A 56265-nucleotide genomic window follows, 5' to 3' on the forward strand; every position below is an offset into this window, starting at 1 on the left:
AATAGCCCTTGTGAAAATTCACAAGGGCTTTTTCTTTTTATTCAGGATAGTTCAAATTATCCAGGCCGATCCCATCCAACACTTCTTCGTAATATTTCGCAGCTTCCAACTTTGCCAACGGCAAATCCATAAATGTATAGTTTCCGCACTCAACTGCGGACTCGCCGGGCACATCCCCCGCAAAATCAGCAGCAAATTTAAACAATTCTTGAATCAGGCCCACAACATCCTTTGAATCATAGCGGCCATTTAGCAACAGATAAAACCCTGTCATACAACCCATGGGGCCGAAATAAATGATCTTATCCCCGTACTCTGCATGATTGCGCAGGAAAGTGGCCCCCATATGCTCAAGGGTATGCGCAGCAGCAGGATCAAGGGCAGGTTCATTGTTGGGTTCTTTTACGCGCAGGTCAAAAGTGGTGATATTTTCAGAACCGATCTCATCACGGCGCGAAACATAAATACCGCGTTTAAGCTTGGTGTGATCTATTTTGAAACTTTCTATCTTATTCATTTGCTCTCTCTAAAACAAAGCGGCGAAGCCTATTAAAAGTTTTTGAAGAGTCCAGAGAAACTTTTTCCAAAAAGTTTCTTTGGCCGCCGGAGGCGAAATCGTTCCATAAAAGCGCGAAGCGCATCATAATTCTTTCAACATAGACAAAACCATGCGCACAGAATTGGCGGCGGCTTTTTCCATGCTTTGCTCGTAGACAGCACTGCTACCGTCTTCGTGCACTTTATCTGAAATGGAGCGGATCAGGATAAAGGGCACGTTGAACAGAAACCCGGTCTGGGCGATGGCCGCACCTTCCATTTCCACGGCCATGACATCGGGGAATTTCTGCTCGATGGCGGAAATCTGCTGCGGGGTATGGATGAAAGAATCACCCGAAAGTACGGGTCCCTGATGCACGTTAATGGTGTCCTCGTTGATCCAAGCCTTCTGCGCCAATCCGAGCAAAAGCTTGTCAGCCTGATAAGCAGCGGGCATCTGGGGAATCTGGCCCATCTCGTAATCAAAGGCGGTGGCATCAGCATCGTAATGACGCACCTCCGATGAAACCACGATATCACCGACATTAATGTTGCCGGGAAAAGCTCCGGCCACTCCGGTGTTGATCAAGTAGTCGGGCTTGAATTTATCCAGCAGCAGGGTAGTTCCTACAGCAGCGTTGACCTTACCGATTCCGCACAAAAACAAAGCCACCTCAACGCCGTTTATCTTTCCGGTGTGGTAGGTAAACTGGCCGAATGATTCAGCGTTCGGCGTGTCTAATTTATTGACCAGCAATGCAAGTTCCTCTTCCATTGCCGCGATGATTCCTATCTTCAAAACAATTTTCCTCTTATCTGTTCCGGCACATCAGTTGCCGTGTTCGTGCTTGAAAGATAACGGCATTCCGTGTAATTAGTAAAATTAATAGTTCTACTTTTTTTGATTATTAAAACTTACCAACTAGGCAAAACAATGCTTCCCGACCTGAACAGACTGAAAGTCTTCTTCCACATATTTAATGAACAGAGCAGCACCGGGGCGGCCAAAAAACTGCACATCACCCAGTCCGGGGTCAGCCAGCATTTAAAAAAACTGGAAGAAGAACTGCAGACAGAATTATTTACGAGGGTCAAACGCAGACTTGTGCCCACTGCCGCAGGCAGAAAACTGTATAGCATTGTGCAGGGGTTCATGGATGAACTGGAGCAGGGCGTGCGCCATATCAATGATGGGCTGGAAACGCCTTCGGGGCCGCTTAGGATCGGCGCACCCACGGAATTCGGAAAAATATACCTGCCGCCCATCTTCGGATCATTCCGGCGGAAATATCCGGGCGTAACCATGCAGCTCGAACTGGATGAACCAAAGGTGCTTTTTGAAAAAGTTGCTGCCGGGGAGCTTGATTTTGCCTACATCGACATTCTGCCCTTTTTCATGGACACACCGGGGGGAACTTCGGCCTATTCAATCGAACCTGTGGTACGCGAAGAGTTTGTACTGGCCTGCTCCAAAGAATATTACTGGGCAAGGGTCAACGGCACAGGCTACGAACATCTGAAACAGCTGGATTTCATCGGCTACAAAGATGATATCGCCCTTTTCCGCAGCTGGTTCAAATTACATTTCAACCGCGAACCGCAACAACTGAACCTTGTGTTCATTGCGGACAGCTCCGAGGCCATTGTTTCAGCCGTTAAAGCGGGACTGGGAGCGGGGATCACAGTCAGCCACCTGATGAACAGGGAAATTGCAACCGGGAAAATTATCGCCATCCGCCCGGATGAAGAAAAGCTGCAGAACACCATTGCCTGCGTGCAGTTCAAGGACAAGCAGCCGAGCATTACCGAAACAGCCTTTCAAGAACATTTCCGGCTTGAACTCAATCAAAATTATGCGAAACTGGGGGTGGAGTAAGTTGGGCTGAAAATCATCACAAGTTAACCTTGCACATTCAGTTTATCCAAAATATCGATCAACAAAACCCTGCCACATAAATAAACACACATGGAGAGCATAAACGATGTTCAAAATATTTCTTACTTCCGCATTTCTAATTTTCTTTCAGCTTTTTAGCCTGCTGGGCGTAACCGACACAGCCTTCAGTGAGGACAGCGTTGAAAATCAGATCATAGTCAGATTTGAAAAAGGGGTCAGTGAAAATGATGCCCGGATCATTGCCGCAGATGAAAACATGAGAGTAATTGAGGTGCTCGACAGGCCGAACGGTAAATACGGGCAATGCATATTTCTGCTTGGCTCCCATCTCAGGCTGCAGGAGATGATCGAAAAGATTTCCGCCCATGAAGAAGTGGATTCATCTGCCCCGAACTTCGTAAATTAGGGTGAAGTGGATTCACAGGATTAGAACACGAAAAAGCCCTCATGATTTCTCATGAGGGCTATTCTAGGCACTTAGTGGTGCCGAGGGACAGAATTGAACTGCCGACACGGGGATTTTCAGTCCCCTGCTCTACCGACTGAGCTACCTCGGCGCCGCTGAGGAGAGATAACTAACCAAACAGCGCCTGCTTGGCAAGTACTTTTTTTAATTTTATTCATTTTTTTTCAGACCGAGACCCCCGAGAGCCTCATCCGAGACCAGTTCGCAAATTCTGCGCCCATATTCATATTTCAATTTTTCCAGATATTCCGGGTCTGTTTTGCCCTTCCAAGTGGTTATTTCATGGTAACGCTTGGGGATGCTGATCTTCTGCGGATCATATCCGGTTTCAAAACGTATTTTCCAACGCATGGCCCGGACCCTTTCCCCGATAAGATCCATATTTTCAGCTATTTCATCATAACCTACGGACTTCAAACATTCGGCAAGGACCTCATCCTTGTAGACCCCGCGCCCGAAGAGACAGGAAACCATGGAAGTCAGGAAGGCCCGTCCGGTTTCATCGCTGATCAGGAAATCACAGACCTCGTCTGCATCCTTGCGGTCGTTCTTCTGGTCCCAGGAATACCCCCCGGAATCCAGATGGGAATGACGAAAGCCCAGTCCTTCGGCAACGTAGAATGCTTCTCCCGTGGCATACCCGGCCATTTCCTGACCGAGCACGCAGGCAAAGTCCTCTCCGCCATATTTTGCGGCCGCCACCAGAGAACCTTTGCCCAATGCGGTGTAGAATTCATTTTCCGCACTGCCCATGTACTGCACTGCTTTCTTGTAATTTTCAGCGTCACCGAAAGCGAGAGGGATAATTGTTTCAGTCTCACTGACCAGCCCCTTTTCATAAGCCTCGGTAGCCCATGCAAGGGCCACCCCGCCGGACATGACATCCAGCCCGGCCTTTTCCACTTCATCCATGATACCCAGCACCTTAAAGGCGTCAGTCACTCCAAGCATGGACCCGGTGGCGAAAATCGGCTCGTAATCATAAGCCACCTGACGGTAGAGGTACTGGTTATCCTCCATGAATTTTTCGCGCACAAAACCGATATGGATACAGCCCACCGGACATCCGGCGCAGGCCGCATTGCGCAGCAGGGTATCGTCGGCAAATTTCTTTCCGGTAATCCCGCTAATCTCCTCGTCCTTGGTGGCCTGCAGATTGCGCCACGGCAGGGATTCCAGCTCATTGAGTGCGTCCAGATTAGCTGCAGTACCGAGGTTATGGTACTTGCTCATCATGTCGGTGGCGGTCATCTTCTCGTAAACCTGCTGGTAAATCTTGGCATATTCCTTACTTTCCGGCAGTGCAAAGGAACCGTCACCCTGAATGACAATCCCCTTGAGATTCTTGGCCCCCATGACCGCGCCGGAACCCAGCCGCCCGAAATGGCGGTAGGTATCGGCATTGATGCAGGCCATAGCCGAAAGGTTCTCCCCGGCAGGACCGATACGCAGAATGGAGCGATGCCCGGATCCGGGAAACATGGAACGCAGAATTTTGCCGGTACTGAAGACATCCTTCCCGGCCAGAAACTGCACGTCCTTTACTTCCAGATGTTTCATCCCAAGGGAGAGGCAGGATAAACGCTCAGCACGTCCGGTGATGACCAGCGCATCATAATCCGCAAAACGGATGGCCAGTGCCGAACGTCCCCCGGCATGGCTCTCGGCAAACTGGTCGTGGTAGGGAGATTTGAATGAACAGACCGTCTTGCTCATGAGCGGAAACAGTCCGGTCAAAGGACCGATGGAAAAAATGAGCGGCTGGTCCGGATCGTCCCAAGCACGGTCAGCATGCCCGTATTTCTCAAAAAGCAACGCCCCAAGCCCGCTGCCGCCTGCAAATTCGTTGCGTCCGTCAACCTTGACCACCCTGCCTTTGCCGCTGCCCAGATCAACAACGAGGACCCTGAAATAATCACGTATCATTTTTAGTCCCTCCCCTTATCTGATTCAACCAGCTCAAGACATTCATGCGGACAGAATTCAACACAACGCCCGCAATGGATGCACACGTAAGGACGGTCTTTCAAATCCAGATAAATGGCGTCCACCGGGCAGGCTTCCGCGCATTTACCGCAACGGATACAGAGGTCCTTTTTATGGATGACTCCGCCTCCTTTCTTGCGCGCTTTCATGGCCCCGGTGGGGCAGGCTTCAGCACAGGGAGCCGGAGAGCAGGCCAGACAGACCTTGGCCATAAATCCGGTGGAAAGTCCGCCGGAAGAAGCAATCCTGATACCTGCGGTATTCCACGACAAAAGTTTATGCACCAGCCGGGCGCAGGCAAAGGAACAGGAATGGCAGCCTATGCAGCGTTCCATGCGGGAAGCAGTCAATGTTTTCATATGGTCTCCGGGAAATATATTGATTGGTGACACCAAGAAAATCAGAAGATGATTTTAACACAGCCCTGTTAAATTAAAAACACTATTCGGAAACGGGGATTATACTATTTGAGACATAAAAAACAGGCTGCCGAAAATCGACAGCCCGTTTATATAATTCGGTGGCGAAGCCCTACTAAAACGTTTTGGGATTCTTAAACCCTTTTGGAAAAGGGTTTAAGTCGCCGGAGGCAAAATCAATTCATCAAAAGCGCAAAGCGCATCTAGTATCTTTCTTACTTAAAAGCGTCAGCCTGTTCCAGATTGCCGATGCCTTTTCCTTCGTATTCCTTGCCCTTGAGGTTGGCCACCAGCAGTTTGGTCAGCACGCCTTTGGGCCCCAGTTCGAGGAAGTTGCGTGCTCCGGCAGCGTACTGGTTGGTTACGATTTCAATCCAGCGCACGGAGGAGGTCATCTGGGAAGACATGATCTTCTTGATTTCTTCAGGGTTGGACTGTGCAGCGGCAGTGACATTGAAGTAAACAGGAAATGCGGGTCCGTTCCAATCCAGTTTGCCGAGGTAGGCAGCGAATTCATCAGCTGCTTCCTGAATGAGCGGGCTGTGGAATGCGCCGCTGACCGGCAGGGGAATTGCGCGGCCTTTCTTTTCCTTGATCACGGTTCCGGCGGCCTCGATGGCTGCTTTTTCACCGCTGATCACATACTGGGCCGGGGAGTTGTAGTTGGCTACACGCAGTTCTTTTCCGGTTTCGGATGCACCGAACTCAACAGCTTCTTCCACTGCAGCCTGATCCATTTTGAGCACAGCGGCCATGCCGTGATCTTCGTTGGCAACCTGAGACATAAGTTTACCGCGCAGGGAAACAGCCTTGATGGTGTCTTCAATGGAAAGAACGCCGGAAGCACCGAGGGAGGCAAATTCACCGAGACTGTGCCCGGCAGTTGCCGCAGGCTTGAGGCTTTCCTTGAGGTAAGACCAGATGGACAGGTTGACCACGGTCAGGCCGGGCTGCAGGGCATCGGTCTTGGCCATATCTGCGGCATCACCTTCCCAGTAGATTTCACGCAGGGGCAGGCCGGACTCGGCTTCAGCAAACTTCCACATATCCATGGCAGCAGACCATTTTTCAGCAAGATCACGGCCCATGCCGGGTTCCTGAGAACCCTGACCGGGAAAAAGTATAGATAAATCAGACATGTTAAATACTCCTTAAATTGATACCGGGACTGTCCGGCTATATATAATGAACATATAAATGCACTTTCACGCAGGAAAACTGCCTCTAAAAAGCAGATTTACCCTGCTTATTCAAGCTCAAATTAAAATACACCTGCGTATTTTTCTGCTGCCTTTATTCAATTTTAATGCGTCAGCTAAGTTTCCAATACTGTAGCGACTTTGGCTTCCAGCTCTTCTTTATCAATGGGCTTGACGCAATATTCGTTGGCCCCGTGCTTAAGGGATTCGCGGGCGGTTTCAAGGGTCGGATACCCGGTAAGCATGATCACTTTCAGTTCCGGAAGGATTTTTTTCATTTCCTCCAGAACTTCCACCCCGGTCATCTTCTTGAGCTTAATATCAAGGATAGCCAGCTCGACATTGTTGCCGTCCACAAATGCAAGGGCCTCTTCCTCTTCGGAAAAAACACTCACTTCATGCCCCTTGCGTTCCAGAATGCGCTTGAGGAGTATGCCTGCGTCCACAACATCATCAAGAACAAGAATATGTGCCATAACGACTCCTTAAAGTTATCCGGCAAAGCATAATATCAACATGGGCTTTAGTCGAGCACTCTGTTTTGAGCACTCTTCTGCTCCCATGTAGGAACAGTAAAATTTTTGGATTGTTTCCAGTAAAATGCTATTTCCGAATATTTTCTTTAATGCAGCTTTTGTTTTCGATACACGAAAAATATACATGTATAAATTTCATTTTTCTTATTTATACATTTTAGATATGCAAAATAATATTGCGACTACACTCAAACTCCAATCGATTCCGGAAATCAGCTGCCGAATTTGATGGACAATAATCGAAATGTATTCTATGCGGTATGCTCAATTGTGCGTTTAGCACATTTTACATATAGTTTTTGCTGATTCAGTAAAATGGTTGCTGATTTCAGTTGGTTTTTTCTTAAGGAGTTCAAACAACATGCAAAAAAGAGAAACTTGGGGTTCCCGTTCCGGATTCATTCTGGCTGCGGTAGGCTCTGCAATCGGGTTGGGTAACATCTGGCGTTTTCCCTACATGGTTTATGAAAACGGCGGTGGTGCATTCCTCATCCCTTACTTTGTGGCAATGCTTGCTGCGGGTATCCCCTTCATGATCCTTGAATTCGGTCTCGGCCAGAAATTCAAGGGTTCCGCGCCAAAAATTTTCTCATCCATTTCCAGAAAATGGGAATGGCTCGGCTGGTGGCAGGTAGTGGTATCATTCATCATTGCCTCTTATTATGTAGTAGTTATCGCATGGGCGATGAACTACGTGGGCCTTGCCTTCACTCAAGGATGGGGAGACGCTCCCAAGGACTTCTTCTTCGGAAGCTTCCTCGGTCTGACCGATTCCCCCATGAACATGGGCAACGTGCAGGGTTCCATCTTCCTGGCAACTGCCGCAGCCTGGGCATTCACCTTTGTTGCCTTATTTACCGGGGTTAAGGCCGGTATTGAAAGGGTCAACAAGATCTTCATGCCCCTTCTCTTCCTGCTTGTGTTTATCTTCATCGGCAGAGGGCTCATGCTTCCCGGTGCCATGGACGGCCTGAACTGGCTCTTCAAGCCTGATTTTGCAGCCATCATGGACGGCAAAGTCTGGGCTGACGCATTCGGCCAGATCTTCTTCAGCCTCTCTATCGGCTTCGGTATCATGCTGTCCTACTCCAGCTACCTGCCCAAAGAGTCCGACATCAACAACAACGCCTGCATGACTGTATTCATCAACTGCGGATTCAGTATCATCTCCGGTATCATGATCTTCAGTGTGCTTGGCTACATGGCCCAGCAGCAGGGCGTGCCCATCAAGGATGTTGCCGGTGCAGGCGTTGGTCTGGCATTTGTCACCCTGCCCACCGCAATCAACCTGATGCCCGCTCCCGCCTTCTTCGGTGTGCTCTTTTTCGCAGCACTCACAGTAGCAGGCCTTTCTTCCATGATTTCCATCAACGAAGTTGTGGCTTCTTCCGTCATCGATAAATTCGGTGTTTCCCGCAAGAAAGCAGTTTCCATCTGTTGCGCTCTCGGCTTTCTGGTAAGTCTGGTTTTCACCACCGGCGGCGGCCTGCTGCTGCTGGATATTGTTGACCACTTTGTCAACAACTTCGGTATCCTCATTGGCGGATTCCTTGAAATCGTATTCATCGCCTGGTTCTGCAACCTCGATGAAATGCGCGTTCACGTGAACAAAACCTCTGAAATCACCGTCGGCAACCTCTGGCTGAACAGCCTGCGCTTTGTGGTTCCGGCCATGCTCGGGTTCATGATCGCAACCAACTTCATCGGTGACATCTCCAAGAACTACGGTGGATACTCCAACACAGCCATCATCGCATTCGGCTGGGCATCCCTTGCCCTCTGCCTTGCTGTGGGCTTTGCGCTTTCCAGCAGAGAAAGTGCATTTGCCAATGTATCTTCCACCAACAGTGACTTCCTCAAAAGGAGATAGAACATGACTACCAGCGCAATCATCATGATGCTCTTCGGTCTCGGTATTACCTGGGGCGGAGCAATCGCCTGTTTCCGTATTGCTTTTAAAAACAAATAGCAGTTCGGACAGAAATAAAAATCAAAGAAAGGGTGCACCTCGTAAGAAGTGCACCCTTTCTTCTTTAGGAAAGGATAGGCGGTGCCGAACGGTTTAGCGAGGGAGGAGAACGGCACCGCCAAGGGGTTGGACTGCAAAATAACCAAAAGTATTTCAGACCAAATCAGGGGTGTGATTATGGATAGAATATAACAATAGAGATTTTAATCAAGCACTATTTAAAATTAATCATACTCCTGCATAAATATTTAAAGCAAATCCGATTCCCTCCTGCCATATCAGAAGAAAGGACAAGTCTTATATTCAGACAAAAAGATGATCCGCTTTTTCGCAGCGTCGTGCTATAAAGTGACATTCATGAAATCAAACCATTAACGGAGATAATAAAAATGGATGTATTTGAAGCTATTTATTCCCGCAGAAGCGTAAGAAAATTCGAAGATAAACCTGTTTCCGAAGAAGACATCAAAGACCTTCTCGGTGCAGCCATGATGGCTCCCAGCGCAGGCAACCAGCAGCCCTGGCAGTTCATTGTGGTGGACGACAAGGAAAAACAGACCGCCATCACCAAGATCAATGAATATGCCCCTATGGCCGATAAAGCACCCATCGGTATTCTGGTCTGCGGTGATACCAGCCTTGAAAAATATGCCGGATACTGGGTGCAGGATTGCTCCGCAGCCATTCAGAATATGTTGCTGGCTGTTCACGCCAAGGGGCTCGGCGCAGTCTGGACCGGAATCGCCCCCATGGAAGACAGAATTGAAGGCTTCAAAAAACTTTTCAACCTGCCCGAATCCGTAATCCCGCTGGGCTACATCGTCATCGGCCACCCCGGCCACGCATCCAAAAAACTGGACCGTTACAAAGAAGAAAGGGTTCGCCGCAACAGCTGGTAGGAACTTGTTATATATATGTTCTCTGGAACCCCCCGGTGCTTGAATTCAGGTGCCGGGGGTTTTTGTTAATTCAGTCGGATAGCAAGTTTACTTGTATACTTTTCAATGTGCGTAATAATTTTTCCAATGCACTGCTGCTCATCATAAAGTTGCGGCCATGTTTCCTGAATTTGCTTTGCGGTCTTTTCTGCTGCTTCAGGAAGCTGTTTGACTATCTGCAGGCAATGTTTGCGCACGGTCTTGAACGGAATATTTATTTCATCCGCAAATCGTTCCCAATGACGCTCCTGAATCCAATCCGGTCTGTTTTCGCGTCCGATTTTCATAGCCAGCCTGTCGCTGGTATTTTCGTAAATGATTGTGGATAGCAGATCGTAATACGGAGCAAGGGTCGGGGCTGCATGGGTGTAAAGTAGAGAAAAATTCTTACCATGCGCGTCCATGTTGCCGATGCAGTAATTAAAAATAAACATGCGCAACAGGGAAAGCCGATCTTTTGCAGGCTGGGCTGAGAAATCCTGTAAAATATGAAAACACTGCCCGGCGTTAACTCCACCATCAGCCTCGTATTTCTGATGTGCGGAAAGCCCTAGTGCCTGACAGAAATCCTCCTGATGCAAACGCTGCATGCCGTCCTTCTGCAACCTGCGGTCATATCGAGATATGCAGAATAGAAATGAGTCATCAAACGGCAACGGCATAACATCCGGCACAGCAAAATCCATGTTTTTTGCCAGCAACATGCAAAACAACTCATTGGCAACAGTATCGGGAAAATCGCGCATGGGAGGTTTGACGATGTGGGTGCTTGGTAATCCGCCCTGCGGTATGGCGATGATTTCACCATCATAATAAATAGGCAGTTTCTGCTGCGCGCCGGCAAGTGAAAGGCGTATACCTTCTTTCTCCACCAAAAAAGGACGTTGCGGAAGTTCATTAACCAGATCTACAAATTTGGGCAGTGTAAGTGCCTTATATTCAGGGATTGTCTGCTCTAAGCCATGTTCACCCTTTTTTTCTGTATACAGAGAAATCCGTCCGGCACACTCACCACCTAAAGACTCAAGCAAAGCCCGGCTGTTTTCTTCCGAAACCCCTAAACGTCTGGCAATGACCGTACGAAGACTTGATTCAGGCAGAAGGTTACTGAAATAATTATATACAAGTTCAGCAATGAATGGTTCTTCCTGTAAGGGCATTGAACATGAAAGATTGAAGCTAGTCTTGGACTGCAGCCACTCATCACTGTAGCTGAAGCTCCATTCAGAAACCTTCGCAGGGCAATAAAGCGTTCCCAGCAAAATTTCAGCGTCATATACGTAAAGATACACTGCTAAAGACCTTCATCTTTGCGGGTGGATAGATGCATTGTGATACCTAATCCCTCCATTACAGTGAAGATTTTACCAATCTGGGCTGTTTCCTTACCTCGTTCCAAATCAACAAGAAATTTTTTGCTGGCAAAGACAAGATCAGTCAACTCTTCCTGAGTAATCCCTTCTTCCTTGCGGCAAGAACGAATAAATGCGCCAAGTTCTTCTGGAGATGAAATTTTGCTCATAAAAAACTCTCCTAAAAAGTGTACGATCGGTTACTTTTACAGACAAAAAGGCAAAAAAGTCAACAAAAGTGTACGATCGGTTACTTTTTCTAAAAACAAAGCACAACACGCGCAAATAGTAACCGTTCGGTTACTTTTCACCAATCCAACCCAGCACCTTCCCCCACATTTCTTCCGCCAACCGTTCATCAAACCCCTCATCTTCGGGGTTCGCAAAGCCGTGCTGTGCATCGTCAAGCCGGATCAGCTCATACTCTACGCCCGCATCATTCATTTCATTTTCAAACATATGCAAGTGCTCTTCAGGAACCACGGGATCACTATTTACATGGACCACAAGCAGCGGGCATTTTATATCTTTTGTGGAAACGGGATGAGTAGTATCCAGATAACCGTACACTGATGCCGCACCTTTCAAATCAGCCCCGGTGCGGGCCAGCTCCAATGCCGCACCTCCTCCGAATGAGAAGCCGAGAGCATAAACCCGGGATGGATCAATATCCGGTTGACCACACAAAGCAGCAAGGCAAGCCTTGGCCCGCTCACGCATAAGCAAACGGTTATTGCGATAGATGCGGTGAGTGGTGCGTGCTTCATCTATAGTAGAAGGACGATTGCGGACTCCATAGAAATCAACAGCAAGTACAGCATATCCTGCTGCGGCCAGTCTGCGGGCATGGTCGACTGTTGCTTCAGTCAGCCCGGTATATTCATGGAAAAGCAGCACAGCCGGAAATGGTCCTTTGCCATCAGGAAGCAACAGAATGGATTCAAGTTCTGTATCCAGATGGATGTGATTGATTTTACACTTTATAACCATCAGCAACTATTCCTTTTCCCCAAGCTTTTCATTCAGCCGGATCATGGAACCGCATAGCCCTCCGGTCTCCTCACAATCGTAGGAAGCAGCATCTTCCTTTGGCTCCACATGAATGGTCACATGGCAATTCCTCAAATCCGATTTGATACAGTCTTCAATTTCATTACATAAATCATGGGAGACGGTAATGGTGGATTCCCCGGGCAGCAACAGGTGGAAATCCACAAAACGCTGCGATCCGGCCTTGCGGGTACGCAGGCCATGGTAGAGTGCATCTTCACCTGCGCAACTGCGGATGGCGGAATCTATGACCATCAGCTCTTTACGGGGCAGGGTGTTGTCCATAAGTCCGGAATAGGATTTTTTAATCAGGGAGAATCCGGTGAAAACAATATTTGCGGCCATAATCATGGCAATGAGCGGATCAATGAAGGCCCACGACGGCGGGGTAAAGAGCATGATACCTAGCCCGGCAACCAATCCCACAGAAGTCCAGACATCGGTCAGCAGGTGTTTGGCGTCAGCTTCTAGAATGATGGAATCGTGCACCTTAGCACCTTTGAGCATAATCTTGGCAGTGACGAAATTCACCACTGACGAAAGCAATGCTATACCCAGACCCAAGCCGAGATTCAGCGGCACTGCCGGATTCATAAATCTTTCCACCGAGGCATAGACAATCCCCACGGCGGCCACGAGGATAAGCATCCCTTCCGCACCGCTGGAAAAATACTCCGCCTTGCCGTGACCGTAGGCATGCTGCTCATCAGCCGGCTTCAGGGCCAGAGTCAGGGTTGCCAATGCGAAAAGCGCAGCCGAAAGGTTGACCAGAGTTTCCAATGCATCGGAAAGCAGCCCCACTGAATCAGTAACGTACCAGGCCCATGTTTTAAGGATCATGGTGATAATCGAAGCCGCAATCGAGTAGTAAATGTACTTCCGAGGTGATTCTGCCATGCTTTTTTCCTGTTTTACTGTTTAAATTCCATATTTTTTATTTGATAGTTACTCATACAATAAGGTTAGCTATTTTACGTTTTCGTTAAAAATTAAGCTATTTTTTAATTAATCCGGAAAAACAGACTGTACATTTTTCGATATCGACCCATATTAACCTAATGCACTGTTTGAACATTCATTCAGTTTCACAATTGAAATCGGCAACAATACAATATTAACCCAATGTTGCGCAACTATCTATGCTTGTGTTTTGCTTATTAATTTTTTGCTGAATACGAAAAAAACATAGCCTCAAATTAATCAATGGCTTATTTTAAACAAATTTGTTGACAACTTTCACAACATCTACCTATGAGGAAGCCGTCTAGCATAAATTTTTTTTTAAAACACGGGGGATAAACATGACTCAAACTTCCAACATCTTTAAGCGCATTGCATCCGGCAGTCTGGTAGTCCAGATCATGGTCGGTATTGCAGCAGGTATAGCTCTGGCAACCGTTGCTCCTGAAGCAGCAAATTCCGTAAGCATTCTGGGCAGCCTCTTCGTTAAGGGCTTGAAAGCAGTTGCACCCATTCTTGTTTTCGTAATTGTTGCAGCGTCTATCGCCAACCAGAAGAAAGGCGCACACACCAACATGCGCTCCATTATTTCTCTCTATCTCGTAGGTACTTTCATGGCTGCCCTCGTTGCAGTTACCATGAGCTTCCTCATGCCTACCACCCTGACTCTGGTTGCTACCGACACCAGTGCAACCCCTCCGGGCGGCATTGCTGAAGTTCTGAACACCCTGCTCTTCAAGATCGTGGATAACCCGGTCAACGCCCTCTACACCGGTAACTTCATCGGTATCCTTGCCTGGGCCCTTGCTCTCGGCTTCTTTTTCCAGCATGCAAGCGATTCCACCAAGCAGATGCTCAACGACCTCTCCGACGGCGTTTCCGGCATTGTTAAGCTGGTTATCCGCTTTGCTCCTCTGGGTATTTTCGGTCTGGTATCCAACACCATCGCCACCACCGGTTTTTCCGCACTGGCAGGATATAGCCACCTGATCATGGTTCTGCTCATCTCCATGGGTACCATGGCCCTGATCATCAACCCGGCCATCGTTTTCTTCAAGACCAAGCGCAACCCCTACCCGCTGGTGCTGACCTGCCTGCGTGAATCCGGTATCACCGCATTCTTTACCCGCAGCTCCGCAGCAAACATTCCGGTGAACATGGAACTGTGTAAGAAACTCGACCTGCACGAAGATACTTACTCCGTATCCATCCCGCTGGGTGCTACTGTAAACATGGGCGGCGCGGCTATCACTATCACCGTGATGACCCTTGCTGCTGTTCACACCCTCGGTATTCAGGTTGATATCGCAACCGCACTGCTGCTCAGCCTCATCGCTTCCGTATCCGCATGCGGTGCTTCCGGTGTTGCCGGCGGCTCCCTGCTGCTGATTCCCCTCGCATGTTCCCTGTTCGGCGTTCCCAACGAAATCTCCATGCAGGTTGTTGCTGCAGGTTTCATCGTGGGCGTAATTCAGGACTCCGCTGAGACCGCACTGAACAGCTCCACCGACGTTATCTTCACCGCAGCTGCCGACATCGCAGCCAAACGCGGCGAAGTTGCAGCTGAAACTGTAAAGGCATAAAACAATGCCTCCGGCGGCTTAAACCCTTTTATTTGGGCTTCGCCAACTTAGCTTATAAAAAGGACCGTGTGTTTATTCGCACGGTCCTTTTTTCTTGACGAAATATGATTACATGATGACTCTATTTTCCTGCCACCAACAAAGAAATAAACCTATTTTAACTAATAGGGATTCCAAAGGGGCTTAGCTCCTTTGACCGCCGGAGGCGAAATCTTTTCATGAAAAAGCGCGATAGCGCATCAAGTCAAAGCCCCCGGCAGGGCCGTCGGAGACATCAATTGAGTCATCAAGACAGAATACAGGAATATATAAGCTCGCTGCTTGCTTCACCCACAATGGGTGATCAGGTGGTTCATCACCGGACCATGGACGGGACCGATGCCTCCTACGGAGAGCCGCGCCGCCCTTTTTCGCCGTCCGTGAATTCCGTGCTCAGCTTTCGGGATATTGAACAGCTCTACTCCCATCAGGTTGAAGCAACCGATTACGCCCGCGCCGGACGCAATGTTGTTGTGGCTACGCCCACAGCCAGCGGGAAGACACTCACTTACAATCTGCCCGTGCTGGAACAATGTCTGCGTGATTCTGATTCCCATGCCCTCTACCTTTTTCCGCTCAAAGCCTTGGCGCAGGACCAGCTGAAGACTTTTAATGAGATGGCTGCTCTTTTGCCTGAGCACGTGCGTCCTGAAGCGGCTATCTATGACGGGGATACTTCCCCCTACCGCCGCAAAAAAATCCGCGACACCCCGCCCGCAGTGATCCTGACCAACCCGGAAATGCTCCATCTTTCCATGCTGCCCTATCATGAAAAATGGGCACCCTTTCTCGCCGGACTGACCCATATTGTGGTTGATGAAGTCCATACTTACAGAGGGGTCATGGGTTCGCACATGGCCATGGTTTTCCGCAGGCTGCTTAGAATCTGCAAATATTACGGGGCCGAGCCGTCTTTTATCTTTTCTTCTGCAACCGTGGGCAACCCGGCGGAGCTTTGCCACGACCTCACCGGGCTGGAAGTGAGTCCCATTACTGAATCAGGGGCCGCTTCCGGTAAACGCAATTATATCTTTTTCAATCCGCAGGTTTCGCCCTACAGCGCGGCCATCCAGCTGCTTAAAGCCGGGTTGGCCCGTGGCTTGCGGACTATCGTCTACACCCAATCGCGCAAGATGACCGAGCTCATCGCCATGTGGGTTAATGAAAAGGCCGGGGAATACAAGGATCGCATCAGTGCTTACCGGGCCGGATTCCTGCCTGAAGAACGACGTGAGATCGAACAGAAGATGTCCTCCGGCGAACTGCTGGCGGTGATTTCCACCAGTGCCCTTGAGCTGGGTATCGACATCGGCGGACTCGATCTGTGCATTCTGGTGGGCTACCCCGGATCGGTAATGCAGACCCTTCAACGCGGGGGCCGTGTTGGCCGCAGCCAGCGCGAATCAGCAGTTATCCTCATCGGTCAGGAGGATGCTTTAGATCAATATTTCATGCGCAACCCTGATGACTTCTTTTCCCGTCCGGCGGAAAACGCGGTGCTCAATCCCTACAACCCGGTGATCATGCAGCGTCATCTGGTCTGCGCCGCAGCGGAGCTTACCCTGCGCGACAACGATTACCTGCTCCGTGATGAGAAAATCAGGAAACGGGTCAGCGAGCTGGAAAAAGAAGGCGTGCTCCTGCGCAACAAACGCGGTGATGAAATATACTCCACCCGCAAACGTCCGCATCGCGATGTCTCCCTGCGTGGGGCCGGGGCGACTATGCACATTGAGGATTCTGCCAGCGGTGCCACCATCGGCACCATCGATGAAGTGCGGGCCTACAGTGAAGCTCACGAAGGCGCGGTCTACATCCACCGAGGCTCCACCTACTGCATCAAGGAACTGGATCTCGGAGCCAAGAAAATCAAGGCCGCCAAGGAACGGGTCGGCTACTACACCCGCGCCCGCAAAAATAAATCCACGGAAATTCTTGAAGTCTACGACCAGAAAAAAGTTTTCGGCATTGTCATGCGTTTCGGCAGACTGCGGGTTACCGAACAGGTCACCGGATATGAAAAACGGGCCGTAAAAGGCGGTAAGCTGCTCGGTATCGTACCTCTGGACATGCCTCCGGTGGTCTTCGAGACTCAAGGGTTGTGGATGGAGATTTCCCCGGAAATCAAACGCCGCGCTGAAGAGGATTTTATCCATTTCATGGGCGGCATCCACGCGGTGGAACATGCGGCCATCGGCATCACTCCGCTCATGGTGCTCACCGACCGCAATGACCTCGGCGGTATTTCCACCCCCATGCATGAACAGGTCGACGGTCCGGCGGTCTTCATCTACGACGGTATACCCGGCGGCGCAGGGCTGACCATGCAGGCTTTCGCGCAGGCTGAGGAACTCCTTGAACGCACCCTGCAGGTCATTGTGGATTGCGAATGTGAACTGGGTTGCCCCACCTGTGTGCATTCCCCCAAATGCGGCTCCGGCAACAGACCCATCGATAAAGCTGCGGCCATCTATGTGCTGGAAAATATGGTTAACGGACAACCACCGGAAAAGATTGAGGATTTAGCTATGGTACTGGTTCCCTTCGGCGAAGAGGTAAAAAAGGAAGAAAGCTCCAAAGAACCCAAGAGCTTCGGCGTGCTCGATGTGGAAACCCGTCGCTCCGCACAGGATGTGGGCGGCTGGAACAAGGCCGAACGCATGGGTATCTCCATTGCAGTACTCTACGATTCCACGGAAGATAAATTTTTCGAATATGAAGAAGAACAGATCCCGGATATGATGGAGCGGGTTAAGAATCTGGACCTGATCATCGGCTTCAACATTGAACGGTTCGACTACAAGGTCCTTTCCGGTATTCACGCCTTCAACTACAAAGGTCTGCCCACACTGGACCTGCTGCTCAAGGTTTATGAACGGCTCGGTTACCGCCTCAAGCTGGACAACATTGCTCAGGCCACTCTCGATGCCGCCAAAAGCGCGGACGGATTGCAGGCCCTTGAGTGGTGGAAAGAAGGGCGTCTGGACCTGATCACCGAATACTGCAAGCAGGACGTGGCTGTGACCCGCGATGTCTACCTGTTTGGCAAAGAGCATGGATACGTGCTATTTACAAATAAAGAGAAAAAGAAAGTACGGCTTCCTGTAGACTGGTAAGGAGGTGGCTATGCCCAGAAAGTTGCTGCTTGGTTTGATGGTTCTGTTTTTAGTTCTGCTGACCGCTTGCAGTCAGCAGGAAGCGACTTTCTACGAACTCAGCTTTGAGCAGGATAAAATAATACTAATCGACAGCAATAAGCCTTTCAGCGGCATATATACCGAATATTACGACTCTGGACAGCAGTTTCCCAAAAGCCGGATCATAATAAAAAACGGGGTCATGAACGGCAGGTTCTACCATTATTACCCGGACGGCAAGATGCGTGAAAAGGGAACCAACCGAGACGGTAAAATATACGGTTACCATTCCCTGTACTGGCCCAACGGCAAGATCAAAGAAAAGTTCTTTGTAGGTCGTGACAAGGCCGGATATAACTACGAATATTTTGACAACGGCAAGATCAGGGAAATGCGCCATTACAACGCGCTAAGTCAATTGAACGGAAAATCCTTCACCTTCCACCGCAACGGCAAGGTCAAAGAAGAAATGAACTATCGTGACGGCAAGCGCGACGGCTTACTCATCATCAGGGACAAAGCCGGATTTCTGGTCAAGGTCTTTGAGTATCGCGATGACGTGTTGCAGGAGCGCGCCCGAGAGCATGATGACCTCTCGGATCACTCCAAATATTCAGCCATGGTGACCATGTTTTATAATTTTTAGTGCCTTCGGCGGTGCTTTCAGCGGGACCAGAGAAACCTTTGAAAAGGTTTCTCTGGACTCTTCCAAACTTTTTTGTCGGGGCTTCGCCGCTTCGTATTAAAAATAGTGCAAAAATTAAAACCGCAATATCATGTAAGATATTGCGGTTTTAATTTTATTAATTGTTTCGTCAATTTATATGCGAAGCTTACTAAAAAAGTTTGGGATTCTTGCACCAGCCCTTAGGCGAGCGGCTTCCGCGAGTCTTAGGGATGGCGACAGTGGAACAAACCCTTTCCAAAGGGTTTAAGCCGCCGGAGGCATTCTTACTTCCCAGAAATCTTATATTTCTTCAATTTATACTGCAGCAGGCTCTTGGAGATACCCAGCATTTCAGCGGCATCAACTTTTACAAAGTTGCTGGCAACCAGTGCCCGGCGCACCAGCGTGGCTTCGATCTTGTCCAGCGTATCGGCAAGATTAAGCTTTGCGGGCAGCAAATCTACCGCGCTTTTGAACTGAGCTTCTTCATCCTTGATTTCAGCAGGCAGATCTTCGGTATTAATGACCGTACCGGAAGTGAGCACAACACAACGCTCCACAACGTTCTGCAACTGACGCACGTTTCCGGGCCATTCGTAGGCAGTCATGTAATCCATTGCAGCCGGGGCGAACCCGTCAAATTCCTTGTTATTGTCAGCGGAATAAGTGGCAAGGAAGTGATCCACCAGAAAAGGAATGTCCTCGCGCCGTTCACGCAAAGGCGGCATTTCAATACTGACCACATTTAAACGGTAGTAAAGGTCTTCACGGAATTCGCCCTTTTCCACCGCTTCCTTGAGATTCTTGTTGGTGGCGGCAACAATACGGATGTTAACCTTGATCGGTTCTCCCCCGCCCACACGCTCAATGGTTTTTTCCTGCAATACACGCAGCAGCTTAACCTGCATGTCGTGGGAAATTTCACCGATTTCGTCGAGGAAGAGTGTACCCTGATCGGCAGCCTCAAAACGGCCGCGCTTACGGGCCACGGCTCCGGTGAAGGAACCTTTCTCATGACCAAAGAGTTCACTTTCCAGCACCCCGGCATTAAAAGCCATGCAGTTTACAGAGACAAAAGGTTTGTCGCAACGCGGTGAAGCCTGATGGATAGCCTGTGCAACAAGTTCCTTACCGGTTCCGGATTCCCCGGTGACCAGCACGGTGGAGCTGCCCGGAGCGGCTTTGCTGATCATATCAAAAACCTGCATCATGGGTTTGGAGCGACCGATGATGTTGCTCGGTGAATAGCGGTCCTTGATCTGCTCGCGCAGTTGTCTGTTCTCCTGCTGCGCTTTGGCGAACTGGGCCGCCTTGGTCACAGAAAGAAGCAGTTCTTCATTGGCGAAGGGTTTGGTGATGTAATCAAAGGCCCCGATTTTCATGGCCTCCACAGCGGATTCAATAGAACCGAAGGCAGTCATAATGATCACCGGAATGTGCGGAAAATTTTTTTTCACATGCTCCAGCACATCCTGTCCGGTCAACTTGGGCATTTTCATGTCAGTGATGACCATGTCAACTTCCGATTCATCAAGATAGGCCAGTCCGGTTTCCGGGTCGGAAAGTGCGGTTATGGTATAGCCCTCATCTGAAAGCAGTGCTTCCAGAATAAGCAGGTAGTTCTGTTCATCGTCCAGTATGAGAATATTTGCAGACATTTTTTAACAATCTTTTTTTTCAGGTAAAAATATTTCCAGACGCGCCCCGCCTTCAGAATTGTTCCCGATGCGCAGCTTTCCGTTATGGCTTTCCACAATATTGGTCACAATGGCAAGCCCCAAGCCTGTTCCGTTATCCTTGGTGGTAAAAAACGGATCTTTGACCTTTTCTATAATTTCGTCCGGGAATCCCGTGCCGGAGTCGGAAACAATCACATTGATTCCACCGTCAGTTTCAGCAATGGAAACAGCGATATGTCCATCCTTTTCCACGGCCTGCATGGCATTGCCGATGAGGTTGTAAAAGGCCCGGTAAAGCAGGTCTTCGTCAGCGCAGACCTGATGCCCCGGTATATAATCACGTCGCAGTTCAATATTGCTTTCCCTGCATTTGGATTCCAGAAACATATAAATTTTATCCAGCAGCTCGGCAGGATCAAGTGCGTGCATGGCAATCTTGCGCGGTCTTGCGTAATCAAGAAAATCGCTTACTGTGCGGCTGAGCCGCTTGGTTTCCTCATGAATGGCTCCCAGGATTTTCACATTGACCGGATCACTGTCTTTCATCCTTTTAAGCAGCAATTCCGAACTGGAACGGATAATACCCAGCGGATTACGAATTTCATGAGCCACCCCGGAAACCATACGCCCGATGCTGGCCAGTTTTTCACTCTGGTTCAGTTCTTTTTCAAACTGCCTGCGTTCCAGCATACGCTGTTCATTTACAATGTCAGCGCGGCGGATTATGGCCATAATGGTGGCAAAAAGAATGAGTGCCGAAAAGCTGGAGGTGAACAGAATCAAGCGTTCAAAGTTAATAACCGACTGATAGTCATCAGTAATATCCTGAGTTAGCTCCATCACGCCCATAATAATGTTTTCTTCGATATTCAGGCTCTTTTCCGAACGCAGCGGGTAAACAATCTTAAGCTGCATTGTTCCCGGACGCATATGGAAATCAAAGATCAGGGCCAGGGTGGATTTCTTTTTAATGAATTCATAACGCGGCTTACCGCTCTCAAGGACTTCCTTGATAAATTCACCGGCAAGTTCTTTATTCCCGATTTTCTCAGTATCAGTGGAATAGGAAATAGTCAGTTCCGGGTCATAGATACGTACTTCATTGACCTTGAAGCTGTGTATTGTGGAACGGACCACCTGATTCAGACGGTCCATCTGTTCCTCGTTTTTCAGCCCGATACGACCGTATCCGATAAGTGTAGGCAGAATAAAACGGCGGTAAATCTGGTGGTTCAGGTTTTCAGCCTGCAAAAGCGCGAATTCCTTCTGTTTCTCCAGAAGGGTTTCATCCGCGTGCTTAGCCAGAAATACGGAAAGCCCCAGACTGCTGGCAATGATGACGATCAGCAAAGTCCACGATAAAAGCTTAACAAGCTGGAATGATTTTACTTGTAGGTCCTGATGTTGTGAATCCAAAGAATGCCTCCGACGGCCCTTTCAGGGGGACCAAAGAAATTTTTTGTAAAAAGTTTCTCTGGACTCTTCAAAAACTTTTAATAGGTATAATTGAGTAATAGCTGGACTATTCGTGCCTTAAAGCTGGCTGCTAGTAAAGAAAAAGGGGAAACTAAGGTGCGCAACCTTTAGTCTCCCCAATGGTAACAACTAATTATCAAAAAGCGCGTAGCGCATCAAATAATTTTTATTCAGTAACTAAAATAACATTGCCGTACTCATTGCCAAGGGTAGCCATGGCGTCTTCGGCAGCGGGGATGTTGTAGAAGTATCCGGCCTGTACGCGCATGAACTTCTGTCCGTTCACGTCCACTTCCACCATGCGGGATTCTTTGTATCCGCTGTCACGAAGAGATTGCAGCACTGCGGTTGCGCGGTCATGGTCGGTGAATGCGCCAACCTGAATGTAGTAGTGGGCCTGTGCGGTTGCTTCTTCAGTGATGATGATTTCCTCAACTTCGGGAGCGGCCTCAACTGTTTCTTCCACCACGGCCTCTTCTGTGGGAGCAGCGGTTTCAGCTACTATTTCAGCAGCTTCCACGGGTTCCACATTTACATCTTCAATGGCCCGCAGTTCCACCGGGGTCAGTCCTTTATTGACGATACCCAGCTTGGATGCTGCGGCATATGAAAGATCAATGATGCGCAGATCCGGGTCGGCAAAGGGACCGCGGTCGTTGACGCGTACAATTACCTTGCGTCCGCTGTGGCGGTCGGTGACCTCAAGCATGGTGCCCATGGGCAGGGTGCGGTGGGCGGAGGTCATGGCGTACATGTTGTAAGTTTCGCCGTTGGCGGTTGTTTTGCCGTGGAAATCATCACCGTACCATGAAGCCAGACCCTGTGCTTTGTAGCCCTTGGAGCTTAAATGCGGCACGTAGGTCCTGCCGTGCACAGTGTAGGGGTCGGTTTTCAGCACCGGCTTGACCACATTGGGGGAGTCCTGCTTTTTCACTTTATGATGCGAAACAGCGGGAGTGGAATAAATTCTTTTCTTTGCGCAACCTGCGGAAAAAAGGAGCAGCAGGCAGGAAAGCACAACAACATATTTTGACATTTGAGCCTCCGTGATCAGGAAAAATCTTTATTTACCGATACGCTAAGAGCGCAATCAAGTAACCCATGCATAGTGTTTGAATGGGTTAAAGTCCAGTTCAATGAATTATAATTGGGTAATAAGTACCCGCTAGATTCATTTATTGCTTACTGGACCGCATGTTTTTGCTGTGTCAGATTCACGAGCATAAATCTATTTAATCGGAATAAGGATTAGAGCAGTATGGGAAGCATATGTGACCAGTGTGCAGCAGGGAGCTTTGTCGGCACAAGCAAGTGTTTGAAAGATCTATGGATATTTGAGCATTTCAGCGAAAGCCAGCTTAAGGAATTGCAAACCATAGGTATCAGGAGGGAGATATCCGCCGGGCAGCTTGTATTCAGTCAGGGCGGGAAGGCTGATGAGTTGTTTCTCGTGAAGTCGGGGAGAATCAAGCTTAGTAAAGTCAGCGAAGAGGGCAGTGAAGTTACTCTTGATTTCAGAAAGCACGGGGACATTCTTGGTGAGGATCTTTTTTCCGGTATTGATATTTACCCGGTGAGTGCCCGAGCAATGGAGGAAACAGTAACCTGCGGCTTTAACCTGAATAATTTCCAATCCCTTGTCCTGCAAAATCCTGAGATCGGCCTGAATGTTATAAAATCCATGAGCAACAGGATTTCATCATTGTCCGGCAGGATTGAAAGTCTTGCGGAGGTCAGCCTTGCGGACAGGTTATATAGTGTCCTTTCCGGTATTTCCAAAGAGCATGGATGCGTGGTCGGAGATAGCTGCAGGATTCCTTTTAAGTTAACCCATGATGAGCTTGCTTTTCTGGTGGGAGCCCATCGGGTCAGTATTACCAAGGCCATGCAGGTTCTTGTTTCCAAAGGAAGGATCAGCTCTAAAAATAAAATTATTACCTTGAAAATTTGAAGATGTAGTCTTCGCTACAGAAATATTTCATTCGTTTCTTTAGATATCCGGTCATCGTCTCAGCAGGAGACATAAATCTGATAATACTTAAGGAGCGATCAATGTCTGTAAAATTTCCAGCCATCGGCAGCAGGGTTGTGGCAAAAGTTATCGAGACTGAAGGGACCTGCACTATTGGAATGAAACCCGGTGATGAGTTTGAACTCAGCACCCATAAGTGCGGTGATTTTTGCGGATTGTTTTACAGCAATATTGCAGGATGGGTGACAACGCTGCAATTGGGGGGAACTTTTCCCTTTGGTGATGATCCGGATGTTCAGGTCTGGGAATGTCCCAACCTCAACAACAGGGTCAAAGTGGAGCTTCGACGTATCAAAGAATAATTTATCCGGCTCTTTTATAAGGGCCGGATTATTTATTAATAAGCGGGTGCCGGTTATTTACTGGATCGTGAAAGGGCCAGCGCAAGGGCGGTGGTCAGTTTGACCAGTTCAGTATTGTTGCGGCGCACTGTGGCGGCCAGCCTTTTGCTGATGGTCATAAGCATCTTGCCGCCGATGGGCGGATGAGCTGCAGCAAGCTCAAAAAATTTCATGCGGTCGGTGACCAGAAATTCGGAATCCTGCACCACGGTCACTGTGGCTGAGCGATGGTCGCGGTCAATGAGGGCGATTTCCCCGAACATGGGGTAGCTGCTGTCATCGAGGTTGGCCAGTACTTTGCTGGTGTTTTTGATTTCTGTGAGCGGCAGGGTCATGCCTTTCATGAGCATGGCTTTGGTGATGCGTACCTTTCCATCCACAAGGATGAACATTTCGTCCCCTTCTTCACCTTCGGAAATAATGTCCGTGCCGGAACGGACCGCGATGCTGGCAAAGATGGGTTTGACCTGCTGCAATTCTTCCTCGTCCAGATTCTGGAAAAGGGGGATGGATTGCCAGTAATCAGCCATGTTCCACTCCTGTGGAACTGCTGATAACGAGCAGGGCGTCGTACTCGTCCATGGGTTCGTTGTCCGGGGGATTCATCTGGACTTTCGGGCCCTGCATGCCCAGCGAGGTGTCCTGCCCGGAAGTCTTGAAAAGTTCCATGATGAACTGGTCCAGTGCCGAGCCTTCGTCCAGCACATCCTGAAGACTGAGGTTTTTGCCCAGTTTGCAGGCCGCTACCGGAAGGTCTCCGCTGCTGTTTCTGATCCGGGTGCTCAGTTCACCCCAGTCCAGTTGCTGTTCTTCATTGTTGCAGGGCCGGAAAGTAAGCATGCCTGAATCACCGAGTCCGATGAGGTTGCGGAAAAAGGACCACATGGAAGGGCTGGCACCCATCATGCCCATCATGCGCCCGGATATTTCCCCGCGGACGAGGATTTCATTGGCCCCGGCCCGGAGCAGGTGTTCTTTATTTTCCTGGCGGGCAATTTCCGCATAGACCGGAACCTTCGGGGCCAGAGTGCGCAGGGCCAGCACCGCGTATATTGCCTGCTGGTCGGATTCTTTGCTGTCCAGACCGCTCTGGCAGAGTACGTAGACATTGCGGGCCACGGACGGGTTGGCTCTTGAAATGACATTGGCCTGACTGATGTTGCCGTGAACGAAGTTCAGCCGGTCACCCATGTCCAGCCTGAAGGCTATTTCGTCGCGGACTTCGCTTTCAAGGCTGCTGACTATGACCAGTTGCAGCTTGCGCGGATCGGTCTGTTCGGTAAGTGATTCGATAAGCCCGAAGGCATAGTCGTTCCAGCCCAGTATGATTACGTGGTCGCTGACTTTCACAGATAGCAGCCCCTTGCGTTTTTTGGCTTTCTGCTCCACCAGCATGGAAGCCATGTTACCGGTAAGTGATGCAACTAGCCCTATGCCGAAAATCATGACCAGTGCGCCGAGAATTCTGCCAGGCATTGAGTTGGGGACCATATCGCCATAGCCCACAGTGGTCACGGTTACGATTGTCCACCATAATGCATGGGAAAGCCGGGCATCCTCGCCTTCATGGAGTTCTATCCAGTAGAAAGCAAGGGTGCTTAAGATGAGCAGCAGGGCCGTGGCAATAACAAGCTTGCCGAATCCCGATTTAAGCCAATTGGTAAATTTCATGTGTTATGCCTCCGGCGGCCTCGCGGGGCGCCCTGCCGGGGGCCTTAAACCCTTTTGCAAAAGGGTTTAAGAATCCCAAAACCTTTTATTAGGGCTTCGCCTCTGGTGATAGAAAGTTATTCTTATTTATATATCCTGTAATTACTCTTAAATTCAAGCATAAGAAAAAAGAAAGCCCGGTCTCCTTTTCAGGAAACCGGGCTTGTGCATTCGTATACTTGTATTTCTACAGGTAACCGAGAGCAGCTTTCATTTCGCCGGGAACCATTGCGTTCTCAGCGGGCTCAAGAGCTTTCCAGGAAGCACCGGCCTGTTTGCGTACATCCTTAACTTCGTCAAGGGTGAAGCCGGCGCGGGGAACTTCAAGGGACTGACCGGGGTAAATCAGGTCAGGGTTCTTGATCTGGTCACGGTTTGCTTTGTAAATAAGGGGCCACATGAAAGGATCATTGTAAATCTGCTGATATTCAGCGATCCACCAGAGGCATTCGCCTTTGGTTACTACGTGGGAAGTGGGCAGACTTTTGTACTCACTTTCGTAGATTTCCATGGGAGTCGGGGGAACAGTTGCGGGCTCTTCCTCAACAACTACAACTTCGGTTTCTTCTACAACCACCACTTCTTCCTGCTGGACCTGCTTTTTAGCACATCCTAATGTAAACATCAGGCTGAACGCGATTGCGAGCAAGATCAGTTTTTTCATTTTCAAGGCCTCCTGCAATTATTTTAGAATTTGTTCGCTTGCTTAGTCATACTTTAACTGTTTTCGTCCAATTATCAACAATTTCTTTTTCTTGCAACACCCTGAGGTTGTTCGGGTTTAATTTATAGGCCAGTTCGGTGGCCTCCACGGCCTTTTCCATCCATCCGCCCCGGCGCAGGCTGCGGGCGGCGAGAACATAAAGCATCTCAGGCTCATCTCCATAGATGGTGTCGATAAGTGTTTCGTATTCTTCACGAAAAACTTCTACTATCAGATGGTTCTGGGAAAAGAGCAAACGCCCCAGAAGTCCGTTATCCTTGTGAATTTTTAAGTAAATGGGAAAAAGTTTGCGGCATCTGGCAATAATGAACCTGATACGGCTGATTTCGCGGTCCATACTTTCTTCGGTCTGCTCGACAACCTGTACAAAATCCTGCCCGATCATTGATTCAGGCAGGGTGGTGTCTTTGCCGCGCAGGTTTGAAAAGAGCGGGGCGTAGTTAAGATTCTGGTAGGCATCTTCACGCAGCTTGAAAGCCTCATGAAAAATATAACCCATGCCCCAGTCCAGAAAACGCCCGGAAAGGGGATCGCCCTCTTCATTGCGGAAGAGCAGGTGGGCGGTATCTTTCAAACGCCAGAGCAGCCCTTTGTTCATTTTGGTGCCGATGAGATCATCAAGCACTTCAAAACTGACGCTGCGTTCGCGGTCGAATGTTTCGAACTGTTCTTCCAGCGCGCTGCCCGCCAGGCAGAAATCCCTGAAAGTGTCACGGACAAATTCAGGCATTTTGGCCTGTATCCATGAATTGGACATATTAATTTCCTGTCTGGTTTATTTTTTACATTCGTGGAGGCTGGCCAGTCTTGCCAGTTCCGCCAGTCTGTCGTCAGCTTTGCGGTATAGTGTCCCTTCCGGGAATTTTCCGTCTTCACCCCTGGTTCCGGCTTCCGTTCCGGTGAGGATGTAGATGGCATCTTCAATTGTTTTAACCGGGTAAATATGGAATTCACCATTTTCCACGGCCTGAACCACCTCGCTTCTGAGCATGAGGTTTAGCACATTATCCGCCGGAATGAGAACACCCTGTTTACCGTTTAAACCCCGGCGGCGGCAGACTTCAAAGAAACCTTCGATCTTGCGGCTGACCCCGCCCACGGCCATGATGGTCCCGGACTGGCTGACCGCCCCGGTGAAGGCATAGTCGAATTTAATGGGTACTCCGGAAATCCCGGAAAGCAGGGCCGCCAGTTCGGCTCCGGACGCGGAGTCGCCCTCGATTCCGGCATAGCTCTGTTCAAAGCAGAGGGACCCGGTAAGCACGATGGGTTTATCCTGCGCGAAAAGCCCCACAAGGTAGCTTTTGATGATCATCATGCCCTTGGTATGGATAGGGCCGCCCATGCGCGCTTCGCGTTCAAGGTCCAGAATTCCGCCGTGCCCCACTCCGATGGTACAGGAAATACGGTGCGGCAAACCGAATTCATAATTACCGAAAAGGGTTACGGAAAGGCCGTTGGCCATGCCGACACCTTCGCCGGAAGTCTCAACCTTGATGACCTCGCGGTCATATTCGCTCATATATTCATCTTCATAAAGATTGGAGCGGAAATCCTTCATGGAAATGGCATCTTCAAGAGCGGGAAGGTCAACGAACCCCTTGTCGTCCAGTTTAGCCAGAGCCGAGGCTTCAACCATCATTTCCTTCAAAAGCGGGATGCGCAGGGAAAGCTTTTTCTGGTCTTCGGCCAAGCGGCTGGAATAATCCACGATCCTTGCCAGAGAGAGCCGATCAAAAGGCAGCAGCTTGGAATCATCAATGATTTTGCCCAGTACGCGTACAAAACGCTCCACATTATCAGGGGTGCGCTGGGCGGAAAGCTGCATGTGCGCCTTGAGCTTGAAATATTTCCCGAACCTTTCATCATTATAGAGCAGCAGTTCGTATGTTTCCTCGGAACCGATCAGAATGACGGTCAGGTCCAGCGGGATGGCTTCCGGTTCAATGGTTTTGGTGCGAACCTGATCCCCTTCACCGGGGTCTTCGATCTTGGATTGCCCGGTGCGCAGGGCACGGAGCAGCCCTTCCCATGAAGAGGGAGTGGTCAGGATGTCGTCAGCGTAGACAATGAGGTAGCCGTGGTTGGCCTTGTGGATGGCCCCGGCCCGGATCAGGGTGAAGTCGGTATACAGGGCACCCATTTCAGATTCCCGTTCAATGGAACCGAGCAGGTTGAACAGGGTCGGGTGGTCGGCCATGACCACGGGCGCGCCTTCTGTCTTGCTGTTGTCAACAAGCAGGTTGACCTCAAAACGGGCAAACAGCTCTTCTGTCGGCGAACTTTCCGGCAGTTGCAGGCCGGGGATGGGAGACGCGGCCTGAGCTTCCTTGGGCATGAACAGATCGATGTTGTCGAGTAGTTCCTCCTCAAGCTCGCCGAGATAGCCTTTAATGCGCTCGAATTCACCGAAGTTTTCATGCAGCGGCTTGAGCAGGTCTTTGAGCAGTTCCTTTGCAGAATCCTGATGCAGCTTGCGTTCATCCTTGCGGAAACCTTCTTCGGTCTTGCTGATGCGGCGCAGGATGGTTGTCACTTCGGCCAGCAGGTCATCGGCGGCATTGCGCAGGGTTTTGCGTACTTCAGGCTCAAGACGTTCGAATTCGTCATCATTGAGGATGCGTCCTTCCACCAGCGGAATCAGGGTTAGTCCGCCGTGATCATCGATTTCAAGGCTGAAGCCGCGTTCCTTGGCCAGCTCTTCCATGTTGGCGAAAAGGTCTTCCCGCTCATCCTGAAAGGTGCGCGAAATCTGCTCAAGGGCTTTTACATGCGGCTCCCGTTCAAACCATGTGGGCAGCTGTTCTTTGATCTGGGAGACAGTCTCGGACATGGCGTCTTTGAATTTTTTGCCCTGTCCGGCCGGCAGGCTGACCGCAATGGGGTGGTCCTGCCGGGAAAAGTTGTGCAGGTAGAGCTGGTCGGGAGGAGTGTCCTGCTTCGCAGCGCGAAGCTCAAAATATTCACGGGCAAAGTAGCTGCGGCCGAGGTTCGGGTCCCCGGAAAGGTACAGGTTGTGGCAGGTGCCCTTGATGGCCAGAGCCATGCGGAAAGCCTGCAGGGCACGGGGCTGGAACTGGTCGTAATCGTATTTTGATTCCGGTATATCGGAACTGGTGCTGTATTTGATTTCAGCAGGCTCCTGTCTGGAGCTGAGTCTGTCTAAGGATAGTTCTTTGATGCTCATATTTTCGTGATCTTCCTGTGTTAAATCGGTATCCGGTTTGAGTAATAAGATTACGTGCATATGAAAAAAAAGTCACTGTGCAGCTGAAATAAGTGAATTTTTTGATACAGGCTGATTGTGAAAATTTTTACAAATTAAAATTGTGTGTAATATTAAAGAGTTCTTTGAAAAATAAAGATAAAAATGCGCTGAATATACGTTCAAAATAGATTTTGCAGTTGCGCGTATTGATTTTCAGGGCTATGAATTTCAGGTGTTTTCTGTTGCGAGGTGGGTTCCTCTGCTGATCTTTGGAATAAATTTTCAGTTAAATAGAGCTTCTGGATAAAGAATCCGTTGACTCTTATTTGATGATCGTGCTAGACGGAACTCACTTGTGAAGGTTTGCGCAAAGTCCGCTTTGCGCACCAAATTCCATCCCGGATAAAATAAAGGACCGGAAGCAACATGTTCTTTTTGAAAGGGAATAAAGAGGCTTTCGATCTGCTCGGCAATGCCGCTACGATCGGAACTCACTTAGTTGTATCCACCTTTGTCGGGTTGGGTATCGGGTGGTATCTCGATAAATGGTTGGGAACGAAGCCTTGGCTTCTAATTGTTTTCTTGTGTTTCGGAATCGCTGCCGGCTTCAAGAATGTTTTCGATGAAGTTCAGCGCATTCAGAAAAAGGATCAGGGGAAAGGTCCTGGAACCAATGAAAATAAATCAGAAGATTGAATCATTCCTCCACAGGCGGGGCTTCACTCATCCGGACGTACGCAGCTTGGTACGAAATCAATTGTACATCGCTGCGGGAACATGCCTTATCGCTGCCGTAGTATCCATCGGGTTTGCCTCTTGGGCACTGGGTCTGGCAGCAGGAGCGGTTCTAGTTACGTTCAACTTCTGGTCGCTGGCCAAGTTCGGTCAGCATCTGGCTTATATGCGCAAGGGCGCGGTTGTGTCCTTGTTAATTCGCTTCTACGGTCGGCTCATTTTATCCGGGCTGGTCATCTACGGGCTAATAGTCTGGGGACAGTGTTCAATTTACGCTCTTCTGGCAGGTCTTAGTACGGTAGTTGTGAATGCGATATTTTGGGGCGTAGCCGGGTTACGGCAAAAAGTGAAGGAGGCATAAGGATCATGGCTGGAGGTTTACCACATCCATTATTGATCATGACAGAGCTTAACCACGCTCTGGGAACTCACATCCCCAACCACGTGTGGTACACATGGTTCGGAATGAGTGTTCTTTTCGTACTGGGTTTCATCGTATCCAGAAGGCTCAGTCTGGTTCCCGGCGGGGTGCAGAACCTTGCCGAGATCGTCATCGGGGGATTGGAAGATTTTGTCGTCACAAACGTCGGTGAGGGCGGACGTCAGGTATTTCCTTTCATGTGTACTCTTTTTGTATACATCCTCGTACTGAACCTCATGGGTCTTATTCCCGGTTTTGACGCTCCTACTGCGAACGTCAACACCAACGCAGCAATGGCTGTATGTACTTTTCTTTACTACAACTACATCGGCATCAAACTTCATGGTGCCCACTACATCAAGCATTTCATGGGCCCCATTCCGGCTCTTGCTCCCTTGATGTTCATCATCGAAGTGGTTTCCCACATCTCTCGTCCGCTTTCGCTGACTCTGCGTCTGTTCGGTAACATTCGCGGTGAGGAAATCGTTCTCGTACTTCTGTTCCTGCTTGCTCCTGTAGTTTCCACCCTGCCCATGTACTTCCTGTTCATGCTGGCAAAGGTTATCCAGGCTTTCATTTTCTTCATGCTGACCATGATTTATCTGAAAGGTTCTCTGGAAGAAGCTCACTAGGATTCAAGCACTTAATTTGGGGAAATGGTCTAACGACCTGTTAAATAAACTTATATTTTGGAGGATTTTACAATGCGTAAAGCTCTGCTTATCGTTCTGAACACCATGGCTCTGGTTCTCGCTGCTGGCGCAGCATTTGCTGCTGGCGTAGCTCCCGAAGTTGCTTCCGCAACCGCTACTGCTACCGCTATCGGTATGGCTATCGCTGCTGCCGGTTGTGGTATCGGTCAGGGCCTCGGTCTGAAAGCTGCTTGTGAAGGTACTGCACGTAACCCCGAAGCTGGTGGTAAAATCACTGTTACTCTGATTCTTGGTCTGGCATTCGTAGAATCCCTGGCCATTTACGCTCTCGTTGTTAACCTGATCCTGCTCTTCGCTAACCCCCTCATCGGTTAGTTCCAAGGATTTGGAAATATTTAAAGGAGGTCTTCGGACCTCCTTTTTTTTCCACAACAATTGTTAATTTTTTCACATGGTTTGATGCCGGTATCGGGGTTTTACGGGCATTCGGGCTATAATCCCCTGCATAAATTAATATTATGCACTCCACGGGGTAGCCTAAACCAAGGGTTTTAGTGTATATTATTTTAATTGAGGGTGGCGGAAAAGGTTGCGTTTGAAATGTCCCTCCAGTAGGGGAGTGATCGGACTTAATACCTCCAACTACCAGCTGATACTTTTCGTGCAAGTACATTTGTCATGGAAAATAGGAAACTAAAGTGAAAACCCAGAATATCCCCAAAGCGACCATTAAAAGGCTTGCTGTTTACATACAGGTTTTAACAGGACTTAAAAGGGACGGAGTAGAGGTTATATCCTCTGAAAAACTGGCCCGGGCCTGTTCGGTCAACCCTTCTCAGATTCGTAAGGATCTGGCATATTTTGGTGAATTCGGAGTGCGCGGCGTCGGTTACTACGTGCACGAGCTGATCTCATCCATCAAGCAGTCCCTCGGTGTAGACCGGGTCTGGGGCTGCGCCCTTGTGGGTGTCGGTAACCTCGGACGCGCCCTGCTGCGCCACAAGGAATTCGCCCTGCGCGGTTTTTCCATCCGCGCGGCATTTGACTGCGACCCATATAAAATCGGGGAAGTTGTTTCCGGGCTTGAGGTTGTCTGTACCCGCCAGTTCAAGGCCAGAGTGGAAGAGCTCGGTCTTGAGATCGGGATCATCACCACCCCGCCGGAAAGGGCGCAGCGTGCGGCCAACTATCTGGTGGATGGCGGAATTAAGGGCATTGTCAACTTTGCGCAGGCAAGGATTGATGTCCCCAAGAATGTTCCTGTTGAATACGTTGACTTCACCCACCATTTTTATTCCGTGGCTTTTAATATCAGTTCCATGGAATAGATAAGTTCAGGTTTGCGGAAAAACGAATCCCCTGTGACAGGCTGTCGCAGGGGATTCGTTTTTTTTATGGCTAATCAATTGAGTACTGCTTCTTTATATTATGCTTCTTGAGCAGGGCGTATAGTCTGGAAACGGATATGCCCGATGTTCTGGCTGCTTCAGCCATATTGGCCTTGCTGACCAGTACCAGCTGTTCAAGGTATAATTTCTCGGCATTGTTGACCGCTTCATCCCGGTATTCCTTAAAAGATGGAAGTTTGTTTGAGTCCGGTACATTGATTTCCGGAAAAGAGACGTCTTCATTCTGGGACTGGTTTCTTCGGGGCAGGTTGCCCTTGATAACAGTCAGGGTATTGCGGGGTGTCTGTTTAGGCAGAACCGATGCCTGGGCGGCTGATACACGCAACCTCACAGGAAGATGGATAGGCAGGAATTCCCCGGCTTCAGGGTTGGCGGTAAAGACCTGTTCCAGCACATTGAAGAGTTCGCGCACATTCCCCGGCCAGGAGTACGATTTCAGCGCGTCGAGGAATTCTTCGGAAATGGCTATGGGCGGGGCGTTGAAGTCCGCGGCAAGTTTGTTCAAATAATAGCGGGAAAGCCTGTGTATATCTTCACCCCGCTGGCGCAGGGGCGGAAGTTCGATGGTGAATGCCTGCAGCCTGTAAAGCAGGTCCTGCCGGAATCTTCCACTTTGGACCAGTGCTTCGAGGTCACGGTTGGTGGCTGCCACCAGCCTGAAATCACTTTGCTTTTCCTCGTTGCCACCCACAGGGCGGTAGGTCCGTTCCTGCAGGACCCGGAGAAATGATTTTTGCAGGGATACCGGAAGTTCGCCAACCTCATCAAGGAAAAGGGTCCCGCCGTCCGCCTTGGCGATGAGTCCGTCCTGACTTTTGTCCGCACTGGTGAAGGCACCGCGCTCGTGGCCGAAAAGAATGGATTCCACGAGATTTTCAGGAATGGAAGCGCAGTCCACAATGATAAACGGCCCATTGCGGCGCATGCTGTTGTCGTGAACCGCACGGGCGAAAAGTTCCTTGCCGGTGCCTGTTTCACCCAGCAGGAGCACGCCCACATGACTTTCAGCTGCTTTGGCGGCCTGCCCGAGACAGCGCACTATTGAATCGGAGCGGCCTACAATATTATGATGTCCGAGTTTGGGACTGGAACTTTGTTTTTCGCTGCGGTACTGGAAGACCCTTTTCATGTGCAGCATGTATTCTTCCTGACTGGCAGGCTTGGCAATATAATCCCATGCCCCGGAATTGATAGCCAGCTCCGCGCCCTTGGAATCACCTTTCCCGGTAATGATTATCACTTCCGGCATATTGTTCAGCTGTTGCAGCTCCGGGAGTGCATCCAGTCCGTTACCGTCGGGCAGAATTACATCAAGAAAGACAACATCAAAGCGTTCTTCACGGGCAAGGGCCAGCCCCTCTTTGAGGGTCAGGGCTTTTTCTCCGTCATGGTTCAGAGCTTCAGCAATGGCGATCAGCAGTTCCCCTATAAACGGGTCATCATCAATAATTAAAACATTGGCCATCAGTATTTCCGATCGAATTCAATTTGAGGTATAGTGTAAATAATCAAGAGCCCTAAGAGGCATATGAGCACACGTTTGACAGCTAATCAACTATTTTTGTTTTTCGGTTGACTGGGTGGTCCCAGTAGGTTAGTTGACAAGTCAACGGTTGACTGATCAACAAACAAAGAGCATTGGAAATGGTAAAAAAACACGTTTCATTCGGATTCATGAATAGCCAGATGGCCAGATTGCATAAAGCTATTCTAGCGGAAAAATTAAAAGATCTGGGCATCACCTACGGACAGATCGGTTTCATCATGCAGGCGACAAGGTATCCGGGGCGGTCGCAGGATGAACTCTCAACTGTTTTGAGTATAGATAAAGCTGCTACGGCCAGAGCTGTAGCAAAATTGATCAAAGAAGGCTTTTTGTACCGCAAGGAAAACCCTGACAATAAGCGGCAGAAGCTGGTTTACCCTACCGGGAAAGCACTGGCTGTAAAAGAAGACCTTCACCGGGAACTGATGGATTCCAACCGGAGCATGCTGTCCGGGCTTACAAAAGAAGAAGCTGAAAAGTTTATAGAATTAATGGTCAAAGTAATTGATACAAGCCGGGAAAATCTGGGCATGCCGCGGGTTTGGGATTATTTATAGGAATATTTCTGGAGAATTTTATGGATGATGCAAAGAAGAAAGCCGTCATATTTACAGTGGCGGTAACCCAGTTCACCATGCCGTTCATGTTTTCGGCAGTGGGGATAACCCTTCCGGTCATGGGGCGTGAATTCGGGGCCAGCGGCCTTGATCTCAGCCTTGTGGAATCAGTTTATATCGGAAGTGTGGCCGCATTGCTGCTTCCTTTGGGCAGGCTGGCCGACATGCACGGCAGGCAGCCCATGTTCCGGCTGGGTGTGCTTTTATTTTCAATTTTTACCATGCTGATCGGCTTTGCCCACAACATTGAAACCGTAATCGGGCTGCGTATGATTCAGGGTATGGTCGGCGGTATGGGTATTGCCACAAACATGGCCCTGCTGACCAATTCCGTTCCCGCAGAAGAGCGCGGAAAAGCCATGGGCTGGGCTGTGGCCGCAGTTTATGTGGGGCTGTCCGCCGGGCCGTATGTGGGCGGGCTGGTCACTTCCCATCTGGGCTGGCGTTGGCTTTACTTTCTGGGCATGATTCCGCTGGGGATTTCCTACTATGTTGCCCACCGCAATTTGAATGGCAGGTTCCGTGCTTCGGATGAAAAATTTGACTATCCCGGCAGTATCGTTATTGCCCTTTCTGTAGCGGCCATTGTTTTCGGCGGAACCAGCCTCGGTGCCGGATGGTTCGGGCCTGTGGCCCTGATCGCGGGGCTGGCCGGGGTGGCACTGTTCATCTACATGCAGAACAAGGCCGAATACCCGCTGGTGGAACTGACCCTGTTCAATGAACGTCGTGATTTTTCCGATGCCGCACTGGTACAGTTCATCAACTACGCCGGGACCTTCGGCATTGTTTTCCTGTTCAGTCTGTACATGCAGTCGGTAAAAGGGTTCACTCCTCATGATGCCGGGCTGGTGCTGGTTATTCAGCCCATTGTTCAGGCCGTACTTTCACCGCTTTGCGGCAGGCTGGCCGATAAATTTTCCCCGCGTATTCTCGCGCTGCTGGGCATGTTGGCCTGCACAGCAGGAACCATCATGGGGGCCATGGTTACTTCCCAGACGACCCTTCCTTATCTGTACACCATGTTTGTGGTGTTGGGGATCGGCTTTGCCCTTTTCTCCTCCCCGAATATGATTATTCTCATGAGCAGCGTACCGCCTTCCCGTTACGGGTTTGCATCGGCTATTTCCGGGGGCTTACGGACCATCGGAATGGTTTTCAGCATGGTCATTATCGCCATTTTTCTGTCCACTATCATGGGCAAGGCTCCGGTCACTCCGCAGTCCGCTGCTGAATATTTGACTGTAATGCGTTTTTCCCTGTCCAGTCTTGCAGTTCTATGCGGTCTTGCGGTGCTTATTTCCATCCGTTCCGTGTTGAAAAAACACAGAGTTGCCAAGAACGGTCTTTGTGTGCAAAGTGCCGGGAACAGCAAGGAGGGCTAATGGCGGAAATTAATATCAGTGCTGCGGATATTCTGGGCGCGGCAAGCAAGGCCGGGCGTAAGCTTAGGGACAATCCTGCACAGGATGAAGGGTTCAAGGCAGCAACCGATCAGGCAAGGGTACTGGCCTACTACGTGACCCTGCTGGTCAAGTGGAACAAGTCCATGAATCTGGTCGGTCCGCAGGGCTGGGAGCAGATTTTTCATTCCCTGATTATCGACAGCCTGCATCTGGCAGATTCTCTTGATTCGCTGGATCTGCCCAATGATCCGGTCACCCTCGACCTCGGAGCCGGGGCCGGTTTGCCCGGAATCCCTCTGCGCTGTCTCTGGCAGGCCGGGGATTACCATTTGGTGGAAGCGCGCCAGAAGCGTTCCGTGTTCATGCGCACTGCCCTGCGGATGATGAAGCTGCCGCGTATAGAAGTTTTTCAAGGCCGTGCGGAAAAATTTCCACAGGAAAAACTTCCCGCTGATTTGATTCTCAGCAAAGCCTTTATGCCGTGGAAGGATCTGCTGGAATTCGTAAAACCCATGCTGGCAGAGTCGGGCCGGATAGTGATTTTATCTAACGACCCTGCGCCCTCAGAGCAGGAATTTGAAGAATTAGGACATACTCTGCAAGATTCCATGCAGTACAAGGCCGGGGATAAAAAGCACTACTTCTGGTGCTTGAGGGCGTTAGGATAGGTCAATCAGTTGTCGTTTCCATATGCCTGGTCACATCCCTTTTTGCAATTTGCGTTGTCTGCGGGCTTGCCTGAATATCTCCTGCATATAAGTGAATAACATTCATTTTTAGCAGCTTCTTTGGGTCTGTTGAAGTCAACACGTCTATGCATATAGCCGTAGCATCCATAGTACGAAGCACCGGAAGTTCCACCGCAATAACGTTTTCTTAATTCAGCGGCAAAGCTTCCTGCTTTTCCGGCAAAGCAGGGAGTACTGAAGAGCAGTGTGAAAACAACCGTAAGCAAGAAAATATTTTTTCCATGTTTAACCATCGAAGAAATCTCCTTGTTTGAATTAGAAAACTACTCTTCTTCCTGCCCAGCCCCTGAAAGAGCCTCCAGCAAACCGCCTTTGAAGATCAGCTTGGTGGCATGTTCGTCAGCAATTTCAGCCACGTCCATGAGCTTCTCAAGGAATTCGAGAATTTCAAATCTCTTCTCTTCAGTCCCGTTATCAAATTCAAATTTCATATCACCGGAAGTCATGTATTTTTCCAGTCTTTCAAGGTAATCCATCTTAAGCATAAGTCTCTCCAGTAGCGGGAATTATATATCCCGGCGGCCAAAGAAACTTTTTTCAAAAAGTTTCTTTGGCCGCCGGAGGCGAAATCTATTGATCCAAAAGCGCGCAGCGCCTCAAGTCTGTCTTTCTATCTTTAAACATGATGGTAAGGAGACCCGCGAAGTATGGAAGCAGCGCGGTAGAGCTGTTCCAGCAGCATGGTCCGGGCCAGTTCGTGGGGCAGGGTCATTTTGCTTAAGCTGAGCTTGACCCGGGCCGCGTTTTTGACCTCGTCCGCGAGTCCGAAGGGGCCGCCGATAACGAAAGTGGGGGTGAGGTTCGGGTCCTCGGTCCAGCGTTGCAGCTGCTTGGAAAGCTCCACCGAAGTCATTTCCTTGCCTTTCTCATCAAGGCAGATAAGCATATCCGAGGGCTTGATTTTGGCCATGATGGCCTTGCCTTCGTGCTGAACTTTGTCCATGGGCGGCAGTTTGCCGGGGGCATCCTTGAGGATGGTTTCTTCCAGCTTGTGGAAACGGCCCAGTTTTTTTGTGTAATGGGCGCAAGCATCGCGGAAAAAGGGTTCCTTGAGTTTGCCGACCCAGACGAATCTAAGTTTGCTCATGGTTATATCTGTTTAAGGGTTGCATCCAGCCTGCCGTTATCAATGGAGACGAGTACATACCCGCCGCCGGAAGCCATGCCGGGATTGAAAATTCTGGATTTGCCGACGCTGTCTTCGCCTCTGGATTCATGGATGTGCCCGCAGAGAACTATTTCAGGCTGATGCTTTTCTATGAATGCGCGCACGGCCTTGCTGCCCACGTGCATGCCGTTGCCGATGACATCCAGACTGGTGTTAAAGGGGGCATCGTGGACAACCAGCAGCAGCTGTTCATAATCACCGAGCCTGGCGTGAGTGTCTTCAAGGTACTGAGCCATTTCCTCTTCGGTGATTTCACCGGGAGTGCCGAAAGGGGTCGGGATAGAACAGCCCACGCCCATGACTTTAATACCCGGTTCCAGTTCACGGAACTCGCAATGCAGGTTGGCATTTTTTTCTTTCAGGAATTCAGTAACGTTGGTCCGGTCCATGTTGCCCTGCTGGGCGAGGATGTTGGGGTTCCTGCTATAGATGGCTTCCCAGACCTTTTCAACGGCTCCGGCCGGGGAGTGGTTGGTCAGGTCTCCGGTTACGATAACCCCGGAAGCTTTTTCCAGCTCCGGGAGCAGATCCACGAATTTCAGGCTTTGGTGAATATCACCGAAAGCAATCCATGTTTTTGGGGCTTCAGACATGCTGTCTCCGCTTATATGTAGCTGAGTTGTTAGTTTTGTTTTCCTGTTTCCAGAAGGTCTTTGAATAGCACTATTGGTTCCAAAAACCAATATCAGGCGGGGCGGGCAGGGGCTGATATTTTCGTTATTGTCGCACTTGGTGATTGCTTTTTGTCACAGGGTTGTGCTTAATTTTCTTTACAGATTATGAAAATTAAACACAGGTGGCTGTTTTGGATAAAGAAATAATCAGGCGGCAATTGCTGGAAAAACGTTCCGCCATGCGCGGGCCGGATGTGGATTCCATGAGCCGCAGCATAGTGGATACGGTCATGTCCCTTGAGCAGTGGGGCCGGGCGCAGGAGGTCCTGCTTTACTGGCCCATCAGGAACGAGGTCGATGTACGCCCGTTGCTGGAGGATGCATGGGGAGGCGGCAAGAAGCTTTTCATGCCCTGCTGCCGCAAGAATGAGCCGGGCCAGATGGATTTCGGCGTGGTTCGCGCTGAGGCTGACCTTGCTTCCGGTTCATTCGGTATCAAGGAACCCTGCCGCAGCCGTTGCGAATTTCCCGATGCGGTTTCCCCGGATCTGATCGTTGTTCCCGGGGTGGGTTTTGACCGCAAGGGCTACCGGATCGGATTCGGCGGTGGTTACTACGACCGTTTTCTGGCCCGTCCGCAAAAGGACGGATTCCTTTCCGTGGGAGTCTGCTATGATTTTCAGCTTGTTGAGGGTTTTTCCATTGAACCGTGGGATAAAAATGTGCAGTTGCTCTGCACTGACAAGGAAATGATATGGCAAAAATAAATTTTATACCTTTTGTTTTTCCGGGGCTGGATAAGGTCTCGGTGGCGTTCAGCACCAGAAGCGGCGGTTGCTGCAAACCCCCTTTTGACGGCGGCAATATTTCTTATGATGTGGGGGACGATGCCTATGATGTGCGGGCCAACCGCACTGAACTGGCCGCAACTCTGTCCATTTCCCATTGGCATGAGTGCATTCAGGTCCATGGCGATGTGATGCATTATGACCTTGGGGAAGGTTCCCCGGCGGATAAGCCTGTGCTGGAGGGGGACGGTCTGGCCACCACTTCTGCGGGACACGCCCTTGTGGTCAAGACCGCCGATTGCCAGCCGATCATGATCGCCCATAAAAATGGTGATTTTGTGGCCGGGCTGCACAACGGCTGGCGGGGTAATGCCATCAATTTTCCGGGAAAGGGTGTGGCTGATATCTGCGAACGTTACAGCTGCGATCCCGAGGATCTGCTGGCCGTGCGCGGACCGAGCCTGAGTCCCGCAGCGGCCCAGTTTGTTAACTTTGAATCTGATTTCGAACCGGGATTCGAAGCCTATTTTGACAAGACCAGCAGCACGGTTGATCTCTGGAAGCTGACCATTGACCAGCTTGTGGAGGCCGGGCTGCGAAGACGTAACGTCCACTCAATTGATATGTGCACCTACTCCATGGAGCGGACTTTCTTCTCCTACCGCAGGGATAAGGTTACCGGACGTCAGTGTTCATTAATCTGGATAAAATAACGGATTCTTTAAACGACAAAATCAAATCCCCCGCAAAGTCTGACTTTGCGGGGGATTTGATTTTGCTATGATTTAAAATACTGTTAGCTTTCGGCCTTTTCGATGAGTTTGAATACCCTTTCAGCCAACTGGTTGATTTCAGCTTTGGAAATCTGGTCGTCAGCACCGACGGATTCGCCCTTGTGAAAGAGGGTGTCGGTGATGATGGAGGAACAGAGCAGTACCGGGATGTGCCGTAGTTCAGGATCATCCTTGATGCGTTTGGTCAGGTTGTGACCGTCCATGACCGGCATTTCAATGTCTGTGACCATGATATCAAGGTAGTCATTGATGGTCTTGCCTTCAGCTTCGGCTGTCGCTTTCCACTCAACGATTTTATCCCAGGCGGCTTTACCGTTATGGGTTCTGGTGACCCTGAATCCGGCATCTTCCAGCATTTGGCCGATCATGCGGCGGATCATGGTGGAGTCATCGGAGATAAGAGCCTTGAGCTGGCGTTTTTCGATCTTATCGACCAGAGATGCTTCGGGCACGTCGGTCAGGTCCATATCCGGGTTGAGATCGGCAACGATCTTTTCAAGGTCAAGGAGGAAGACGATGCGTCCTTCAAGTTTGACCACCCCGGTGATGGAGTTTGCGGTCAGTGATGATACTTGCCTGCTCGGAGCTTCAACCTGTTCCCAACTGATACGGTGGATTCTGGTGACGCCGGAAACGAGGAAGGCGGTGGAAATTTTATTGAATTCGGTGACGATGACCTTGGGAGCCTCGTCTTCAATTCTGTTTTTACCGACCCTGCGGCTCAAGTCGATCAGGGGTATGATTTCCGACCTGAGGTCAAAAGCACCCAGAACTGCGTCGTTGGCAGCATCCGGCATGTCGGTCAGGTCAGGCAACCTGATAATTTCAACGACCTTGGCGACGTTGATTCCGTAATAGCTGCGACGGGTTGAGCCGTCATGGACATTGTCGACTTCGTCAATGTAAAATTCAACTATTTCAAGTTCATTGGTGCCTGATTCAAGTAGAATATTAGTTTGGGACATTGTCTATCCTCCCCTGAAAAAAGAATGTATCGAGCAAGCTTCATATAATAGAACAGCCTCTGCTCCTTATAATGTTAGCCTGAAATGCTTGTTAATGAAAGATTTTTCTTATCTTCATATTGTGGTTAATAAATCAGTTCCAGTTTAAACACGGAAAAAAGTCAACCCGGAGAACGTGAAATTTTTGGAAATATATAAAAAAATAACACGAGAATGCCAAATTACACCAGATTGTAGTAAATTTTTATGTAATCCCCCAGCATTCTTTGGCAGGAAAACCGTTTCTTTCCTTTCTGGAATCCCCTGCTGCCCATCTCCCGGGCTAATCGGCTGTTTTTCAACAGCATAGATACCTTTTCGGTAAATATCTGTTTTTCATAAGGGGGAACCAGAATTCCGTTTTCCCCGTCTGAAATCTGTTCAACCACCCCGCCTACGGCGTAGCTGACCGGGGCAAGGGACTGGGCCATGGCTTCCAGCAAGATCAGCGGGTGGTTGTCGCTGAGTGTTGGATAGGCCAGTACGTCCGCTGCGCCCAGAAATTTGTTCAGTGTAGGGCTGTCCACATAGGGAATGGAGATGAAATCACCTTCCCGGCTGCTTTCTTTGCCCCCGATTGCAAAGCAGAGAGCTTCCGGCACGGCTGATTTGATTGTCTGCCAGTAGCTTTTCCATTGCGGTCCGGATTTATAGGCTGCCTCCACTCCGCCATGGGCGACAAAGAGCATGACTTTTGAGGACGGATGAATCCTCAGCTCGCGACGGAGCTGGTTTTTGTCCGCAGGCTGTTCGGGCCATTCAATGCCGTTGGGAATTATTTTGACCTTTAGTTCCGGTGCTGCCTTACGCACTATCCTGCCCAGCCATGCGGAGGGGGAAACAAGTACGGTCTGTGAATCGATGATAGCCTCTATCCGTTCCCGGCGCACATTTTCAGAATCCGGAAAGGAGCGCGGGCATTCCCGGCATTGAAGATTGAATGAGGGGCAATCCAGAGGATAGGCACAGCCTCCGCTGACCAGCTGGGTATCGTGCAGGGTAATAACTGTCTTAACGCTTGCCGGCAGTGCCCGCAGAAAGCGGACCGGATCAGCAGAGGAGTGCAGATGAACGATGCTTTTTTCCGGTACGGCCCGTGCCGCTTCTTCCGGCTGAATCAGCTTGTCTCCGGGGTTCTCCGAAGCCTCAAAGGAGTGGACTGACTTGTGGCCTGCATCAAGCAGTCCCTCATGGATCATCAGCCCGACTCTTGTGGCCCCGCCGCTTTTTCCAAGGGCGGTATGGTGTACCAGCGGACGGCTCAGCATATTTTTTCCAGAACATCGTGTTTCAAACACCAGAGGATGTGGAACTCGCAATCGCGGTCGTCCATATTTCCGGCCATGGATTTCATTTTTTCAGCAAGCTCTGCAGCATCGAGCGGTTTGCGGGCCAGAAAGGGAATCTTGCGCACAACTTCATCGTTCAGAAATCTGTCCACTCCTTTATACATGAGCGGAAATTCCCTGCCCTGATAGATGGCCTGCCCGGTGGTCCCGCAGACGAGCTTTGTCTCCGGTGCCAGTGTTTCCGTGGGGTAATGGGAGAAAGTTTCACCCAACCGGAGCTGTGTGGGATGCAGTGTTTCACGCAGCTTTCCGCTCTCTACCGGGACGTTGTTCAACTCTTCCCAGAGGCTGAGATGTTCTTCAATGACTTTGGACCAGCTGAAATTTTCCCGGACCCGGTTTGCTCCGGCCCGTCCCATGTTTGCGCGCAGTTGCGGATCATTGATCAGTTTTTCAAGGGCTCCGGCAAGTTTGGGGGTGTCCACTGCGGTCTGCTGGGCCATTAATAAATGATAGTGGTTGTCGAAGCAGAGCGGGGCCATGAGGTCCAGTTCAGGAGTTGCTTCCGGGCCGATGGTTTCGATGAGCATTCCGGTTTCATTGTTAACCACCAGATCCTTGTAGCCGTCATAATCGGAAGCAATTACCGGGAGCCCTGCGGCTCCGGCTTCAAGCACGGTCAGTCCGAAAGTTTCCTGCGGATTGTCGGAGATGGAGACAAAAATATCCGCAGCCCGGTAGAGGTCTGTTTTGCGCTCATCTGAAGGACGTCCGATAATGGAAAGCTCTACTCCCATGTTTTTTGCCAGTTGGGAGAGGGTGGCCGGAAAGTCGTCATCATCGTCCAGCCATCCGGCGAGCATGATCCGTACCCGGTCCCGGCTCAGGCCGGAACTGAAAAGGCGTTGCATGGCTCGCAGCAGGGGCAGGATGTCCATCTTGGAATAATGGGCAATACGTCCGAAAACAAGGATGTTGACCCGTTCGTCGGCTCCGTCCATACCGAGGTTGCGCTTGGCCTGCGCTTTCCGGTGTTCTTCCGGGAGACTTGATTCTTCGGGGTTTACTCCCAGCGGAATCCTTTTGATCTGCGGTGAAGGATGGGTTGTTTCGCTCAGGCAGAGTCCTTCACGCAGGTGCCGGAAATATTTTTCCACAACCAGCTTTCCGGCTGTGGAGGTGGTTACGATGCAGTCCCGTCCGGTGGTACCCGGCCATAAGTAATTAAGGAAGAAGGAAGGGTAGCTGCTGTAACTCAGAGAATGGGTGGTGGCAGTGATGGGAAATATGTTTTTGGCGTATCTGTTGCGGACTCTTGCCAGATGGGGCGGGTAGTTGATGCAGTCGGACTGGTGGAAGCAGAAATATTCCCGGCTGGCAATTTCATCAGGCAGGTCCCTGCGATCCATTATCTTCACCCGTCCCTGCTCAAGGAATGCCGGGTAGTGGCTGCTGAAAAAGGAATGCAGTCCTTTGCGCAGTCCCGCCCCGGAAAGGAAGAAATGGTATTCGTCAAAGGGATCAAGGCTGAGCAGCCCGTTCAGGAATCCCGTATTGGCCACCTTTCTACCCAGAATAGGCCCGCTTTCATGGAATGGGTCCAGAGTCCCCCATATTCTTTGAGTTTTCATACGTTATTTCAAGCCACATTTGGTCCGCTCTTGTCAAAGGATTTATTTTCCCTCCCGGTGTGTACCGGGGTGTCAGGTTTCCGGCACTCTTTTCCTGTTTAATGCTTTAAGAGTGCAGGGTGTCGTTTTACGAGAGCTGTTTCAGGATTTATAAGTCGGTTTCTGTGTGCATGCTAATTACTCGTTATGTATGTGATTATTTGTGTGTTTGTTCTATTGTGGACTGTGCATGAAGGTCTTCGTTGTAACGCTTAATATCGGCTGGCCCCTATTTTGCAAAATCACGGGTGGAAAACTGTTTCTGACAGCTAAACTTGGCAAGCAAGGAGACCAGAAATGAAAAGAGGACACAGGCCAGAACTCCTTTGGGGATTCGGTCTAAACAATGCCGAAGCCGGAAAAATCGAGGATTCTCTCGGTCCCGGATTCTTTTTGAGAAATTTTTCTGAACGCGCACTGCCCGGGGAAAAGGAACTGAGCAATCAGGAAAAACCTGCCGCCACCTGGATTCCGCAGAGAGTCTGGGATGAGCTTCCCGAAGATCGCCGTGATGCCTACCGCAACCTTGAATCCACCCAGCGTATCCTTATTCAGGATGATCAGGCCAACGCCGATCTTGAAAAGGTGCTTGAGGACGGATTCCTCGCTGTTGTCAGTTCACCGCTGACCAGTTCCAAAGTGCAGGATGCCCTGTTCAGGGCCAAGGAAATTTCCGGTCTTTACGGTGATCTTTACCGCATGACCGAAGAAATCATCCTTGAGCGCGAACTGCTTTCCCGCAAGACCGAGCAGCTGCAGTTCCTCAATACTGTGCTTTCCAACGCCACTGAGCGTCTTGAAGTGGCCGATATCCTCGGACAGGCTGCCGAGGACCTGAAGATGCTGCTCCCGGTTTATTCCGTGCAGGGTGCCTTCTGGAATGTTCTGCCCACAGGTAAGCACATTGATGCTGATATTTTTATCAATCCCGGTCAGGTGGAAAATGTCCAGACCGAATGGGTTGAGCTGATGATTGAAAACGTAGTCGCACTCAGCGGTATGGACATTTCCAGCTACAATATGGCTGAAACCATCCCTGCGGTGGAGAACAGCATGGTCTACAGCCCCGATGCCGGAAGGATTCTGGCCCTGCCGCTGGTTGCCCGCGGTGAGAAGTTCGGTTGTCTGGTCATGCTTTGCGAGCGTAATATCAGGCTGGCCAAGGATCAGGTTGCAACTCTTAATGCAGCTGTGAACCATCTTTCCCTCGCCCTGAGCAACGCCATCATGTTCGACAAGATCAAGACCCGCGCCAACCGCGACGGGCTGACCAGAGTCTACAACCGCCGCAGCTTTGATGAAAGGCTGGTTGAAGAATTCAAGCGTCACCAGCGTTTGAATACCGACCTTTCCCTGCTCATGGTCGACCTTGACCATTTCAAAGACGTGAACGACACTTACGGCCACATGGCCGGGGACATGGTGCTGGAAAAAGTGGCCCGCATGTTTGAGACGACCTTCCGTTCCACGGATTTCATCGCCCGCTACGGCGGGGAGGAGTTTGTCATCCTGCTGCCGCACACCAATGAAGAGCAGGCCCAGATGCTGGCTGAAAGGGTCCGGACCAAGATTGAATCCTGCGCCATGACCTATCAGGACACCAGCTTTAATGTCACCGCCAGTATCGGTGTTTCCGCCGTACGTCCCGGCAGTCTTGAAAAGGACACCGAAATAGTACGCAAGGCGGATGAGGCTCTCTACGATGCCAAGATGCAGGGCCGTAACCGGGTGGTTGTTTCCCCCATGAGGCCCAAGCTGCGCATCATGTAATTAATTGAAGGTTTCCTTCAGCCTATAGCTGTCAGGCTGAATCAAAGCGGTCCCGGTTGTCGGGGCCGCTTTTTTTGGGGTTCCGGGTTATGCTGTTTATCCGCTGAAGCCTTAACTCTGCTGCCTTGACAAGCTGCGTTTGACCGTACATAATCTCAAATTCGAAAAATATCGCAGCGTCCGCTTAATGAAAGGCGGCTCTGTATCAAAAAAAATGAGCGAGTCAAATATGACAGAAAAAAAGATAATTATAATGTTGCAGGTTGCTATTGTTTCCCTTTTTGTTTTGCCCGGTTCGGCATATGCTTATTTGGACCCGGGAACAGGTAGCATGATTTTTCAGGTTTTGGCTGCAGGTCTTGTCAGTGTGTTAGCCTTCTACAGCAAAATTAAAACCGGATTGAAAAATTTTTTTACCAAGAATAAAGATGAAGAAGATATTTAGTTCCTTTAGGGATCCCGCTGGATTCGTATATGAGGAAGATGGTAAAATTTATAGGAATGTTGCAAGCTCGTATAAAGAGAATTGGGATGTAGTGGCAGATTCCGGGATTTTTTCAGAACTATTTGACCTCGGTTCGGTTCCAGATTTTACAGTTAAGGATTCAACGGATTCCCAAAATTATAAATGGCTTGAAGTTCAGAAAATTCCGTTTATCAGCTATCCTTATGAATGGTGTTTTTCCCAGCTCAAAGACGCCGCCCTTCTCACTCTCGATATACAAAAACACGCTCTTCAGTATGATCTGAGTCTAAAAGATTCTTCTGCCTATAATGTTCAGTTCTTTGAAGGAAAGCCTGTTTTTATCGATCTGCTTTCTTTTGAACGTCCCGATTTTAATCTCCCCTGGGTTGCTTACAGGCAATTCTGCATGCATTTCTATGCCCCGCTGGTGATTATGGCCAAAAAGGGTTTTTGGGGTGGAGAGCTGTCAAAACTTTATATTGACGGTATCCCGCTGGAGACAGCTGTCAGCATGCTTTCGTTGAAAGATATGTTGAATTTGAATGTTTGGATGCATTTAGTTGCTCATGCAAAAATGGAGTCCAGGCATTCAGATGGCAGAGTGGCGGCAAAAAAAGTTGAAAAGTTCAAATATTCGAAGAAAAAGATACTCAACCTTGTCTGTACTTTAAGGGAGGCGGTCTCAGCACTTAAGCCGCCCGTAACCAAGACAGAGTGGGGCGACTATTACTCAGACACAAACTATTCCAGCGATGGAATGGAGCAGAAAGAGAGCATTGTTGCATCTTTTGCATCCAAAGCTGCCTCTGAAAAGAAAGGCAGCCTTAGTGCTCTGGACGTTGGAGCAAATACCGGTAAATTCAGCCGTATTCTGTCAGAATGTTTTGATTTGGTGCTTGCTACGGATATTGACCCGCTGGCTGTAGAGCGACACTATAGAGAGATTAAGCGGCTTGGTTTGAAGAAAATTTTACCGCTGGTCATCAATATCGCCAATCCTAGCTCCGGTATCGGCTGGGCTTCCTGTGAACGTGAGAGTTTCGGCGAAAGGTGCAGTGTTGATTTTATCACTGCGCTTGCAGTAATTCATCATTTGAGGATTACCGCAGGTATTCCTCTTGCGATGCAGGCGGAGTATTTTCATAGTTTATTAAATGAAAACGGCACATTGTGTGTAGAGTTTATACCGAAAGAAGATTCTCAAGTGCAGAGAATGCTTGGTGCCCGCGAAGATGTCTTTCACGATTATAATGAAGATGTGTTCATTGAGTCTTATAAGCAGTATTTTTCCATTGAAGAATCTCTTCCTGTAGAAAATTCATTAAGAAAGCTGTTTTTCATGCGCAAGGTATAGTCATGTTCAATAAGATTATTAACAGCATTTTTTTGCTGCCGATATTTGTTTTTGTATATCCAACTGCTTTTTTATATTCGCAAAATGTGAATATGCTTTCAGTGCCGGATTTTCTGGTTAATCTGGGATATATGCTCTACGCCTGCCTTATCGTTATTTTATTAATGGCGCTGGGCGCGGTTGTTTGTAAAAAGCTCTTCAGGTCTAAGCCTGTCTGGTACAATTGTTTCAGCGGGCTTGCTACGTTTGGTTTGGTGCTTTTAATGACTGCTTTCTGTTATGTCTCTTTGAGGCCTTATTTTTCCACCGCAGTCATGCTTGCCTTATCCGGTGCCGGACTGGCTTGTTTTTGCGCGATTATGGTTTTTAAATTCGGATGCAGGTGGTTGAATACTTTTGTGGGAGCGTTGTGTTTATTGGCTTTCCTTCAGATTGGTGTCTCACTTATGGGACGGGACACTGAAGGGATTAATGTCGGGCAACGCGACAGGATTGAGTTTACTAAAAAAACAGATGTCTATGTGATACTGGCTGAATCATACAATGCTTTTGATGTTCAGGAAAAATATTACGGACTGAAAGACACTAGGCTGAAAAAGTTTTTGTTGGACGATGGATTCAAGGTTGAATCAATATACTCCAGCTATGACCACACTTACGCCAGCACACTTTCCATGTTTTTGATGCAGCATCACTACAATAACCGTAGTGCAGGTCATAAAGATCTCACCTACGGAGTTAGAGGTCTTGTTAATGGCGGACGGAGTAATCCGGCCTTGAATGTGTTTAAAGACAATGGATATTTTATCGCCTTAATGGATAATGGTATTTTTACAAATAAGGGTGAATTGGTTGATTACATGCCCGAGAACAACGGGGCTTTGCCAACTCTTGTTGCTGAAGTACTTACTGTTCCGAGGAGCATTCGTTATATTTCAGGTTTTTTTGAGGCTATATACAAGCCATTCCTTTCTGATGACACAAGTGCCTCGACAGCTGAATATCTGGAAAGAGCATTTAGGAGTAACGTAGACCACAAACCGGGCATGTATTTTACCAGAGACGGTGCAGGTCATACAAAAGATTCCAAACATGTTAAGGAAAAAGACTGGATAAAAACATACCGGTCTTTAATTGCTATCGGTGATAATAATATTATCAACTATATTAAAACCATTGAAGCGCATAATCCGGACGCCATCATTGTTGTGATCGGTGACCATGGGTCATACCGGACTACTACAACTGAAAAAAGAAACCCTAATCCCGGGCCGCAGGAACTTGTTGACGACATTTTCAGGGTCTTGTTCGCTATCAGACTTCCCAAAGATACCTCTTTTCCGGAGAATTGGGATACAGTGGCGACAAACCATGTCAATTTGTTTCCCAAGATATTCACCCTGTTATCCGGTGACGAATCTATTTTGGGAAGAGCGGAAGCAAAGACCCATAGCGTAGCTATTTCAGGGAAAGTGAAGGCTATTGACGGAGTGCCGACCCAAGATTAATTGAATCTAAGTGGCCTCGGCCTACGGGGTCACTTAGATTTTTCTGAATTTTTAATAGCCTGCCCCTCAACAACAATTTTTATCGCTGCTCCGTATTCTCATCTTTTCCAATTATTCAGAATCAAAAATTAAGTTCGGTTTGTGGGATGTTTTTTCGCTTATGCGGGCAGCATGGTTTTTTGTATCCATTACAGGAGAGAAGTTATGAATGAATTGTTATGGATAGGCTTCGCGCTTATGGACCTGAGCCTTGTCCTTGTTATCTATAGATTTTTCGGCAAAACTGGTCTTTTCGGGCTGATTGTCTTCAATTTGATTCTCTGCAATATTCAGGTGCTCAAGACCATTGAGCTCTTCGGCATGACCACCACTCTCGGTAATATACTTTACGCCAGCGTTTTTCTTTCAACTGACATGCTCAGTGAATTTTACGGAAAAAAGGAAGCCAAGAAGGCTGTCTATCTGGGGTTTGTTGTCCTGCTTATGGCGGTGGTCTATATGCAGCTGGCCCTCATGTTCACTCCGGCGGCTGATGATTTCGCCCAGCCGCACCTTGAAGCGATCTTCGGTTTTCTGCCCCGTATTGCCTTGGGCAGCATGGCAGCGTATATTGTCTCGCAGCTGAATGATGTTTATATCTTCCATCTGCTCAAGGATAAGATGGGGCAGCGTCATCTCTGGTTGCGTAACAACGCATCCACCCTGCTCAGCCAGTTCCTTGATTCATCCGTGTTCTGCCTTGTGGCCCTGTGGGGGCTTTTTCCCTTTGAGGTCTGGGTCGAAATTCTTTTTACCACTTACCTGTTTAAGGTTATAGTGGCGGTAATGGATACCCCGTTCCTGTATATGGCCCGTCGGCTGCATTCAAAAGTTGTTGAGTCCTAATCCATCCTTAAATTTTTAGATCACTATATTAATGAGGCAGCCAAATGAGTAAAATGTTCGGAAAGTCAGTTCCTTTTTATAAGATGCAGGGTTGCGGCAATGATTTCGTAATTATCGATAACCGCGAACTCGGTGTTCCGGTGGAAAAGATGCCGCTCTGGGCTGAGAAGCTCTGTCAGCGCGCTTTCGGAGTTTATGCCGACGGCCTGTTCTTTATTGAGAACGGACCTGAGGGTTCCGCTCTGGATTTTGTCTGGCAGTTCTACAATTCCGACGGTTCAAGGGCTGAAATGTGCGGCAATGCTTCGCGCTGTGCCGGTCGTCTGGCCCATGCCTTGGGTATCGCCGGTGAGCAGCATGTTTTCGGTTCCGATGCCGGGCCCATCAAAGTGCAGGTTTTCCCTGCGCTGGAGGAAGTCAAAGTGCAGCTGACCCCGCCCGAAGGTCTGGTGGTCAAACAGAAGCTTGAAATCGACGGCGAAGAGTACGAATACCATTTTGCCAACACCGGTGTGCCGCACGTGGTCGTGCAGGTTGCTGACGTGGAAGATGTGGATATCAAGAAACTCGGCGCGGCCTTCCGTTACCATGAGGCTTTTGCTCCTGCAGGCACAAATGTGAACTTTGTGCAGATCGTTGATAACGACAGCCTTGTTGTGCGTACCTATGAAAGGGGCGTGGAGGATGAAACCTACGCCTGCGGAACCGGGGTCAGCGCAGTACAGCTTACCCTTCACGAGCAGGGACTGACTGACGCAGCAGTCAGCGTGCGCACCTCCGGCGGAGAAATCCTCAAAGTCATCATTGAAGATGGAAATGTCTTTTTGCAGGGCGGGGCGGAACTTACCTTTTCCGGCGAAGTCTTTATTGAGTCTCTGGGAATAGATTAAAAATATTTAATTTATATTTAAGAAAAAGGGTGTCGCTGTTCTGGGGCATTCTTTTTTTTCTTTTGGTATACTATACTTTGATGGTATAAAATTAAATATTGTTGAAATCAGTTCTTGCAAGGGAGAAGTATTCCTTGTATAGCCTTCTTTTCGCAGTGATAATGATTTGCTGGATAATGGTTTTTCTTGTTTTGCAATAAAGTTTATTCTTTTGCAATAAAAAGCAGTGGGTCTTACAAGCTTCGAATTTGTTAATAGGCTGTAAATAAAGCATTAAATGTATGTCTGTTATTGCATAATAAACTGGCATGAAAATAGCTTCTTATTAAGATTAGTAATAATCACAAAATAATGACCAAGGGAGAGATAAAAATGGCTAACAACGAACTTACTAAGCTCTTGCAGGATGTTGTACTTAAAAATGACAAGCCTGCACGTGATGTGGCAACCGAAATCAACAAACCCTACCCCACCCTTCTTCGCGAGATCAATCCCGAAGACAAAGGTGCAAAAGTGGGTGTTGAAGAACTGATCCCCATCATGCGGGCAACCGGCAGCATCCGTCCTCTGACCAGACTGGCAAACATCATGGGTTACGTGCTTGTGCCCATGGACATCAACCCCGAAGATCCCGATGAAGCCAACTACATGGCTCTCGATCTGATGGACGGTTTCGGTCGTTACTCCAAGGCCCTGAAAAGTGCCCTGCAGGCCGATCCTTCCGAAGAACTGGTTGATACTGTAGAGCAGGAAGGCTTTGAAGCAATCACCGCTATTCTTACCATGGTTCATTACCTGCGCAAGAGAGCTGAAGAAGAAAAAGCCAAGAATGCCCCCCGTCTCGCTCAGGTATCCTAATTAAAGCTAATAATTACAGATGGTGCTGTATAAGCCATCTGACTAAAAATCCCCGGAAGCATCAGCTTGCGGGGATTTTTTTATTCAGAGCACAGCGGGTGTCTGAAATAAAAGATTTAGCAGTCGTGGACGTCCTTGTTGATGTAAAAGCAGAGGTCGAAAAGATTGTTGACCATCTGGTCCACAAGGTGGTCCTGTTCCGGACAGGGAGCCTGTGTGTTTACAGTCTTGTTGATTATCTTTGCAAACAAAACCGAAACAAGCTCGTCATCCTTGTTGCTCCAGTACTTTGTTGCTGACGCAGCTTTATTATCAAATCCGTGATAATACATACACTCCTCCGTGAGTGGGCATCGGCCGGGCAGAAATTTGTCCGTCGGTTCATACTTTTGCTATCGGCAGGGGAGACCATTCACTTTACAGAGAATGGATATATTTTTTGTAAATGGTTCAAAATGCCTGCGGTCATTGATTTAATCATATAAAATAAATACAAGGGAGGAGTAGGGTGTCAGAACACCTGTTCCCTGATATGATGAAATCAACCTAATCTGTAATAAATGGTGCGCCCGTCTGCCCGGACGGAAGCACCGGGATGTATCTGATGCGTTTTTCCCTCAGAAGAAAGATAATCGCCATTGCCTGCGGAGCTGCAATCATCCCCATTGTGGCCATGTTTATCATCACCGACATACTTGAGGACCGTTTGCAGGTCTGTATGAAAGGTGAAGTCAACTCGCTTATTGAGTCCCATGTTTCCCAGCTGACGGCGGATTTGTATGAAGAGTGCCGTACTGCCGACCAGTTGCTGGCTGCGGAAACCGATCGGGCAGCCATGGCCCTGCAGGCTTTGATGGATGATGACGACCGGGTCAAGGTTTTGAAACGGGTATCAGACTGGCCGGTCAACAATCTGCGTTCCGCTGAAAAGGGAGAGGTGACCGCTCCCGTGCTGGTCATCGGCGGACGGGAGCTCACTTATGCCAAGCGCAAAGGCAAGCCGTTGCCCATGCTGGTGGAGGCGACAAAAATTTCCGGGGCTTACTGCACCATTTTCCAAAGACTCAATCCTGAAGGTGATATGCTGGTGGTGGATACCACCGCGTCTTCCGGGAAAAAGAACTGGAAGCTGGGGGATATTTTTTATTCCCTCGGTAATGACGGTAAAGTGGAGTCGGCCATTGACGACGTTCTTTCCGGGAGCACTGCGAAAAAATATGAAAGTCAGGACTATGGAAGCCGCTACACAATCTATGTTCCCCTGCGCGATCAGGACGGTTACGTGACCGGAATGATCGGGGTCTACATGGATGATGAGATCATTGAGGTCCTGCGCAAATCCATGCTCAAGACCTCCATCGGTAAAACCGGATATATCTGGGTCATCGGCAGCAGAGGTGAGAGCAGGGGCCGCTATATTGTTTCGAATTCAGCAAAGAATGACGGAGCCCTTGTGGACTCCGTGGGCGGCAAAAAGGGATTTGTGGAGGAAATAATTACTCAGGCTGTTGAGTCCGGGGAAGGCAAGCTTAACAGTAAGAGCTATATCTGGCGGACCGGTGCTGACGAAGAGGGGCGGGACAAGCTTTCCGTATATACATATTTTAAACCCTGGGGCTGGGTGATCGGTTCCGGTGTTTTTCTGGATGAATATCAGGGTATTTCCGACCGTTTGACCGGGGTGCTGGATTATCTGGTGCAGTGGCTGATTATAACCGGACTGGTGCTGCTGGTGGTAACCACCGCAGTAGCCTTTTACGCCAGCGGGCTCATTTCAACTCCGGTCAGTCATATGGTGGACCTGGTCAAGGTGATCGCTTCAGGAGATCTGCATAAGGCGCGGGAAACCATAGCCATAGTTGACGAGTCTTGTCCCAATGCCCGCAAAGCCATCAAGCATGCCGATAACCCGGATGTGCTTGATGAGACCGGACAGCTTTATCTTGCGGTCAAGGGCATGGTCGAAGCTTTGTTTTCGCTTATCGGTCAGGTGCAGCGTTCCGGTATTCAGGTGACCACATCTTCCACCGAGATTGCCGCTTCGGCCCGCCAGCTGGAAGTGACCGTTAACCAGCAGGCCACAGCCACCACCCAGATCAGTGCCACCAGTGCTGAAATTTCCGCCAATTCCGGAGAACTTGCCGGGGCCATGCATCACGTCAACGATGCCGCATCAAATATGGACAACCTTGCTTCCGAAGGGCAGGACGGGTTGAAGACCATGATCAGGATCATGGATGATTTGAGTACGGCAACAACTACCATCACCGGAAAGCTGGACGAGATCAATGACCGGGCCAATGCAATTGAAGGCATCGTCAATACCATTACCAAGGTTGCGGACCGCACCAACCTGCTTTCCCTGAACGCGGCCATTGAAGCGGAAAAGGCCGGAAAGTTCGGGCAGGGATTTTCCGTGGTCGCTGCAGAGATCAGGCGTCTGGCGGACCAGACTTCCGTGGCTGCCCTCGAAATTGAGGATATGATCGGCAACATGCGCAGTTCCGTTGATTCCGGCGTGGATGAGATGGAAAGATTCGCTTCAGATGTCCGCTTCGGCGCGGACAAGGCTGGCAAGCTGGGCAAGAAGCTGGAAGGCATCATGACCGGGGTCCGCGAGCTCAATCCCAGAATCGAACAGGTCAATGACGGCATGAGTGCGCAGGCCGAAGGGGCCGGGCAGATCAGCGAGGCCATGGCCCAGCTTTCGGATACCGCTTCAGATACTTCAGATGCCCTGTCGGAATTCAACCGGGCCACATCGCAGCTTAATGAGGCCGTGCAGGGTCTGCGCAGCGAAGTTTCACGCTTCAAGGTGAGTGAATAGCCATGCTCGTGCTGACCTTCAGGATAGGTGAATATATTTACGGGCTGGAGGCCCGCGCAGTGGCCGAGGTGGTGCCCCCTGCGGTGTGCAAGGAGCTGCCCCGTTCACCGGATTATGTGAAAGGATTGTTCAATTACCGGGGCAAGGTCACCCCGGTGGTGGATCTGTCCATGCTGGCCATGGATTCCCCCTGTGTTTCACGTATGTCCACCCGGATCATCATCATTGATCTTGCCGACCTTGATACCGGGGAGGAGCGTGATGAACAGTATCTCGGTTTGCTGGCAGAAAATATTACCGAGACCTTGAAGGTCGCGGATTCGGATTTTGAGGATTCCGGGCTTGAAATTCCCGATGCGCCGTGGCTGGGCCGGGTGGCCCGGGTTAACGGGAGCATGCTGCAGCTGGTCAAACCGCACAAGCTGCTGACCGAGGAATTGCGCCGGGTGCTTTTCCCCAAAGAAGATACGCATGACGGGGATCAGGAGTAACTGATGAATCTTGATCCGTTCCATAAAATTCTCAACCGGGCCATGGGGCTGGCCCCTGATTCGCTGGCCCGCTCCGGCGTCAAGCTGGCCCTGAAAGCACGCATGCGCGAAACCGGGTGCGATGAAAAGCAGTATCTGGCCCTGCTGCGTTCCGGCGACAATGAACTGTCTGAGCTGGTTGAGGAAATAGTGGTTCCGGAAACATGGTTCTTCAGGGACAGCAAACCTTTTGAGCTGCTTTTTGAAACCGCTGCGGGCAAGAAAAATAACGAATTTCGGGTGCTCAGTGCGCCCTGTTCCACCGGGGAGGAGCCTTATTCCATAGCCATGACCCTTATGGGGGCCGGGTTGAAGGAATTCCGGGTGGATGGCGTGGATATCAGCGAACGGGCTTTGCTCAAGGCAAGAAGCGGGATTTATACGGAAAACTCCTTTCGTACGGAAATTC

The 56265-nt window shown here is 49.5% G+C and carries 56 protein-coding genes and 1 tRNA gene (1 of these 57 running past the window's edge); 30 read left to right on the forward strand and 27 right to left on the reverse strand.

Features of this window, described 5'->3' with window-relative positions; genetic code table 11:
* Nucleotides 1-37: 37 nt before the first annotated feature.
* Both FMR86_RS06435 and FMR86_RS06440 read right to left on the reverse strand, forming a co-directional pair.
* Nucleotides 38-517, reverse strand: coding sequence for an S-ribosylhomocysteine lyase (locus FMR86_RS06435; protein WP_163350267.1), 480 nt, complete (start codon nt 515-517; stop codon nt 38-40).
* A 123-nt stretch (nt 518-640) separates the two neighbouring features.
* Nucleotides 641-1336 (reverse strand): 5'-methylthioadenosine/adenosylhomocysteine nucleosidase, encoded by a 696-nt coding sequence (locus FMR86_RS06440; protein WP_163350268.1) that lies wholly within the window; start codon nt 1334-1336, stop codon nt 641-643.
* Nucleotides 1337-1471: 135 nt separating this feature from the next.
* Between FMR86_RS06440 and FMR86_RS06445 the strand changes: the two genes are divergently transcribed.
* Complete coding sequence (locus FMR86_RS06445) at nt 1472-2413, forward strand: LysR family transcriptional regulator (RefSeq protein WP_163350269.1); 942 nt, start codon at nt 1472-1474, stop codon at nt 2411-2413.
* Nucleotides 2414-2519: 106 nt separating this feature from the next.
* Entirely contained in the window at nt 2520-2840 is a 321-nt protein-coding gene (locus tag FMR86_RS06450) for a hypothetical protein (RefSeq protein WP_163350270.1), read from the forward strand.
* Between the two features lie 75 nt (nt 2841-2915).
* On the opposite strand, the gene FMR86_RS06455 is transcribed toward FMR86_RS06450, so the two are convergent.
* The 5 genes from FMR86_RS06455 to FMR86_RS06475 form a co-directional block, all read right to left on the reverse strand.
* Nucleotides 2916-2991: transfer RNA gene (locus tag FMR86_RS06455), tRNA-Phe, on the reverse strand.
* 59 nt (nt 2992-3050) lie between these two features.
* On the reverse strand, nt 3051-4826 hold the full coding sequence (locus FMR86_RS06460) for an aldehyde ferredoxin oxidoreductase N-terminal domain-containing protein (RefSeq protein WP_163350271.1): 1776 nt from the start codon (nt 4824-4826) through the stop codon (nt 3051-3053).
* Nucleotides 4827-4828: 2 nt separating this feature from the next.
* Entirely contained in the window at nt 4829-5245 is a 417-nt protein-coding gene (locus tag FMR86_RS06465) for a 4Fe-4S binding protein (protein WP_163350272.1), read from the reverse strand.
* Between the two features lie 275 nt (nt 5246-5520).
* On the reverse strand, nt 5521-6444 hold the full coding sequence (locus tag FMR86_RS06470) for an ACP S-malonyltransferase (protein ID WP_163350273.1): 924 nt from the start codon (nt 6442-6444) through the stop codon (nt 5521-5523).
* A gap of 176 nt (nt 6445-6620) precedes the next feature.
* Complete coding sequence (locus FMR86_RS06475) at nt 6621-6980, reverse strand: response regulator (RefSeq protein ID WP_163350274.1); 360 nt, start codon at nt 6978-6980, stop codon at nt 6621-6623.
* A 421-nt stretch (nt 6981-7401) separates the two neighbouring features.
* On the opposite strand from FMR86_RS06475, the gene FMR86_RS06480 reads away from it, so the two are divergent.
* The 3 genes from FMR86_RS06480 to FMR86_RS06490 all read left to right on the forward strand — a co-directional run bounded on the left by FMR86_RS06480 (nt 7402) and on the right by FMR86_RS06490 (nt 9908).
* Entirely contained in the window at nt 7402-8910 is a 1509-nt protein-coding gene (locus tag FMR86_RS06480; RefSeq protein WP_163350275.1) for a sodium-dependent transporter, read from the forward strand.
* Nucleotides 8911-8913: 3 nt separating this feature from the next.
* On the forward strand, nt 8914-9009 hold the full coding sequence (locus FMR86_RS06485; RefSeq protein WP_015853623.1) for a MetS family NSS transporter small subunit: 96 nt from the start codon (nt 8914-8916) through the stop codon (nt 9007-9009).
* Between the two features lie 389 nt (nt 9010-9398).
* Nucleotides 9399-9908, forward strand: a complete 510-nt coding sequence (locus FMR86_RS06490) for a nitroreductase family protein (RefSeq protein ID WP_163350276.1) — start codon at nt 9399-9401, stop codon at nt 9906-9908.
* A 65-nt stretch (nt 9909-9973) separates the two neighbouring features.
* Here FMR86_RS06490 and FMR86_RS06495 read toward each other — a convergent pair whose 3' ends face one another.
* The 4 genes from FMR86_RS06495 to FMR86_RS06510 all read right to left on the reverse strand — a co-directional run bounded on the left by FMR86_RS06495 (nt 9974) and on the right by FMR86_RS06510 (nt 13246).
* Nucleotides 9974-11239, reverse strand: coding sequence for a type II toxin-antitoxin system HipA family toxin (locus FMR86_RS06495; protein ID WP_163350277.1), 1266 nt, complete (start codon nt 11237-11239; stop codon nt 9974-9976).
* A gap of 2 nt (nt 11240-11241) precedes the next feature.
* On the reverse strand, nt 11242-11469 hold the full coding sequence (locus FMR86_RS06500) for a helix-turn-helix domain-containing protein (RefSeq protein WP_163350278.1): 228 nt from the start codon (nt 11467-11469) through the stop codon (nt 11242-11244).
* A 130-nt stretch (nt 11470-11599) separates the two neighbouring features.
* Nucleotides 11600-12289 carry a dienelactone hydrolase family protein gene (locus tag FMR86_RS06505; protein ID WP_163350279.1) on the reverse strand — a complete coding sequence of 230 codons (690 nt, stop codon included), beginning with the start codon at nt 12287-12289 and terminating at the stop codon, nt 11600-11602.
* Nucleotides 12290-12295: 6 nt separating this feature from the next.
* Nucleotides 12296-13246, reverse strand: a complete 951-nt coding sequence (locus FMR86_RS06510; RefSeq protein ID WP_163350280.1) for a cation diffusion facilitator family transporter — start codon at nt 13244-13246, stop codon at nt 12296-12298.
* A gap of 404 nt (nt 13247-13650) precedes the next feature.
* On the opposite strand from FMR86_RS06510, the gene sstT reads away from it, so the two are divergent.
* The 3 genes from sstT (at nt 13651) to FMR86_RS06525 (ending at nt 18714) form a co-directional block, all read left to right on the forward strand.
* Nucleotides 13651-14892, forward strand: a complete 1242-nt coding sequence (gene sstT, locus FMR86_RS06515) for a serine/threonine transporter SstT (protein ID WP_163350281.1) — start codon at nt 13651-13653, stop codon at nt 14890-14892.
* A gap of 335 nt (nt 14893-15227) precedes the next feature.
* A complete protein-coding gene (locus FMR86_RS06520) occupies nt 15228-18047 on the forward strand; it encodes a DEAD/DEAH box helicase (RefSeq protein ID WP_163350331.1) in 2820 nt (939 codons plus the stop codon).
* A 10-nt stretch (nt 18048-18057) separates the two neighbouring features.
* Nucleotides 18058-18714, forward strand: coding sequence for a toxin-antitoxin system YwqK family antitoxin (locus FMR86_RS06525; RefSeq protein ID WP_163350282.1), 657 nt, complete (start codon nt 18058-18060; stop codon nt 18712-18714).
* A 305-nt stretch (nt 18715-19019) separates the two neighbouring features.
* On the opposite strand, the gene FMR86_RS06530 is transcribed toward FMR86_RS06525, so the two are convergent.
* From FMR86_RS06530 to FMR86_RS06540, 3 genes are all read right to left on the reverse strand, one after another.
* On the reverse strand, nt 19020-20393 hold the full coding sequence (locus FMR86_RS06530) for a sigma-54 dependent transcriptional regulator (protein WP_163350283.1): 1374 nt from the start codon (nt 20391-20393) through the stop codon (nt 19020-19022).
* A gap of 3 nt (nt 20394-20396) precedes the next feature.
* Nucleotides 20397-21830 (reverse strand): sensor histidine kinase, encoded by a 1434-nt coding sequence (locus FMR86_RS06535; protein ID WP_163350284.1) that lies wholly within the window; start codon nt 21828-21830, stop codon nt 20397-20399.
* A 226-nt stretch (nt 21831-22056) separates the two neighbouring features.
* Nucleotides 22057-22926 carry a septal ring lytic transglycosylase RlpA family protein gene (locus FMR86_RS06540; RefSeq protein WP_163350285.1) on the reverse strand — a complete coding sequence of 290 codons (870 nt, stop codon included), beginning with the start codon at nt 22924-22926 and terminating at the stop codon, nt 22057-22059.
* A gap of 222 nt (nt 22927-23148) precedes the next feature.
* Between FMR86_RS06540 and FMR86_RS06545 the strand changes: the two genes are divergently transcribed.
* On the forward strand, nt 23149-23841 hold the full coding sequence (locus FMR86_RS06545) for a Crp/Fnr family transcriptional regulator (protein ID WP_163350286.1): 693 nt from the start codon (nt 23149-23151) through the stop codon (nt 23839-23841).
* A 101-nt stretch (nt 23842-23942) separates the two neighbouring features.
* The gene (locus tag FMR86_RS06550) at nt 23943-24224 is read left to right on the forward strand and encodes a TIGR04076 family protein (protein WP_163350287.1); all 282 of its coding nucleotides are present in this window, start codon (nt 23943-23945) and stop codon (nt 24222-24224) included.
* Between the two features lie 53 nt (nt 24225-24277).
* Here the strand turns inward: FMR86_RS06550 and FMR86_RS06555 are convergent, their stop codons facing one another.
* From FMR86_RS06555 to FMR86_RS06575, 5 genes are all read right to left on the reverse strand, one after another.
* Nucleotides 24278-24793, reverse strand: a complete 516-nt coding sequence (locus FMR86_RS06555) for a Crp/Fnr family transcriptional regulator (RefSeq protein ID WP_163350288.1) — start codon at nt 24791-24793, stop codon at nt 24278-24280.
* Nucleotides 24786-25934 carry an ion channel gene (locus FMR86_RS06560; RefSeq protein WP_163350289.1) on the reverse strand — a complete coding sequence of 383 codons (1149 nt, stop codon included), beginning with the start codon at nt 25932-25934 and terminating at the stop codon, nt 24786-24788. Before FMR86_RS06560 ends, FMR86_RS06555 begins: the two co-directional genes overlap by 8 nt.
* 226 nt (nt 25935-26160) lie before the next feature.
* Nucleotides 26161-26637, reverse strand: a complete 477-nt coding sequence (locus tag FMR86_RS06565) for a LysM peptidoglycan-binding domain-containing protein (protein WP_163350290.1) — start codon at nt 26635-26637, stop codon at nt 26161-26163.
* A gap of 46 nt (nt 26638-26683) precedes the next feature.
* Nucleotides 26684-27454 carry a hypothetical protein gene (locus FMR86_RS06570; protein ID WP_163350291.1) on the reverse strand — a complete coding sequence of 257 codons (771 nt, stop codon included), beginning with the start codon at nt 27452-27454 and terminating at the stop codon, nt 26684-26686.
* Between the two features lie 18 nt (nt 27455-27472).
* The gene (locus FMR86_RS06575) at nt 27473-29884 is read right to left on the reverse strand and encodes an AAA family ATPase (RefSeq protein WP_163350292.1); all 2412 of its coding nucleotides are present in this window, start codon (nt 29882-29884) and stop codon (nt 27473-27475) included.
* A 447-nt stretch (nt 29885-30331) separates the two neighbouring features.
* Here FMR86_RS06575 and FMR86_RS06580 point away from each other — a divergent pair, with 447 nt between their 5' ends.
* The 5 genes from FMR86_RS06580 to FMR86_RS06600 all read left to right on the forward strand — a co-directional run bounded on the left by FMR86_RS06580 (nt 30332) and on the right by FMR86_RS06600 (nt 33042).
* Nucleotides 30332-30601 (forward strand): AtpZ/AtpI family protein, encoded by a 270-nt coding sequence (locus tag FMR86_RS06580; protein ID WP_163350293.1) that lies wholly within the window; start codon nt 30332-30334, stop codon nt 30599-30601.
* A 46-nt stretch (nt 30602-30647) separates the two neighbouring features.
* The gene (locus FMR86_RS06585) at nt 30648-31001 is read left to right on the forward strand and encodes an ATP synthase subunit I (RefSeq protein ID WP_239057163.1); all 354 of its coding nucleotides are present in this window, start codon (nt 30648-30650) and stop codon (nt 30999-31001) included.
* A 5-nt stretch (nt 31002-31006) separates the two neighbouring features.
* On the forward strand, nt 31007-31693 hold the full coding sequence (atpB, locus tag FMR86_RS06590) for a F0F1 ATP synthase subunit A (RefSeq protein ID WP_163350295.1): 687 nt from the start codon (nt 31007-31009) through the stop codon (nt 31691-31693).
* A 72-nt stretch (nt 31694-31765) separates the two neighbouring features.
* Nucleotides 31766-32089 (forward strand): ATP synthase F0 subunit C, encoded by a 324-nt coding sequence (gene atpE, locus FMR86_RS06595; protein WP_015853585.1) that lies wholly within the window; start codon nt 31766-31768, stop codon nt 32087-32089.
* Between the two features lie 323 nt (nt 32090-32412).
* Nucleotides 32413-33042, forward strand: a complete 630-nt coding sequence (locus FMR86_RS06600; protein WP_015853584.1) for a redox-sensing transcriptional repressor Rex — start codon at nt 32413-32415, stop codon at nt 33040-33042.
* A 70-nt stretch (nt 33043-33112) separates the two neighbouring features.
* Here FMR86_RS06600 and FMR86_RS06605 read toward each other — a convergent pair whose 3' ends face one another.
* Nucleotides 33113-34588, reverse strand: a complete 1476-nt coding sequence (locus tag FMR86_RS06605) for a sigma-54 dependent transcriptional regulator (RefSeq protein ID WP_163350296.1) — start codon at nt 34586-34588, stop codon at nt 33113-33115.
* A 179-nt stretch (nt 34589-34767) separates the two neighbouring features.
* Here FMR86_RS06605 and FMR86_RS06610 point away from each other — a divergent pair, with 179 nt between their 5' ends.
* Genes FMR86_RS06610 through rsmG form a run of 3 tightly spaced genes read left to right on the forward strand, consistent with a single transcriptional unit; the run spans nt 34768 to nt 37360 of the window.
* Nucleotides 34768-35226, forward strand: coding sequence for a MarR family winged helix-turn-helix transcriptional regulator (locus tag FMR86_RS06610; protein ID WP_163350297.1), 459 nt, complete (start codon nt 34768-34770; stop codon nt 35224-35226).
* Between the two features lie 20 nt (nt 35227-35246).
* Entirely contained in the window at nt 35247-36671 is a 1425-nt protein-coding gene (locus tag FMR86_RS06615; protein WP_163350298.1) for an MFS transporter, read from the forward strand.
* Complete coding sequence (gene rsmG, locus FMR86_RS06620) at nt 36671-37360, forward strand: 16S rRNA (guanine(527)-N(7))-methyltransferase RsmG (RefSeq protein ID WP_163350299.1); 690 nt, start codon at nt 36671-36673, stop codon at nt 37358-37360. Before FMR86_RS06615 ends, rsmG begins: the two co-directional genes overlap by 1 nt.
* A gap of 344 nt (nt 37361-37704) precedes the next feature.
* Here the strand turns inward: rsmG and FMR86_RS06625 are convergent, their stop codons facing one another.
* From FMR86_RS06625 to FMR86_RS06635, 3 genes are all read right to left on the reverse strand, one after another.
* Nucleotides 37705-37926 (reverse strand): hypothetical protein, encoded by a 222-nt coding sequence (locus FMR86_RS06625; protein WP_163350300.1) that lies wholly within the window; start codon nt 37924-37926, stop codon nt 37705-37707.
* Nucleotides 37927-38057: 131 nt separating this feature from the next.
* On the reverse strand, nt 38058-38528 hold the full coding sequence (locus FMR86_RS06630; protein WP_163350301.1) for a 23S rRNA (pseudouridine(1915)-N(3))-methyltransferase RlmH: 471 nt from the start codon (nt 38526-38528) through the stop codon (nt 38058-38060).
* A gap of 2 nt (nt 38529-38530) precedes the next feature.
* The gene (locus tag FMR86_RS06635; protein WP_163350302.1) at nt 38531-39202 is read right to left on the reverse strand and encodes a metallophosphoesterase; all 672 of its coding nucleotides are present in this window, start codon (nt 39200-39202) and stop codon (nt 38531-38533) included.
* Between the two features lie 203 nt (nt 39203-39405).
* On the opposite strand from FMR86_RS06635, the gene FMR86_RS06640 reads away from it, so the two are divergent.
* Together FMR86_RS06640 and FMR86_RS06645 are read left to right on the forward strand one after the other, a co-directional pair.
* Nucleotides 39406-39990 (forward strand): 5-formyltetrahydrofolate cyclo-ligase, encoded by a 585-nt coding sequence (locus FMR86_RS06640; RefSeq protein WP_163350303.1) that lies wholly within the window; start codon nt 39406-39408, stop codon nt 39988-39990.
* Nucleotides 39978-40724, forward strand: a complete 747-nt coding sequence (locus tag FMR86_RS06645) for a polyphenol oxidase family protein (protein WP_163350304.1) — start codon at nt 39978-39980, stop codon at nt 40722-40724. The genes FMR86_RS06640 and FMR86_RS06645 overlap by 13 nt, the downstream gene beginning before the upstream one ends.
* Before the next feature lie 83 nt (nt 40725-40807).
* Here FMR86_RS06645 and FMR86_RS06650 read toward each other — a convergent pair whose 3' ends face one another.
* From FMR86_RS06650 to FMR86_RS06660, 3 genes are all read right to left on the reverse strand, one after another.
* Complete coding sequence (locus tag FMR86_RS06650) at nt 40808-41770, reverse strand: chemotaxis protein (protein WP_163350305.1); 963 nt, start codon at nt 41768-41770, stop codon at nt 40808-40810.
* 221 nt (nt 41771-41991) lie between these two features.
* Nucleotides 41992-43077 carry a glycosyltransferase gene (locus FMR86_RS06655; protein WP_163350306.1) on the reverse strand — a complete coding sequence of 362 codons (1086 nt, stop codon included), beginning with the start codon at nt 43075-43077 and terminating at the stop codon, nt 41992-41994.
* Nucleotides 43071-44729 (reverse strand): glycosyltransferase family 4 protein, encoded by a 1659-nt coding sequence (locus FMR86_RS06660; RefSeq protein WP_163350307.1) that lies wholly within the window; start codon nt 44727-44729, stop codon nt 43071-43073. The genes FMR86_RS06655 and FMR86_RS06660 overlap by 7 nt, the downstream gene beginning before the upstream one ends.
* A gap of 336 nt (nt 44730-45065) precedes the next feature.
* Here FMR86_RS06660 and FMR86_RS06665 point away from each other — a divergent pair, with 336 nt between their 5' ends.
* The 7 genes from FMR86_RS06665 to FMR86_RS06695 all read left to right on the forward strand — a co-directional run bounded on the left by FMR86_RS06665 (nt 45066) and on the right by FMR86_RS06695 (nt 52499).
* Entirely contained in the window at nt 45066-46538 is a 1473-nt protein-coding gene (locus FMR86_RS06665) for a GGDEF domain-containing protein (RefSeq protein ID WP_163350308.1), read from the forward strand.
* A 187-nt stretch (nt 46539-46725) separates the two neighbouring features.
* Entirely contained in the window at nt 46726-46983 is a 258-nt protein-coding gene (locus FMR86_RS06670) for a hypothetical protein (RefSeq protein ID WP_163350309.1), read from the forward strand.
* The gene (locus FMR86_RS06675) at nt 46967-48358 is read left to right on the forward strand and encodes a class I SAM-dependent methyltransferase (RefSeq protein ID WP_163350310.1); all 1392 of its coding nucleotides are present in this window, start codon (nt 46967-46969) and stop codon (nt 48356-48358) included. Before FMR86_RS06670 ends, FMR86_RS06675 begins: the two co-directional genes overlap by 17 nt.
* A 2-nt stretch (nt 48359-48360) precedes the next feature.
* Nucleotides 48361-49866, forward strand: coding sequence for a hypothetical protein (locus FMR86_RS06680; RefSeq protein WP_163350311.1), 1506 nt, complete (start codon nt 48361-48363; stop codon nt 49864-49866).
* A 204-nt stretch (nt 49867-50070) separates the two neighbouring features.
* Nucleotides 50071-50751: a queuosine precursor transporter gene (locus tag FMR86_RS06685; protein WP_163350312.1), complete on the forward strand. Its 681-nt coding sequence runs from the start codon at nt 50071-50073 to the stop codon at nt 50749-50751.
* A gap of 44 nt (nt 50752-50795) precedes the next feature.
* A complete protein-coding gene (gene dapF, locus FMR86_RS06690; protein ID WP_203544794.1) occupies nt 50796-51641 on the forward strand; it encodes a diaminopimelate epimerase in 846 nt (281 codons plus the stop codon).
* Between the two features lie 372 nt (nt 51642-52013).
* Nucleotides 52014-52499 (forward strand): phage regulatory CII family protein, encoded by a 486-nt coding sequence (locus FMR86_RS06695; RefSeq protein ID WP_163350313.1) that lies wholly within the window; start codon nt 52014-52016, stop codon nt 52497-52499.
* Between the two features lie 116 nt (nt 52500-52615).
* Here FMR86_RS06695 and FMR86_RS06700 read toward each other — a convergent pair whose 3' ends face one another.
* The gene (locus tag FMR86_RS06700; protein WP_163350314.1) at nt 52616-52831 is read right to left on the reverse strand and encodes a hypothetical protein; all 216 of its coding nucleotides are present in this window, start codon (nt 52829-52831) and stop codon (nt 52616-52618) included.
* Between the two features lie 272 nt (nt 52832-53103).
* Here FMR86_RS06700 and FMR86_RS06705 point away from each other — a divergent pair, with 272 nt between their 5' ends.
* The 3 genes in view from FMR86_RS06705 to FMR86_RS06715 are tightly spaced (at most 3 nt apart) and all read left to right on the forward strand, a layout consistent with a single transcriptional unit that may run on beyond the window.
* A complete protein-coding gene (locus FMR86_RS06705; protein WP_163350315.1) occupies nt 53104-55326 on the forward strand; it encodes a methyl-accepting chemotaxis protein in 2223 nt (740 codons plus the stop codon).
* A gap of 2 nt (nt 55327-55328) precedes the next feature.
* Nucleotides 55329-55817, forward strand: coding sequence for a chemotaxis protein CheW (locus FMR86_RS06710; RefSeq protein ID WP_163350316.1), 489 nt, complete (start codon nt 55329-55331; stop codon nt 55815-55817).
* Nucleotides 55818-55820: 3 nt separating this feature from the next.
* Nucleotides 55821-56265 carry the start of a CheR family methyltransferase gene (locus FMR86_RS06715; RefSeq protein WP_163350317.1) on the forward strand. It continues 815 nt past the right edge of the window, so the window shows 445 of its 1260 coding nt (coding positions 1-445); the start codon lies at nt 55821-55823; its stop codon lies off the right edge, out of view.

Source organism: Desulfovibrio sp. JC010, assembly GCF_010470675.1.
GTDB lineage: Bacteria > Desulfobacterota > Desulfovibrionia > Desulfovibrionales > Desulfovibrionaceae > Maridesulfovibrio.

Excerpts from the sequence above, each read along its gene's own strand:
- FMR86_RS06435 (WP_163350267.1), bottom strand. The coding sequence starts at position 517 with ATGAATAAGATAGAAAGTTTCAAAATAGATCACACCAAGCTTAAACGC.
- FMR86_RS06445 (WP_163350269.1), top strand. The coding sequence starts at position 1,472 with ATGCTTCCCGACCTGAACAGACTGAAAGTCTTCTTCCACATATTTAAT.
- FMR86_RS06450 (WP_163350270.1), top strand. The coding sequence starts at position 2,520 with ATGTTCAAAATATTTCTTACTTCCGCATTTCTAATTTTCTTTCAGCTT.
- FMR86_RS06460 (WP_163350271.1), bottom strand. The coding sequence starts at position 4,826 with ATGATACGTGATTATTTCAGGGTCCTCGTTGTTGATCTGGGCAGCGGC.
- FMR86_RS06465 (WP_163350272.1), bottom strand. The coding sequence starts at position 5,245 with ATGAAAACATTGACTGCTTCCCGCATGGAACGCTGCATAGGCTGCCAT.
- FMR86_RS06470 (WP_163350273.1), bottom strand. The coding sequence starts at position 6,444 with ATGTCTGATTTATCTATACTTTTTCCCGGTCAGGGTTCTCAGGAACCC.
- FMR86_RS06475 (WP_163350274.1), bottom strand. The coding sequence starts at position 6,980 with ATGGCACATATTCTTGTTCTTGATGATGTTGTGGACGCAGGCATACTC.
- FMR86_RS06480 (WP_163350275.1), top strand. The coding sequence starts at position 7,402 with ATGCAAAAAAGAGAAACTTGGGGTTCCCGTTCCGGATTCATTCTGGCT.
- FMR86_RS06485 (WP_015853623.1), top strand. The coding sequence starts at position 8,914 with ATGACTACCAGCGCAATCATCATGATGCTCTTCGGTCTCGGTATTACC.
- FMR86_RS06490 (WP_163350276.1), top strand. The coding sequence starts at position 9,399 with ATGGATGTATTTGAAGCTATTTATTCCCGCAGAAGCGTAAGAAAATTC.
- FMR86_RS06500 (WP_163350278.1), bottom strand. The coding sequence starts at position 11,469 with ATGAGCAAAATTTCATCTCCAGAAGAACTTGGCGCATTTATTCGTTCT.
- FMR86_RS06505 (WP_163350279.1), bottom strand. The coding sequence starts at position 12,289 with ATGGTTATAAAGTGTAAAATCAATCACATCCATCTGGATACAGAACTT.
- FMR86_RS06510 (WP_163350280.1), bottom strand. The coding sequence starts at position 13,246 with ATGGCAGAATCACCTCGGAAGTACATTTACTACTCGATTGCGGCTTCG.
- sstT (WP_163350281.1), top strand. The coding sequence starts at position 13,651 with ATGACTCAAACTTCCAACATCTTTAAGCGCATTGCATCCGGCAGTCTG.
- FMR86_RS06520 (WP_163350331.1), top strand. The coding sequence starts at position 15,228 with ATGGGTGATCAGGTGGTTCATCACCGGACCATGGACGGGACCGATGCC.
- FMR86_RS06525 (WP_163350282.1), top strand. The coding sequence starts at position 18,058 with ATGCCCAGAAAGTTGCTGCTTGGTTTGATGGTTCTGTTTTTAGTTCTG.
- FMR86_RS06530 (WP_163350283.1), bottom strand. The coding sequence starts at position 20,393 with ATGTCTGCAAATATTCTCATACTGGACGATGAACAGAACTACCTGCTT.
- FMR86_RS06540 (WP_163350285.1), bottom strand. The coding sequence starts at position 22,926 with ATGTCAAAATATGTTGTTGTGCTTTCCTGCCTGCTGCTCCTTTTTTCC.
- FMR86_RS06545 (WP_163350286.1), top strand. The coding sequence starts at position 23,149 with ATGGGAAGCATATGTGACCAGTGTGCAGCAGGGAGCTTTGTCGGCACA.
- FMR86_RS06550 (WP_163350287.1), top strand. The coding sequence starts at position 23,943 with ATGTCTGTAAAATTTCCAGCCATCGGCAGCAGGGTTGTGGCAAAAGTT.
- FMR86_RS06555 (WP_163350288.1), bottom strand. The coding sequence starts at position 24,793 with ATGGCTGATTACTGGCAATCCATCCCCCTTTTCCAGAATCTGGACGAG.
- FMR86_RS06560 (WP_163350289.1), bottom strand. The coding sequence starts at position 25,934 with ATGAAATTTACCAATTGGCTTAAATCGGGATTCGGCAAGCTTGTTATT.
- FMR86_RS06565 (WP_163350290.1), bottom strand. The coding sequence starts at position 26,637 with ATGAAAAAACTGATCTTGCTCGCAATCGCGTTCAGCCTGATGTTTACA.
- FMR86_RS06570 (WP_163350291.1), bottom strand. The coding sequence starts at position 27,454 with ATGTCCAATTCATGGATACAGGCCAAAATGCCTGAATTTGTCCGTGAC.
- FMR86_RS06575 (WP_163350292.1), bottom strand. The coding sequence starts at position 29,884 with ATGAGCATCAAAGAACTATCCTTAGACAGACTCAGCTCCAGACAGGAG.
- FMR86_RS06580 (WP_163350293.1), top strand. The coding sequence starts at position 30,332 with ATGTTCTTTTTGAAAGGGAATAAAGAGGCTTTCGATCTGCTCGGCAAT.
- atpB (WP_163350295.1), top strand. The coding sequence starts at position 31,007 with ATGGCTGGAGGTTTACCACATCCATTATTGATCATGACAGAGCTTAAC.
- atpE (WP_015853585.1), top strand. The coding sequence starts at position 31,766 with ATGCGTAAAGCTCTGCTTATCGTTCTGAACACCATGGCTCTGGTTCTC.
- FMR86_RS06605 (WP_163350296.1), bottom strand. The coding sequence starts at position 34,588 with ATGGCCAATGTTTTAATTATTGATGATGACCCGTTTATAGGGGAACTG.
- FMR86_RS06610 (WP_163350297.1), top strand. The coding sequence starts at position 34,768 with ATGGTAAAAAAACACGTTTCATTCGGATTCATGAATAGCCAGATGGCC.
- FMR86_RS06615 (WP_163350298.1), top strand. The coding sequence starts at position 35,247 with ATGGATGATGCAAAGAAGAAAGCCGTCATATTTACAGTGGCGGTAACC.
- rsmG (WP_163350299.1), top strand. The coding sequence starts at position 36,671 with ATGGCGGAAATTAATATCAGTGCTGCGGATATTCTGGGCGCGGCAAGC.
- FMR86_RS06625 (WP_163350300.1), bottom strand. The coding sequence starts at position 37,926 with ATGCTTAAGATGGATTACCTTGAAAGACTGGAAAAATACATGACTTCC.
- FMR86_RS06630 (WP_163350301.1), bottom strand. The coding sequence starts at position 38,528 with ATGAGCAAACTTAGATTCGTCTGGGTCGGCAAACTCAAGGAACCCTTT.
- FMR86_RS06635 (WP_163350302.1), bottom strand. The coding sequence starts at position 39,202 with ATGTCTGAAGCCCCAAAAACATGGATTGCTTTCGGTGATATTCACCAA.
- FMR86_RS06645 (WP_163350304.1), top strand. The coding sequence starts at position 39,978 with ATGGCAAAAATAAATTTTATACCTTTTGTTTTTCCGGGGCTGGATAAG.
- FMR86_RS06650 (WP_163350305.1), bottom strand. The coding sequence starts at position 41,770 with ATGTCCCAAACTAATATTCTACTTGAATCAGGCACCAATGAACTTGAA.
- FMR86_RS06655 (WP_163350306.1), bottom strand. The coding sequence starts at position 43,077 with ATGCTGAGCCGTCCGCTGGTACACCATACCGCCCTTGGAAAAAGCGGC.
- FMR86_RS06660 (WP_163350307.1), bottom strand. The coding sequence starts at position 44,729 with ATGAAAACTCAAAGAATATGGGGGACTCTGGACCCATTCCATGAAAGC.
- FMR86_RS06665 (WP_163350308.1), top strand. The coding sequence starts at position 45,066 with ATGAAAAGAGGACACAGGCCAGAACTCCTTTGGGGATTCGGTCTAAAC.
- FMR86_RS06670 (WP_163350309.1), top strand. The coding sequence starts at position 46,726 with ATGAAAGGCGGCTCTGTATCAAAAAAAATGAGCGAGTCAAATATGACA.
- FMR86_RS06675 (WP_163350310.1), top strand. The coding sequence starts at position 46,967 with ATGAAGAAGATATTTAGTTCCTTTAGGGATCCCGCTGGATTCGTATAT.
- FMR86_RS06680 (WP_163350311.1), top strand. The coding sequence starts at position 48,361 with ATGTTCAATAAGATTATTAACAGCATTTTTTTGCTGCCGATATTTGTT.
- FMR86_RS06685 (WP_163350312.1), top strand. The coding sequence starts at position 50,071 with ATGAATGAATTGTTATGGATAGGCTTCGCGCTTATGGACCTGAGCCTT.
- dapF (WP_203544794.1), top strand. The coding sequence starts at position 50,796 with ATGAGTAAAATGTTCGGAAAGTCAGTTCCTTTTTATAAGATGCAGGGT.
- FMR86_RS06695 (WP_163350313.1), top strand. The coding sequence starts at position 52,014 with ATGGCTAACAACGAACTTACTAAGCTCTTGCAGGATGTTGTACTTAAA.
- FMR86_RS06700 (WP_163350314.1), bottom strand. The coding sequence starts at position 52,831 with ATGTATTATCACGGATTTGATAATAAAGCTGCGTCAGCAACAAAGTAC.
- FMR86_RS06705 (WP_163350315.1), top strand. The coding sequence starts at position 53,104 with ATGCGTTTTTCCCTCAGAAGAAAGATAATCGCCATTGCCTGCGGAGCT.
- FMR86_RS06710 (WP_163350316.1), top strand. The coding sequence starts at position 55,329 with ATGCTCGTGCTGACCTTCAGGATAGGTGAATATATTTACGGGCTGGAG.